Origin of the sequence: Phytohabitans kaempferiae (assembly GCF_042433955.1) — a bacterium.
GTDB lineage: Bacteria > Actinomycetota > Actinomycetes > Mycobacteriales > Micromonosporaceae > Phytohabitans > Phytohabitans kaempferiae.
Map to the genome: position 1 here is coordinate 1 of NZ_JBHLUH010000025.1, position 45,576 is coordinate 45,576.

The 45,576-nt window shown below is 72.5% G+C and carries 35 protein-coding genes and 3 pseudogenes; 14 read left to right on the forward strand and 24 right to left on the reverse strand.

Translation table 11 applies throughout. The features are described from left to right. Positions 1-193, forward strand: a pseudogene (locus ACFFIA_RS15855) (LacI family transcriptional regulator); the annotation flags it as partial. 367 nt (positions 194-560) lie between these two features. On the opposite strand, the gene ACFFIA_RS15860 reads toward ACFFIA_RS15855, so the two are convergent. The 5 genes from ACFFIA_RS15860 to ACFFIA_RS15880 form a co-directional block, all read right to left on the reverse strand. After that, positions 561-1,538 (reverse strand): sporulation protein, encoded by a 978-nt coding sequence (locus ACFFIA_RS15860; protein ID WP_377251585.1) that lies wholly within the window; start codon positions 1,536-1,538, stop codon positions 561-563. An 8-nt stretch (positions 1,539-1,546) separates the two neighbouring features. Further along, a complete protein-coding gene (locus tag ACFFIA_RS15865; protein ID WP_377251587.1) occupies positions 1,547-2,650 on the reverse strand; it encodes a hemolysin family protein in 1,104 nt (367 codons plus the stop codon). Between the two features lie 49 nt (positions 2,651-2,699). Next, complete coding sequence (locus ACFFIA_RS15870) at positions 2,700-4,007, reverse strand: hemolysin family protein (protein ID WP_377251589.1); 1,308 nt, start codon at positions 4,005-4,007, stop codon at positions 2,700-2,702. After that, positions 4,001-5,296 (reverse strand): cation:proton antiporter, encoded by a 1,296-nt coding sequence (locus ACFFIA_RS15875; RefSeq protein ID WP_377251591.1) that lies wholly within the window; start codon positions 5,294-5,296, stop codon positions 4,001-4,003. Before ACFFIA_RS15875 ends, ACFFIA_RS15870 begins: the two co-directional genes overlap by 7 nt. A 63-nt stretch (positions 5,297-5,359) precedes the next feature. Further along, positions 5,360-5,689 (reverse strand): hypothetical protein, encoded by a 330-nt coding sequence (locus ACFFIA_RS15880; protein ID WP_377251593.1) that lies wholly within the window; start codon positions 5,687-5,689, stop codon positions 5,360-5,362. Between the two features lie 95 nt (positions 5,690-5,784). Between ACFFIA_RS15880 and ACFFIA_RS15885 the strand changes: the two genes are divergently transcribed. Further along, complete coding sequence (locus ACFFIA_RS15885; RefSeq protein WP_377251595.1) at positions 5,785-10,443, forward strand: ATP-dependent helicase; 4,659 nt, start codon at positions 5,785-5,787, stop codon at positions 10,441-10,443. A 1,338-nt stretch (positions 10,444-11,781) separates the two neighbouring features. On the opposite strand, the gene ACFFIA_RS15890 is transcribed toward ACFFIA_RS15885, so the two are convergent. Both ACFFIA_RS15890 and ACFFIA_RS15895 read right to left on the reverse strand, forming a co-directional pair. Continuing rightward, complete coding sequence (locus ACFFIA_RS15890) at positions 11,782-12,315, reverse strand: RBBP9/YdeN family alpha/beta hydrolase (RefSeq protein WP_377251597.1); 534 nt, start codon at positions 12,313-12,315, stop codon at positions 11,782-11,784. Further along, the gene (locus ACFFIA_RS15895) at positions 12,312-13,220 is read right to left on the reverse strand and encodes an LLM class F420-dependent oxidoreductase (RefSeq protein ID WP_377251599.1); all 909 of its coding nucleotides are present in this window, start codon (positions 13,218-13,220) and stop codon (positions 12,312-12,314) included. The genes ACFFIA_RS15890 and ACFFIA_RS15895 overlap by 4 nt, the downstream gene beginning before the upstream one ends. A 69-nt stretch (positions 13,221-13,289) precedes the next feature. On the opposite strand from ACFFIA_RS15895, the gene ACFFIA_RS15900 reads away from it, so the two are divergent. Beyond that, the gene (locus ACFFIA_RS15900; RefSeq protein WP_377251601.1) at positions 13,290-14,075 is read left to right on the forward strand and encodes an SAM hydrolase/SAM-dependent halogenase family protein; all 786 of its coding nucleotides are present in this window, start codon (positions 13,290-13,292) and stop codon (positions 14,073-14,075) included. A gap of 149 nt (positions 14,076-14,224) precedes the next feature. Next, positions 14,225-15,010 carry a DNA-formamidopyrimidine glycosylase family protein gene (locus ACFFIA_RS15905; protein ID WP_377251603.1) on the forward strand — a complete coding sequence of 262 codons (786 nt, stop codon included), beginning with the start codon at positions 14,225-14,227 and terminating at the stop codon, positions 15,008-15,010. Here the strand turns inward: ACFFIA_RS15905 and ACFFIA_RS15910 are convergent. Continuing rightward, positions 15,001-15,729, reverse strand: coding sequence for a hypothetical protein (locus ACFFIA_RS15910; protein ID WP_377251605.1), 729 nt, complete (start codon positions 15,727-15,729; stop codon positions 15,001-15,003). The genes ACFFIA_RS15905 and ACFFIA_RS15910 overlap by 10 nt on opposite strands. Before the next feature lie 237 nt (positions 15,730-15,966). Between ACFFIA_RS15910 and ACFFIA_RS15915 the strand changes: the two genes are divergently transcribed. Beyond that, positions 15,967-18,339, forward strand: a complete 2,373-nt coding sequence (locus ACFFIA_RS15915; protein ID WP_377251607.1) for a sigma-70 family RNA polymerase sigma factor — start codon at positions 15,967-15,969, stop codon at positions 18,337-18,339. Positions 18,340-18,399: 60 nt separating this feature from the next. On the opposite strand, the gene ACFFIA_RS15920 is transcribed toward ACFFIA_RS15915, so the two are convergent. From ACFFIA_RS15920 to rimO, 7 genes are all read right to left on the reverse strand, one after another. Then, positions 18,400-19,092 carry a nucleoside/nucleotide kinase family protein gene (locus ACFFIA_RS15920; RefSeq protein WP_377251609.1) on the reverse strand — a complete coding sequence of 231 codons (693 nt, stop codon included), beginning with the start codon at positions 19,090-19,092 and terminating at the stop codon, positions 18,400-18,402. Positions 19,093-19,117: 25 nt separating this feature from the next. Further along, positions 19,118-19,933, reverse strand: a complete 816-nt coding sequence (gene pspM, locus ACFFIA_RS15925) for a phage shock envelope stress response protein PspM (RefSeq protein ID WP_377251611.1) — start codon at positions 19,931-19,933, stop codon at positions 19,118-19,120. A 12-nt stretch (positions 19,934-19,945) separates the two neighbouring features. After that, entirely contained in the window at positions 19,946-20,809 is an 864-nt protein-coding gene (locus tag ACFFIA_RS15930; RefSeq protein WP_377251613.1) for a PspA/IM30 family protein, read from the reverse strand. Positions 20,810-21,001: 192 nt separating this feature from the next. Then, a complete protein-coding gene (locus tag ACFFIA_RS15935) occupies positions 21,002-21,553 on the reverse strand; it encodes a helix-turn-helix domain-containing protein (protein ID WP_377251615.1) in 552 nt (183 codons plus the stop codon). Positions 21,554-21,679: 126 nt separating this feature from the next. Continuing rightward, a complete protein-coding gene (locus ACFFIA_RS15940) occupies positions 21,680-22,171 on the reverse strand; it encodes a CinA family protein (protein WP_377251617.1) in 492 nt (163 codons plus the stop codon). Further along, on the reverse strand, positions 22,164-22,760 hold the full coding sequence (gene pgsA, locus ACFFIA_RS15945; RefSeq protein WP_377251619.1) for a CDP-diacylglycerol--glycerol-3-phosphate 3-phosphatidyltransferase: 597 nt from the start codon (positions 22,758-22,760) through the stop codon (positions 22,164-22,166). The genes ACFFIA_RS15940 and pgsA overlap by 8 nt, the downstream gene beginning before the upstream one ends. Further along, on the reverse strand, positions 22,757-24,193 hold the full coding sequence (gene rimO / locus ACFFIA_RS15950; protein ID WP_377251621.1) for a 30S ribosomal protein S12 methylthiotransferase RimO: 1,437 nt from the start codon (positions 24,191-24,193) through the stop codon (positions 22,757-22,759). The genes pgsA and rimO overlap by 4 nt, the downstream gene beginning before the upstream one ends. A 73-nt stretch (positions 24,194-24,266) precedes the next feature. On the opposite strand from rimO, the gene ACFFIA_RS15955 reads away from it, so the two are divergent. The 4 genes from ACFFIA_RS15955 to ACFFIA_RS15970 all read left to right on the forward strand — a co-directional run bounded on the left by ACFFIA_RS15955 (position 24,267) and on the right by ACFFIA_RS15970 (position 30,302). After that, on the forward strand, positions 24,267-25,547 hold the full coding sequence (locus tag ACFFIA_RS15955; protein ID WP_377251623.1) for a D-arabinono-1,4-lactone oxidase: 1,281 nt from the start codon (positions 24,267-24,269) through the stop codon (positions 25,545-25,547). A gap of 10 nt (positions 25,548-25,557) precedes the next feature. Then, positions 25,558-26,001 (forward strand): nitroreductase family deazaflavin-dependent oxidoreductase, encoded by a 444-nt coding sequence (locus ACFFIA_RS15960; RefSeq protein ID WP_377251625.1) that lies wholly within the window; start codon positions 25,558-25,560, stop codon positions 25,999-26,001. Between the two features lie 86 nt (positions 26,002-26,087). Then, positions 26,088-27,284, forward strand: a complete 1,197-nt coding sequence (locus tag ACFFIA_RS15965) for an FIST signal transduction protein (RefSeq protein ID WP_377251627.1) — start codon at positions 26,088-26,090, stop codon at positions 27,282-27,284. A 372-nt stretch (positions 27,285-27,656) separates the two neighbouring features. Continuing rightward, positions 27,657-30,302, forward strand: a complete 2,646-nt coding sequence (locus ACFFIA_RS15970; protein ID WP_377251629.1) for a putative bifunctional diguanylate cyclase/phosphodiesterase — start codon at positions 27,657-27,659, stop codon at positions 30,300-30,302. A gap of 35 nt (positions 30,303-30,337) precedes the next feature. Here ACFFIA_RS15970 and ACFFIA_RS15975 read toward each other — a convergent pair. Further along, a pseudogene (locus tag ACFFIA_RS15975) lies at positions 30,338-31,924 on the reverse strand (DNA translocase FtsK); the annotation flags it as partial. A 237-nt stretch (positions 31,925-32,161) separates the two neighbouring features. Further along, positions 32,162-33,019, reverse strand: a pseudogene (locus ACFFIA_RS15980) (DNA translocase FtsK 4TM domain-containing protein); the annotation flags it as partial. Here ACFFIA_RS15980 and ACFFIA_RS15985 point away from each other — a divergent pair. From ACFFIA_RS15985 to ACFFIA_RS15995, 3 genes are read left to right on the forward strand one after another with little or no spacing between them, the layout of a single operon-like run. Then, positions 33,013-33,444, forward strand: coding sequence for a type III secretion system chaperone family protein (locus ACFFIA_RS15985; RefSeq protein WP_377251631.1), 432 nt, complete (start codon positions 33,013-33,015; stop codon positions 33,442-33,444). The pseudogene ACFFIA_RS15980 and the gene ACFFIA_RS15985 overlap by 7 nt on opposite strands. Further along, positions 33,441-35,255 (forward strand): HSP90 family protein, encoded by a 1,815-nt coding sequence (locus ACFFIA_RS15990; RefSeq protein WP_377251633.1) that lies wholly within the window; start codon positions 33,441-33,443, stop codon positions 35,253-35,255. The genes ACFFIA_RS15985 and ACFFIA_RS15990 overlap by 4 nt, the downstream gene beginning before the upstream one ends. Continuing rightward, positions 35,252-36,820, forward strand: coding sequence for a type III secretion system chaperone family protein (locus tag ACFFIA_RS15995; RefSeq protein ID WP_377251635.1), 1,569 nt, complete (start codon positions 35,252-35,254; stop codon positions 36,818-36,820). The genes ACFFIA_RS15990 and ACFFIA_RS15995 overlap by 4 nt, the downstream gene beginning before the upstream one ends. A 318-nt stretch (positions 36,821-37,138) precedes the next feature. On the opposite strand, the gene ACFFIA_RS16000 is transcribed toward ACFFIA_RS15995, so the two are convergent. From ACFFIA_RS16000 to thyX, 7 genes are all read right to left on the reverse strand, one after another. After that, positions 37,139-38,668, reverse strand: a complete 1,530-nt coding sequence (locus ACFFIA_RS16000; RefSeq protein WP_377251637.1) for a S1 family peptidase — start codon at positions 38,666-38,668, stop codon at positions 37,139-37,141. 124 nt (positions 38,669-38,792) lie between these two features. Continuing rightward, a complete protein-coding gene (locus ACFFIA_RS16005; protein ID WP_377251639.1) occupies positions 38,793-38,981 on the reverse strand; it encodes a DUF397 domain-containing protein in 189 nt (62 codons plus the stop codon). Between the two features lie 156 nt (positions 38,982-39,137). Beyond that, positions 39,138-39,338 (reverse strand): DUF397 domain-containing protein, encoded by a 201-nt coding sequence (locus ACFFIA_RS16010; protein WP_377251641.1) that lies wholly within the window; start codon positions 39,336-39,338, stop codon positions 39,138-39,140. A gap of 56 nt (positions 39,339-39,394) precedes the next feature. Then, positions 39,395-40,279: a DUF5753 domain-containing protein gene (locus ACFFIA_RS16015; RefSeq protein WP_377251643.1), complete on the reverse strand. Its 885-nt coding sequence runs from the start codon at positions 40,277-40,279 to the stop codon at positions 39,395-39,397. A 408-nt stretch (positions 40,280-40,687) separates the two neighbouring features. Continuing rightward, a complete protein-coding gene (locus ACFFIA_RS16020) occupies positions 40,688-42,376 on the reverse strand; it encodes a ribonuclease J (RefSeq protein ID WP_377251645.1) in 1,689 nt (562 codons plus the stop codon). After that, a complete protein-coding gene (gene dapA, locus ACFFIA_RS16025; RefSeq protein WP_377251647.1) occupies positions 42,373-43,266 on the reverse strand; it encodes a 4-hydroxy-tetrahydrodipicolinate synthase in 894 nt (297 codons plus the stop codon). The genes ACFFIA_RS16020 and dapA overlap by 4 nt, the downstream gene beginning before the upstream one ends. 59 nt (positions 43,267-43,325) lie before the next feature. Beyond that, positions 43,326-44,078: an FAD-dependent thymidylate synthase gene (gene thyX, locus ACFFIA_RS16030; RefSeq protein ID WP_377251649.1), complete on the reverse strand. Its 753-nt coding sequence runs from the start codon at positions 44,076-44,078 to the stop codon at positions 43,326-43,328. A gap of 80 nt (positions 44,079-44,158) precedes the next feature. Here thyX and ACFFIA_RS16035 point away from each other — a divergent pair, with 80 nt between their 5' ends. Both ACFFIA_RS16035 and ACFFIA_RS16040 read left to right on the forward strand, forming a co-directional pair. Next, positions 44,159-44,635: a YlcI/YnfO family protein gene (locus tag ACFFIA_RS16035; protein WP_377251651.1), complete on the forward strand. Its 477-nt coding sequence runs from the start codon at positions 44,159-44,161 to the stop codon at positions 44,633-44,635. A 20-nt stretch (positions 44,636-44,655) separates the two neighbouring features. Next, entirely contained in the window at positions 44,656-45,462 is an 807-nt protein-coding gene (locus tag ACFFIA_RS16040) for a DUF4097 family beta strand repeat-containing protein (RefSeq protein WP_377251653.1), read from the forward strand. Positions 45,463-45,576: the final 114 nt, after the last annotated feature.

A 45,576-nucleotide genomic window follows, 5' to 3' on the forward strand; every position in this document is an offset into this window, starting at 1 on the left:
CGACGGCATGCAAGCCCTCGCCGACGGCAAAATCAACTTCATCGTCGAATGCAGCCCCCTGCTCGGCCCACAACTGATGGAACTCGTCGAGAAGGTCCACGCCGGCGAAACCGTCGAACCCCGCGTCGTCACCGAAGAAACCACCTTCACCCAGGAACAGGCCAAGGCCGTCCTCCCCGAACGCCAGTACTGAGCCATTGCCGGGGCCGCCCTTCCGCCACACGGAGGAATGGCGGCCCTGATCAGGCGTCCGCCGCGCGGAGGGGCCGCCACGCGAACGCCGTGATACCGACCATCGCCCCCGCCGCCACCCAGAACGGCGCCATGACACCGGCCGTACTCGCCAAGAGCCGAGCAGCGAGCCCACCGCGGCGCCGATGTCGAGCAGCGAGTAGATCGCCAGCTCCCGCGCCCGCGCCGAGAAGCGCTCCCGACCCGCCCCTACGCAGGATACGGAAAGCCCTCGCCGGGACGGCGCCCTGAAAAGCGCGGGATCACCGGCGGAAGTCCCGCGGAAACGAAAAGGCCCCGCCGAAGCGGGGCCTTTCACACCGCGGGGATCACTCGCCGAAGTCTTCGCCGCCGAAGTCGTCGTCGCCGCCCTCGAAGGCGTCGCCCATCATCCCGCCGAGCACCATGCCGCCGAGCAGACCCGCGCCGGCACCGGCGACCACCGCGCCCGCGCCCAGGCCGCGACCGTGGCCGCTGTGGTGACCGTGGTGACCGTGACCACCGTGGAACCCGTGCGCGGCGCGGAGGCTGGAGTAGCGGTCGCTGGCGGAGCGGACCCAACCGTCCACCACGGCCCGCCAGTCGGTCTGGTCGACCGTGGCGTGCTCGACCCGGAAGCGACCGTACGAGTCCTGGCCGCTGCTGAGGAAGCCGCCCCGCTTGTCGAACTCCAGGATCACCTCGACGCCGTGCGGGTCGGCGACGAAGGTGAGCTCGACCTCGTTGATCCCGCCCGCGTACTGCGGCGGCGGGAAGAACTCGATCTCCTGGTAGAACGGCAGCTGCTGGTTGACGCCGTAGATGCGACCGCGCTCGAGGTCGGCGCCCTTGAAGCGGAAGCCGAGCTGGTGGAAGGCGTCGAGGATGCGCTCCTGCGCGGGCAGCGGATGCACCTGCACCGGGTCGAGGTCGCCCTTGTCGACCGCCTTGGCCACGGCGAGCTCGGTGCGCAGGCCCATCGTCATGCCGCGCAGGCGCTGGCCGTAGACGTCGGTGACCGGCGCCTCCCACGGCACGGGGAAGCTGAACGGGATGTCCCTGCGCTCACCCTTGCCGAGCGGAAACGCGCCCGCCACCGCGATCCGGTGAAACTCCACCGCGGAGTCGTAGTTGGCGTCGCCGCTCTCCACCTCGACGCGCGTGACCAGGCCGAGCGAGACCTGGTCGATCTTGACGTCGTGGTCGCCGCCGATGATGTGGATCTGACCGTCGAGCGTCAGGCCGGGCCGAGTGTTGGAGTTTGCCAGGACGGTGTCGACGGACGGCCCGCCGACGCCGAAAGCTCCCAGCAACTTCTTGAATACCATCGATGCTCCTATCGCATCCGCCGGCCCTGCGGCACGGCATCCGTCTCGTCGTCGAACTCGCCGATGACCTCTTCGAGCAGGTCTTCCAGGGCGACGAAGCCGACCGTGTCCGTGCCCTCGCTGACGAGCGCGAGCTGGGCGCGCTCGGCGCGCATCGCCGCGACCGCCTCGGTGACCGTGGCCGTGGCCGGCAGCACGAACGGCTCCGTCATGAACTCGGCCGCGGTGGCCGGCCGCCCGAAGGTGGTCGCCCTTACAGCGTCCCGCACATGGACCAGACCCACCAGTGTCCACCCCGGACGGAGCCGGATCGCGCTCGCTTCGCCGCCGGGCGTCCCGTCGCTGGGGGCGACGACAGCCAGCCTGGAACGCCCACAGGATCGGGAAATCTCCTCGATCTGCTCGGCGGTCTCGTCGAGCGGGATGGTGACCAGGTGGTCGAGCGGCTGCATCACCGTGGCCACGCTGGTGCGCTGGAGCTGGAGCATGCTGGTCAGCAACTGCTCCTGGTCGGCCGCGAGCGTGCCGTGCTCGCGCGACTGTTCGAGCAGGATGCGCAGCTCCTCCGGGCCGTGCACCTGGGCGAGCTGATCCTGTGGCTCCACTTTGACCAGACGGAGCACGCCGTTGGCCAGCCCGTTGAAAAGCATCAGCGCCGGGCGGGTCAGCCGCGCGAACGCCCGGAACGGCAGCGCCAGCAGCAGCGCCGAGCGCTCCGGGTCGGTGATCGCCCACGACTTGGGGGCCATCTCGCCGACCACCAGGTGCAGGAAGCCGACCACCAGCAGCGCGACCAGGAACCCGATCACGTGGCTGGCGGTGTCGGGCAGCCCGATCGCGTGCAGGGCCGGGCTGAGTAGGTGCTCGATCGCCGGCTCGGCGAGCGCGCCCAGGCCGAGCGTGCAGAGCGTGATGCCGAGCTGCGCGCCGGCGAGCATGACGGACAGCTCGCGACTGCCGTCGAGGGCCGCCTTCGCCGCGCGGCTGCCGTCGGCGGCCGCCTGCTCCAGCCGGTATCGCTTGCTGCCCACCAGCGCGAACTCGGCAGCCACGAAGAAGGCGTTGAGCGCCAGCAGGATCAGCGAGAGCACCAGTGCCCAGCCGGTGCTCATGGCCGCCCCCGCACCGCACGGCCGCGTGCGGTGGAGGAGGCGGTGGCGCTCACGGGCGCACCTCCAGCCGCACCGACTCGGGCACGTGGCGGTCGACCGACTCGACCGACAGCACCGCCGCGCCGCCGTCTACCGCGAACTCCACCCGGTCGCCCACCTCGGGGACCCGCCCCAGCTCGCGCATCACGAGGCCGGAGAGCGTGTCGTACTCCGGCGCCTCGGGCAGCTCGACGCCGGTCGCGTCGGCCACCTCGTCGATGCGCCAGCGCCCTGGTACGAGCCACGAACCGTCCGGCTGGCGGTGCGGGGCGGGCTCCGGATGGTCGTCTTCGTCGCGGATGGGGCCGACCAGCTCCTCCGCGATGTCCTCCAGCGTGATCACGCCGGCGAAGCCGCCGTACTCGTCGACCACGCACGCCATCTGGCGGTGCCCGGCCCGCAGCCGGTCGAGCACCGCCGGCAGCGGGAGCGTCCCGGGCACCATCAACGGGGGTACGGCCACCGCGCGGACCGGCGTCGTCATCCGATCCGCCGGCGGCACCTCCATCACGTCGGCGATGCTCACCACGCCGGCGACGTCGTCTACGCCCTCGCCGCCCTGCACCGGGAAGCGCGAGTGTCCGGTCTCCAGCAGGTCGACGACCCGGCGCACCGGCTCGTCGGCCCGCACGGTGTGCACGTCGACCCGGGGGACCATCACCTCGTCCGCGGTGAGCCGGCGAAAGTCGAGCCCCCGGTCGAGCAGCATGGACATCTGGGCGTCGAGGTGCCCCTCCGCCCGCGACTCGGCGATGATCTGCTCGAGGTCCTCCGCGGTGGCGCCGGAGGGCAGCTCCTCGATCGGCTCCACGCCGACCCGGCGGAGCAGCCGGGCCGCCGCCAGGTCGAAGAGGCGGATCACCGGCCCGAACACCGTCAGGTACATCAGTGTGGACCGGCTCAACGCCCGCGCCAACTGCTCCGGGCGGGCGATGGCCAGGTTTTTCGGCGCCAGCTCGCCGAGCACCATCTGGATGCCGGTCGACAGGAGCAGCACCAGGATCACCGAGACGGGCAGGCTCACCGCGCGCGAGACGCCCGCCATGCCGAGCAGCTCGGCGAGCCCTTCACCGACGAAGGGCTCGGCGACGTACCCGACGAGCAGCACGGTCACCGTGATGCCGAGCTGCGCGCCGGAGAGCATGAACGAAAGCCGCCCGGTTACCACCAACGCCCGCGCGGCGGCCTGGTCGCCCTCGTCGGCGAGGCGGCGGAGCTTGCCCCGGTCGACGGCGACGTAGCCGAACTCCTGCGCGACGAAGTATCCGGTCAGCGCGGTGAGCGCCAGGATGAGAAGCAGACCGATCGCGATCAGCATCGCCGGCTCTCGGTAGATGTCGTGCGCCGGGTGTCACCCGGCTCGCTACTGCTGCCCTCCTGGGCAGGTGCCACGATCATGGCGGGCATCTTATCTTGACTCTCTGTACGTTCCCTGTGAACCGTACGCCGTCCGGGGAAGATCGCGGCGAATTTCTCCGAACGAAGTACGGCCAGCGGGCCGATCACGGCCAGCACCAGCACATAGCCGGCCACGAAGGGCGCGATCCGGGAGTCCAGCCCCGCCGCCACCGCCAGCGAGCCGAGGATCAGCGAGAACTCCCCTCGGGTGAGCACGGTCAGCCCGATGTTGGCCGCCTCCTGCCGCCCGTACCCGTGCAAGCGCGCGGCCAGGGCCCCGGCGGCGATGTTGAGTACGACGGTGAGCACCACCGCGGCCGCGATCGGCACCAGCACGGGGCCGATGTCGCCGGGGTTGATGGTGAGTCCGAAGGCGAAGAAGAAGATCGCGGCGAAGCCGTCGCGCAGTGGGCGCACCAGCGAACGGACGCGTTCCGCGGCGGTCGAGCTGCCGAGTACCAGACCGATCATGAACGCGCCGATGGCGTCCGACACGCCCAACTCCTCGGCCACGCCCGCGGAGAGCACGGCGAGCCCGACGAAGAAGACGACAAGCAACTCGTCGTTGAAGACACGGAGCAGCCGCCCGGCCATCCGGGCGCCCCACCGGGCCAGCGCGGCGAGCACGATCAGGAACGCGAACGCCTTGCCCAGGTCGGTCGCCACCTCGACCGCCCCGCTCGCGTTGCCCAGCACCGGCTGGAGCATCGCCAGGTAGAGCGCGAGGAAGATGTCCTCGATCACGATCACGCCGAGGATCAGCCGGGACTCGGGGTTGCGCATACGACCGGTCTCGACCAGCAATTTGGTGACGATCGCGGACGACGAGATGCCCACGATGCCGGCGATCACCAGCGCTTCGCGGGTACCCCATCCGAAGGCGAAGCCGAGCGCCAGCCCGCCGCCGATGTTGAGTACGAGGTAGCCGAGCCCGGCCGCGAGCATCCGCCGCCCGCCCGCCACCAGGTCGTCGGTGTGAAATTCCAGGCCGAGGTAGAAGAGCAGGAAGACCAGGCCGAGTGCCGCGATGAGGGCCAGGTCGGTGGGGTCCTCGACGAAGACGATGCCCGGCGTGTGCGGGCCGAACACCACCCCCGCCAGCATGAAGAGGGGAATCGTGGGCAGGCCGATCCTGGCTCCGAGGCGGGCCAGCACGGCCGCCGCCAGAAACGCTCCGCCGAGTGCGACAAGCGCGTCGCCAACGTGCATTTGGGTATGCCTCCGCTCCGCACCGGGCTACCCCCGGCGCGTTGATCTGGATAGGACCGCGGATCAGCGGAGGAGTGGTGGGGCCCGCGAGAAATGTGGTGCCGACGTGACGGCGACCGGCAGAGCCACGTGGGGCTCGGCCGCCGTCGGCCGCTCGGCGTCCGCGAGCCTTGGAAGAGCCTTCCCTGGTACGGGCGACTTGAGGTCAAGCCGCTGGTCACAGCTCGCGACGCACGGGGCGGCCTGCACGAGTGCCGCCACGATCGAGGCGGGCCCCTGGGCCATCGCGCCCACCGGGGCGACCGACGAGGCCGCTCCGTGCACCGAGGTGAGGGCCAGTACGGCGAGGAGGGCAGCGGCAAGCACACGGCCGACCACCGCCGTACCTCGCATAGATGTCTCCCGCCCCTCGCCCGGAGGTAAGTTTACCTGACCGATTCGCTCGTTACGTTGCGTTGATGTCACACCCGCGGGGCAGTATTGGGTCCGTGGTGGACGTGCTGGGACGCTTCGGGCGGGCGACGCGGGAGTGGTTCGGTGCCGCCTTCGCGGCGCCGACCGACGCGCAGGCCGGTGCGTGGCGTGCGGTGGGCGACGGTCACCACGCGCTTGTCGTGGCGCCGACCGGCTCGGGCAAGACGCTCGCGGCGTTCCTGTGGTCGCTCGACCGGCTGGCCCGCGAGCCGCTGCCGGCCGACCCCAAGCGGCGCTGCCGCGTGCTCTACGTGAGCCCGCTCAAGGCGCTCGCGGTCGACGTCGAGCGCAATCTGCGGGCGCCGCTGGCCGGCATCCGGCACGCCGCCGCGCGCCTGGGCGTCCCGCAGCCCGACATCACGGTCGGCATGCGCACTGGTGACACGCCGGCCGACGAGCGGCGGGCCTTCCAGCGCACCCCGCCAGACATCCTGATCACCACGCCCGAGTCACTGTTCCTGCTGCTCACGTCGGCCGCGCGAGAGTCGCTCGCGGGCGTCGAGACGGTGATCGTCGACGAGGTGCACGCGGTCGCGGCCACCAAGCGCGGAGCCCACCTCGCACTCTCGCTGGAGCGGCTCGACGCGATGCTCCCGCGGCCGGCCCAGCGCATCGGCCTCTCCGCCACCGTGCGCCCCATCGAGGAGACGGCGCGCTTCCTCGGCGGCTCCCGCCACGTCGAGGTGGTCCAGCCGCGCACCGCCAAGACCATCGAGGTCAGCGTGCAGGTGCCGGTGGAAGACATGACGCAGCTCGACGAGGTGGGCGAGCCGGAGGAGGGCTCGCGCCGCGCGTCGATCTGGCCGGCGGTCGAGGAGCGGGTCTTCGATCTGATCGGGCAGCACCGGTCCACGATCGTCTTCACCAATTCGCGGCGCTCGGCCGAGCGGCTCTGCGCCCGGCTCAACGAGCTGGCGGCGGAGGCCGTCGCCGGGTCGTCCGACTCCGAAGTGGCCGGCGGCCGGGGGCCGCGGTCGCTGCCCGCGCAGATCATGGCCCAGTCGGGGGCCGCCAGCGGGGCGCCGCCGGTGATCGCCCGGGCCCACCACGGCAGCGTCTCCCGCGAGGAGCGCAAGCACATCGAAGAGTCGCTCAAGGCTGGCCGGCTGCCCGCCGTCGTCGCCACCTCCAGCCTCGAGCTCGGCATCGACATGGGCTCGGTCGACCTGGTCGTGCAGATCGAGGCACCGCCGAGCGTGGCCGCCGGGCTCCAGCGGGTCGGCCGGGCCGGGCACCAGGTGGGCGCGGTCTCCCGGGGCGTGGTCTTCCCCAAGCACCGCGGCGACCTGCTCTCCTGCGCGGTGGTCGCGGAGCGGATGGGCGACGGCGCGATCGAAGAGCTGCGCTACCCGCGCAATCCGCTCGACGTGCTGGCCCAGCAGATCGTCGCGATGGTGGCGCTCGACCAGTGGGCGCTGGCCGACCTCGCCACGCTGGTCCGCCGCGCCGCGCCCTTCGCCGAGCTGCCCGACTCGGCCCTGCACGCGGTGCTCGACATGCTCTCCGGGCGCTACCCGTCGACCGCCTTCGCCGAGCTCCGCCCCCGCCTGGTCTGGGATCGCGCGGCCGACCTGCTCACCGGCCGACCCGGCGCCCAGCGGCTGGCGGTGACCAGCGGCGGCACGATCCCCGACCGCGGGCTCTTCGGCGTCTTCCTGGCCGGTGCCGAGCGCGCCGCCCGGGTGGGCGAGCTCGACGAGGAGATGGTCTACGAGTCGCGCGTCGGCGACGTCTTCCTCCTCGGCTCCACCTCGTGGCGGATCGACGACATCACGCCCGACCGCGTGCTCGTCTCACCCGCGCCCGGCGCCGCGGCGCGGATGCCGTTCTGGAAGGGTGACCAGCCGGGCCGCCCGGTCGAGCTGGGGCGGGCGATCGGCGCCCGGCTGCGCGCGCTCGTGCGGCAGGACGACGAGGCGGCCGCCGCCGCGCTGCGCGAGGGCGGGCTCGACGACTGGGCGGCGGGCAACCTGCTGGCCTACCTGCGCGAGCAGCGCGAGGCGACCCGTTCCCTCCCCGACGACCGCACGATCGTGGTCGAGCGCTTCCGCGACGAGCTGGGCGACTGGCGGCTGGCCGTCCACTGTGTGCTCGGCGCCAAGGTAAACGGCCCGTGGGCGCTCGCCGTGGCTCGCCGCCTCGCCGAGCGCTATGGGGTCGACGCCCAGGTCATGCCCTCCGACGACGGCATCGTGGTGCGGCTGCCCGACACGGCCGACCAGCCTCCCGGCGCGGAGCTGGTGGCGTTCGACCCGGAGGAGATCTCCCAGCTCGTCGAGGAGTCGGTCGGCACCTCCGCGCTCTTCGCGTCCCGCTTCCGAGAGTGCGCCGCCCGCTCGCTCCTGCTCCCCCGCCGCGACCCCCGCCGCCGCCAGCCCCTGTGGCAGCAGCGGCAGAAGGCGGCGCAGCTGCTCGACGTCGCCCGGGAGTACGCGGACTTTCCGGTCACCCTCGAGGCGGCCCGCGAGTGCCTCCAGGACGTGTTCGACGTGCCGGGGCTGGTCGGGCTGATGCGCGACCTGGCGGCCCGCAAGGTGCGGCTGGTCGAGGTCGAGAGCGCAAAGCCGTCGCCGTTCGCCCGGTCGCTGCTATTCGGCTACGTGGGGGCCTTCCTCTACGAGGGAGACGCACCCCTCGCCGAGCGCCGCGCGGCCGCGCTCGCCCTCGACTCCACGCTGCTGGGCGAGCTGCTCGGCCGGGTCGACCTGCGCGAGCTGCTGGAGCCGTCGGTGGTCACCGCGACCGAGCGGCAGCTCCAGTGGCTCACCGACGAGCGCCGCCCCCGCGACGCCGAAGACGTGGCCGAGCTGCTGCGCCTGCTCGGCGATCTCTCCTTCGACGAGCTTGCCCTGCGGGGCGCCTCGCCCGACTGGCCCGCCGAGCTGGAGCGCTCGCGCCGGGCGCTGTTGGTGCGCGTCGCCGGCGAAGATCGCTGGATCGCGGTCGAAGACGCCGGGCGCTACCGCGACGCGCTGGGCGTGGCCCTGCCGGTGGGCGTCGCCCAGGCGTACGTCGAGCCGGTCCCCGACCCGCTCGGCGACCTCGTCGCGCGTTACGCCCACACGCACGGCCCCTTCACCGCGGCGGCCTGCGCGGCCCGCTTCGGCCTCGGCGTCTTCGTGGTCGAGCAGGCGCTGCGCCGGCTGGCCACCACCGGTCGCGTGGTCTCGGGAGAGTTCTCGCCGGTGGGGGTCGCTTCCGCGGCGCCGTCCGGGACGAGCACCTTCGTAGCCGAGTGGTGCGACGCCGAGGTGCTGCGCATGCTGCGGCGCCGCTCGCTGGCCGCGCTGCGCCGCGAGATCGAGCCGGTGCCGCCGCGAGCGCTGGCCACCTTCCTCCCCCGGTGGCAGCACGTCGGCGCCTCCGCGCGCGGCGTCGAGGCCGTGGCCGCCGCCGTCGAGCAGCTCCAGGGCGCCGCCGTGCCCGCCTCGGCCCTGGAGCGCCTGGTGCTGCCCGGCCGGGTCGCCGACTACTCACCGGCCTACCTCGACGAGCTCTGCGCCTCCGGCGAGGTCCTGTGGGCCGGCTCCGGCGCCATCGCGGGCGGCGACGGCTGGGTCACGCTCGCCTACGCCGACCTGGCGCCGCTCCTCCTCCCGCCCCCCGACGAGTCGCTCACGCTCACCCCGCTGCACCAGGCCGTGGTCGACGCGCTGGCCGACGGTCAGGCCCTGTTCTTCCGCGCCCTCTCCGACCGGGTGACCGCCGCTCTCACCGCCGGTCCCCCTCCCGGCCCGCCCGCCTCCGGCTCGGTCGAGGTGACCTGGTCTGGCGCGGCCGGCTCCGGCATCGCGGCGGGCCGGGGCGGTGTGGCCGACGACGAGGCGCTCATCGCCGCGGTGTGGGATCTCGTCTGGGCCGGCTACCTCACCAACGACACGCTCGCTCCCCTCCGCACCCTCCTCGGCGGCGGCGGTGGCGCCCACCGGGCCAAGCCGGCCGCGCCGCGCACCCGATACCGCCGCCCGGGGCGGGTCGCCCTCCCCTCCCGCACCGGCCCGCCCACCGTCGCCGGCCGCTGGTCCCGCCTGCCCGAGCGAGACAACGACCCCACTCACCGAGCCGCCGCACTCGCCGACGCCCTGCTGGAGCGCCACGGGGTGGTCACACGCGGCGCGGTGATGGCCGAGGGCGTGCCGGGCGGCTTCGCCGCGGTCTACCCGGTGCTCGCCGCGCTTGAGGAGCGAGGCGCCGCCCGCCGTGGCTACTTCGTCGAGGGCCTGGGCGCGGCCCAGTTCGCGGTGCCCGGCGCCGTCGACCGCCTGCGCGCCCTGGCCGACGACCACCGCCGCTCACCGAGCGCGCTGGTGCTGGCCGCCACCGATCCCGCCAGCCCCTACGGCGCCGCCCTCCCCTGGCCGGAGCGCGTGGTCGCCCAGGAGGGCACCGGCCACCGCCCGGGCCGCAAGGCGGGCGCGCTGGTGGTCCTGGTCGCCGGCGAGCTGACCCTCTACGTCGAACGCGGCGGCCGCACCCTCCTGTCCTTCGTGGACGACGACGAGGCACTGGCCACCGCCGCCAAGGCCCTCGCCGACGCCGTCCACACCGGAGCGCTGGGCGCCCTCTCCGTAGAACGCGCCGACGGCGAGGGCGTCTTCACCTCCCCGCTGCGCGACGCCCTGACCGCGGCCGGGTTCCGCGCCACGCCCCGGGGCCTGCGGCTGCGCGGCTAGAGATCTTTCGCGGTCGAGGTTCGTGCTGTCCGTTGCGGTTCGCCCCTGGTGTGACAGAGGGGAGCTGCCGCGATGCCCGTCGTGCTCCTGACCGTTGCTCCCGCAGCCTCACCCTCCGCGTCCTCGCGATCGCGACCCGGCCCGACGTGGGCCTCGGCCCGGGCGGAGCTGTCGAGTTGGGCGCGTCAACGCGCCAACTCGCGCCGTATCACCGGCGCGCGTGCGGCACACGGTCTGCCGCCGGCACACTTGCTCAGCCTCGCGATCGGACTGCCCACCGGGCAGGCAGCCTCCGGGTCAAGACGAGTCATGGCTGCTATTCATGGCTGCTATTGGCGCCACAAGCCGTCTTGAGAGCTTCGGAGTCAGGGTCTTGGCCCCGTCCACAATGGTCACCGAAGACCGCCGCATTCTGCCGATTTGTCGGCTCACCGCAAGCCCGAAAGCAGGCACGACGTCCCGGTTGCTCGCCGCCGCGTGTCGCCGCCGGCCCCCGGGGGCGCTACCTGACGGTAGGCATTGAAGCCCCGGAAGCCTGGGCGCCCTCCCGCCAAGATCCCGACAACATCCCTGACTTTGCTGCCTCCCGCTACGGGCGTAACAGCAAGTCCCCCGATTTTGTCGCCACGCGTCGCCACGGACGCTCGATCACGCCCTCCACCCCGACACCGAAAACTCTCTTGATCCGGCCGCATCTGGTTGATCGAGGGCGTGCCCGCGTGCCCCTTTTTGGGGGGCGGGGGTGCTCCCGGTCTTGGAGGTCAAGGTCGTGCGTGGCGAAAAGTTCACCCTCTGGAGCCTGTTGCAAAATTGCTCGATCACAGTGAGTGTCGAGAAGAACATGGTTTGTATCGGTCGCTGGCCGTCGAACGGCGGCCAGCGAGGGTTAGGGCGTGTCTGGTGGATCTTTGCGGGGCTGCGGCGGGCCCAGACGGCGCCCGGCGGCACCGGACGAAAGGCCACATACAACACCGGTATGCGACCTTCCGCCCGGCACCACCGGACCGCCGCCTGGACCTCGCCTCGCACCCACAAGATCCACCAGACACGCCCTAGCGCGATCCTCAGTTCGCGCGAATCTGACGATTTTGCAACAGGCTCTCTGAGGTCAACCGGTCGCCACGGACGGACCGCCTCCCGGCCCGTCAGCCCGGGCAAGGGGCACCGGTGCGCCCAGCTCGACAGCTTCTCCATCACAGGACACCAGATCCGAGGTCAGCCCAGCCGCGCGACCACCTCGACTCTGAAAACTCCATAGCCGCACCGGTCGCGTGCCGCGCGGGCACCCCGCCCGCAGGGCGAGCGAGGTCCGGGCCGATGCCTGCCCACCGGGCGGGATCAGGACGGCTCCACCTCCGCCAGCAGGCGGGCCAAGAGGCGTTCCCCGTCGGGCCATGGTCCGTAACCGCTCGCGGTGTTGAGGTGGCCGACGGCGCCGCCGTCGTAGAAGTCGGCGCCCAGCGCCTCCGCGAAAGCCTGGGCGCGGGCGAACGACATGTGTTCGTCGTCCCGGCTGCCCACCACGACCGTGCGAAACGGCAGGCGTGGCAACGGATCCACGAGATCGGGCACGTCCGGCGGCACGGTCAGCAACGCCGCCACCACCTGGCCGCGCGCGGCCGGCACACCGCCTCCGGCCCCCGCGGCCCAGCGCGCCACCGTCAGGCAGCCCAGGCTGGTGGCGACAAGTACGGCCGGCTCGGGGTCGGCGGCCAGCACGCGGTCGAGCGCCGCCACGCGGTCGTCCAGGTCGATGTCGGGCGTGGTGCGGCGGCGGACCCACACGTACTCGGGATGCGCGTCCGCCCACAGGGTCAGCCAGTGGCCCGGGCCGGCGGGGCTGCGGCCGGGCACCAACAGGACGCGGGTCATGGCAGCTGTGGCGCCACGTCGGAGGCGAAGAGGTCCAGGTGGTCCAGGTCGCTCAGGTCGAGGAACTGCGGGAAGAAGCGGGTCACGCCCAGCTCGGCGTACCGGCCGATCTGGTCGACCACCTCGGACGGCGTGCCGGTCACGCCGCCGGTCAGGCCGATCCGCTCGGCCCGTGCCTTCGCCTCGGCCGGCGTACGTCCACACGCGACGGTCTGCGCCACCGAGAACACGATCGGCACCTCGCGCCCCTGCGCCGCGCACGCCTCGCGCACGCGCTCGAAGATGCGCGCGCTCTCCTCGACCGGCTGGAACGGCACGTTGAACTCGTCGGCGTACCGGGCGGCGAGCGCCGGCGTACGCTTCGGGCCGGCGCCCCCGATGATGATCGGCGGCCCCGGCGTCTGGGCGGGCTTGGGCAGCGCGGGCGAGTCGGTCAGGTCGTAGTGGTCGCCGTGGAAGGTGAAGCGCTCGCCCACCGGCGTACGCCACAGGCCGGTGATCACCTGAAGCTGCTCCTCGAACCGGTCGAAGCGCTCCTTCACCCGCGGAAACGGTATGCCGTAAGCGGTGTGCTCCGCCTCGAACCACCCCGCGCCGAGCCCCAGCTCGATCCGCCCGCCGCTCATCTGGTCGGCCTGCGCCACCGCGACCGCCAGCGTCCCGGGCAGCCGGAAAGTCGCCGACGAGACCAGCGTCCCCAGCCGGATGCGACTGGTCTGCACGGCCAACGCGGCCAGCGTCAGCCACGCGTCGGTGGGACCGGGCAGCCCGTCGCCGCTCATCGTCAGGAAGTGGTCGGAGCGGAAGAAACCGTCGAAGCCACACTCCTCGGCCCGCTGGGCGACCTTGCGCAGGTCGTCATAGGAGGCACCTTCCTGAGGTTCGGTGAAAACGCACAACCGCATGCCGATCACACTAACCGGCGGCCGGGACGGGGACGGACACGAGCAGCGATCCCCCGCTAACGTTCAGGCATGGGCCGCTACGACTGGATCAGCTTCACGACCGACTACGGGCTCTCGGACGGATTCGTCGCCTCGTGCCACGGGGTGATCGCGCGGCTCGCCCCCGGCGTGCGAGTCATCGACGTCACACACGGCGTGGCACCGGGCGACGTGCCGCGGGGGGCCGCGGTGCTCGCGCAGACCGTGCCGCATCTGCCCCCGGCGGTACACGTGGCGGTGGTCGATCCTGGCGTGGGCACGACCCGGCGCGGGATCGCGGCGCGCACGCCCGGCGGCCTGCTCGTCGGTCCTGACAACGGCCTGCTGCCCTGGGCGGCGGATGCGCTCGGCGGCATCGAGGCGCTGGTGGAGTTGGCCAATCCGGAGTGGTTCCTGGCGGACGTCTCGCGCACGTTCCACGGGCGCGACATCTTCGCGCCGGTGGCCGCCCGCCTCGCGCTCGGCGCGGATCTCGGCGACGCCGGCCCGGCCGCCGACCCGGCCACGCTGGTCCGCCTGCCGGAGCCGGTCGTCGCGGTCGGCGAGGGGTGGCTGGAGGCGGAGGTGCTGACCATCGACCGCTTCGGCAACGTGCAGCTCGCCGCAGGTGGCGACGCGCTCGACGGGCTCGGCGCCAGCCTGCGGGTCGGCGGGGTGCGCGCGGTGCGGGGCACGACCTTCGCGGAGGCGGCGCCGGGCGGGCTGGTGGTCTATGTGGACTCCGCCGGGCGCGCGGCGGTCGCGGTCAACGGCGGGCGGGCCGCCGTCGTGCTCTCGGTGACCCCGGGAGACGTCGTCCGCCTCGTGGCCGCCTGAGCGAGCCCCGCGCGACAAGACCCGCGCTAGCCTCACGGCTCGCGCTCGTATCCACGCCGCCATCGTAGGGAGGAGCCTCTGGCGCGGTCCCCTCCATTTCCGGGCGGCGTCCGGCACGCGACAAGGCCCGGTGCGGGAGGATGGGACGCGTGCCCGAGGGTGACACCGTCTGGAACACGGCCCGAGCGCTGCACCGCGCCCTGGCCGGCGGGCGGCTCACCGCGACCGACTTCCGCGTGCCCCGGCTCGCCGCCGCCGACCTGGCCGGCTGGACCGTGCTGGAGTCGGCCAGCCGCGGCAAGCACCTGCTGCTGCGGGTCCGCGACGCGGAGGGCGAGCGGCACCTGACGCTCCACTCCCACCTGCGGATGGAGGGCGCCTGGCGGGTCTACGCGCCGGGCGAGCGCTGGGCCGCCCGCCCGGCTCACCTGATCCGGGCGGTGCTGCGCACGGCCGACGCGGTGGCGGTCGGCTACCACCTGCACGATCTCGCGCTGGTGCCGACCGCGGAGGAGAAGAGCCTGGTCGGGCACCTCGGGCCAGACCTGCTCGGCTCCGACTGGGATCCGGCCGAGGCGGTGCGCCGGCTCGCCGCCCAGCCCGACACCGCGATCGCCGAGGCGCTGCTCGACCAGCGCAACCTCGCCGGCATCGGCAACCTCTACAAGTGCGAGGTGCTCTTCCTCCGCGGCGTCGACCCGTGGAAGCCGGTGCGCGACGTGCCCGACCTGCCGGGCATGGTCACGCTCGCGCAGAAGCTGCTGGCCGCCAACCGCGGCCGGTGGGCCCAGAGCACCACCGGCTCACTGCGCAAGACCGAGACCACCTACGTGTACGGCCGCCGCGCCCAGCCCTGCCGCCGCTGCGGCACGCCCGTCCGCAAGGTCGAGCAGGCGGAGCGGTCCACCTACTGGTGCCCGGTCTGTCAGTCCTGATCCCGCCCGACCCGGGCGACCAGCGCCGCCGCCCGCGACAGGTCCCGCGGCAGGGGGACGATCCGGGCGCCGTGCAGGGCCTCGCGGATGACCGGACCCGCGTCGTCCCGGACCAGGGCGACCACCCGCTCAGGTGACATCCGGGCCATCGGCGCCTCGGCGGCGAAGACCGAGGGGGTACGCGCCCCCGCCTCCAGCAGCAGCGTCACCGCCTCCCACTCGCTGCTGGCCGCGCGTGCCTCGACGACCAGCAGGGCCAGCCCTTCGGGGAGCGCGTCCCGGTACAGCTCGGCGAAGCGCGCCCGCAGGTGCTCGGCGGTCGGGAGGTCGGCGCAGAGCAGGACCCGTACCGGCGCCAGCACCACCGCCGCCCACGCCTGTACCAGCGCGCACACCACCTGCGGCGGCGGCCCGGCCGACCCCATCCGCTCGTGCAGCAGGAGCACGTCGTCCAGGGCCGCCCGGATGCCGATGCCGGCCTCGGCCCGCTCCCGCCCCAGCCGTGCGTACGCCGGACCGCCCGCCCGCCCGTCCACCAGCGCCCGCGCCACCGCGTCCACGCCCGGGACCCACCAGTCCTCCGGCGCCCAGCCGCGCTCGACCGCGCCGGCCCGCCAGGCGTCCCGCAGCGCCTCGGCGTCGGTGCGGTACCGGTAGATCGTCCGGGCCCGCCGCTCGGCCGCCTTCGCCGACAGCCACCGGTCGCCATCCATCGCCATGACCCGCTCCCACATTCGGTGCGAAACCCTGGCCATCTGGGTTTCCTCACCACCACGACAGGGCGACCCCGGGGTTATGACTCCGATTTTCGGGGGAGGATTTATCTGGACAACACGGACAAGGGCGTGACAGCGCTCCACGTGCGGCGTTTGTCTCGGTGATTCCCCCGAACCGGTGGTCTTTCCGCAACCGCACCACTCCCCAACCGGTGATTCCCCCCAACCGTGGCAGGGACGATGACAGACGAATACGCCCTCGGTCCCGGCGCTCCGCCCGCCGAGCTGAGCGACGCCGACCTGATCGCGGCGGTCCGTGCCGGCGACACGGGCGCGTTTGCCCTGCTCTATCGCGGCCACGTGGAGGCCGCGCGCCGGATGACCCGCACGCTGGCACGCGATCCCGCCGACGTGGAGGACCTGGTCGCCGAGGCGTTCGCCAAACTGCTCGCCACGCTGGAGGACGGCGGCGGGCCGGCGTCCGCGTTCCGGCCGTACCTGCTCACGACCATCCGCCGCCTCTTCTACGACCGGACCCGCAAGGCCCGCCGCGAGGCGGTGACCGACGACCCCGAGGCCCACGACCCCGGCGTGCCCTTCGTGGACACGGCGGTGCAGGGCATGGAGTACGCCTTCGTCGCGCGCGCCTTCGCCCGACTGCCCGAGCACTGGCAGACGGTGCTGTGGCACACCGAGGTCGAGGGCGAGACCCCCGCCGAGCTGGCACCGAGGCTGGGGCTGACGCCAAACGGTGTGGCCGCGATGGCGTACCGGGCCCGCGAGCGGCTGCGCCAGCACTACCTCCAGGAGCACATCGCCGCCGACCCGGCCGACGAGTGCCGGTGGGCGCTGGAACGGCTCGGCGCGTACGTGCGGGATGGCCTGTCCCGGCGCGACAACGGCCGGGTGAAGGCGCACCTTGACGACTGCCACCGCTGCCACCTGCTCTTCGTCGAGCTGGCCGAGGTCAACGCGGGCATGGGCGAGGTGCTGGCAGGTGCGCTGCTGGCCAGCTCGGCCGGGGCGTACCTGGGCATCGCCAGCGGGTCCGGCGGGACGGCGCTCGGGCTGCTCGGGCGGCTGGCCCGGCGCAGGTCGGTGCAGGCGGCGGCCGGTGGTGCGACGGTGGCCGCCGCCGCGGCGGCACTCGCGATCGTGCTGACCGGGCAGCCCACGCCGGTCGCCGGGCCGCGCCCCTCGCCCTCGCCCGTGGTGCCGGCACCTCCGCCGGCGGAGCCGCCCTCGCCGGTCGTACCGCCGGCGAGCACACCGCCGCCCCCGCCGCCCACGTTCGCCGCGCCGCCCGCACCGTCCCCGCCGGCCTCCCCCACGCCGGGCGTGGCCACGATGGAGGCGCGGCTGGAGCCGGTCGGCACGCTGGTCCGCGGGCGGCCGGGCGTGCTCGCGCTGACCGTGGTCCACGCTGGACAGCCGGGCGGCTCGGGGGGCGGCTACCCCGAGCGGGCCGTGCCACCGCCGGCCGGCACCGGCCCGCTGACCGCGCAGGTGACCCTCCCTCGTGGAGTGAGCCTGCGCACCGGCCCGGCCGGCGACGGCTGGCAGTGCGCGGCCGCCACCGGCGGTGCCCGGTGTGGACGCTCCTCGCTCGGCGCCGGCGGCACGACCCACGCGTACCTTCCGGTCGACGTCTCCGACTCCGCCGCCGAGGAGACCCCGCGGGTCCGGCTCACCGCGCCCGGCGCCCGCGCGACCGACGCCACCGCACCGGCCGGCGTACGCGCCAGCGGCCTCCCGGCGGTCTTCGCCGGCACCGCACCGGCCACGCTCGCGATCGGCGGCAACTCGCTGCTCTCCTGCGGCGGGATATCGCTGACCTGCCCGGATGCCCGGTCGGGGCAGCGCGCGGCGGACAACGGCGACTACCACATGACCAGGTACGCCCAGCGGAACGCGCCGGCCGGACATCCGTACGGCGCGGCGGTCAGCGGGGCGACCATCCCCGTACGTGGGAAGGTGCTCTGGGCCGGCCTCTACTGGTCCGGCACCGGGCACCGCCCCAACGAACCCGTCGCGCGGCTCCACGCACCCGGCGCGGAGGGGTACGTCCCGGTGCCGGCCACGCGGGTCGACACCGCCTCGGACCCCGACCTCGGGCGCACGTACCAGGCGTCGGCCGAGGTCACCTCGCTGGTCCGGGGCAGCCGAGGCGGCACCTGGTGGGTCGCGGTGGACCGGGACGACCTCGCCGGCGGCTACAACGCGTACGGCGGCTGGGCCCTGCTCCTGGTCGTCGACACGGGTGGTCCACAGCGGACGGTGGCGGTCTTCGACGGTTTCACGCCGGTGGCGCGCGAGGGCTCGTACACCTCTCCGCTCTGGGGCACGCCGGGCGACGCGACGGTCGGGCTGGTGGCGTGGGAGGGCGACCGTACGCTCACCGGCGAGCGGCTCACGCTCGGCGGCACGGTCATCGGCGGCGACAACGTGGCGCAGAGCCGCTCGGACGGCACGCCGGAGGGCTGGCACACGCTCGGTACGGACGCCCGCGTACTGCCTGCCCGCCTCCGCTCCGCCAGCACGCTCACGGTGTCGTCGACGACCGACGCGTGGCTGCTCGGCCCGGTCGCACTTGTCTCACCGGCCCGCTCGTGACACCGCCCGGGGCCGCTACGACGTGAAGGAGTACGGGCCGAACCGCCCCCACATCGGCCGCTATGGCGTGCCGGGCAGCCGGGTCAGCCGGGGCCGCGCGAAGTCGCGGTTGTCGACCACGATCTGGGCCCGCTGGTCCGGCCGCACCTCGTCGACGTAGCGCCGCTCGCCGGGGATGTACTTGGCGCGGTAGCGCGCCTCGGTGTGCGCCGCCGATCCCATCCACGCCTGATCGCGCGCCACGCCTCGGCGCAGCACCACGTCGAAGCCGACGTCGAGCCAGATCCGCAGATCCCAGTGCGGGTCGAGCTCGGGCCGCTGGAGGAAGCAGCCGTCGGCGACGAGGATCAGGTCGTCGGTGGCGACCCGCACCGGGCCGTCGATCGGGGTCGTGGCGGGCAGGTCCATCACCGCCGTGCGGTAGCGGCGACTGCCGCCGGGGCCGAGCGGGACCAGCAGCTCGTCGCGGATGGCGGCGTTGTCCCACGAGTCGAGGTAGTAGCTCTCCGGCGAGGCGGGCGGGTATGCCGTGCGCAGCGCGACCGCCTTCTTGAAGTAGTCGATCCCGGCCCGCTCCACCGGCCGTGCCGTGCGCTCGCGCAGCACCTCGGCCAGTTCGTCGCCCATCGTGCTCTTGCCCGCCGCCGAGCAGCCGTCGAGCGCCACGCGCACCGGATGGGGGCGGGACACCGCGAGCACATGGCCGGCCAGCTCGACGAGCATGTCGTGCCGCGCGGGGGAGCGCGTGGGCACCGCGCCGGCCTCGGACACGCCAGCGCTAGGCGGTCTGGGAGCCGGGCGCGCGCATCGGGTCGCGCAGGCGCACCGGCTCGGTGAACTCGCGCAGCTCGGCCAGCCCTTCGGCGACACCGCGCAGCATGTCGCTCGCCTCGGTGAGCCGGGCGACGGCGGGGTGCTCGGTCGCCGAGCGGCCGTCTTCGGCGACGTAGCTCGCCGCCGCGGCGACCAGCCGCTCGTAGGCGACCACGCCGCCCTCCAACTGCTCGACCAGCGTGGCGCGAGCCTCCTCCAGCGCCGGCCTCGTGTCCGGCGGGGCGAAGCGCAACGCCTTCTCCACGCTCGCGACCCGGTGGGCCAGGTCGCGCAGGGAACGCTCGGCCACCGCCGCCTCCAGCACCGCCGGCTCACCAGGGCCGCTGAGCCGGCCGGCGAGCCCGGACAGCGTCATCGAGGCGCGGTCGAGGCGGCTCCAGGGGCCGGCCGCCGCCGAGCCGCGCAGGGCGAAGCGGGCCTGCTGGCGGCGCACCTCGTCGAGGGCGGTGCGCCCGACGGGCAGCCGCTCGACGGCGGCGATCAGCTTGGCGCGGGCCTGGTCGCCCGCGAGCGCGGGGTCGGGCGGCGGGGGCGCGGGCTGCGCCGCCAGCGCCCGGTAGTCGACCCAGCGCCACGCGGCCAACGCGATCGACCCGCCCGCCGCCGCGGCCCAGCCCGCGTCGGGAAGGCCGAGCCCGGCGTATGGCGTGAGCACCGCAGCGGCTCCCCCCAGGCCCGCGGCGAGGACGCTCCATCGGCGCGCGGAACGGCGTAACCGACGCAGCCGCCGGAAGTAGCGGGCCCGGGGATCTGCTGCCACTGGGAACTCCCGCTAGCCGGCCGCGCTGGCGTCGCCGGTGGTCTTTTCCTTGTTTGCCAGGCTGGCGCGGATCTGGTCGAGACGGGCCACACCGGCCGCGTCGGCGGCGCTGGCCGGCTCGACGGCGGGCGTCGCCGGCTGGGCCGCGAGCTTCTCGCCCGCCATGCTGGCCCGGATCTGCTCCAGCCGGGAGGAGCCGGCGAGGTCCAACGTGGACTTCTGGACCTCGAGCATGCGCCCCTCGACCGAGTTGCCGGCGAGCTCGGCGCGCCCCATCGCGTTGGCGTAGCGGCGCTCGATCTTTTCCCGGACCTCGTCGAGCGAAGGCGTGTTGCCCGGCGCGGCCAGCGCGGACATCGACTCCAGCGAGCGGGCCACGCTCTCCTGCATCTTGGCCTGCTCGAGCTGGGAGAGCAGCTTGGTGCGCTCGGCCAGCTTCTGCTGGAGGACCATCGCGTTGTTTTCCACCGCCTGGCGGGCCTGGCCCGCGGCGGCGAGCGCCTGGTCGTGCAGCGTCTTGAGGTCTTCCATCGACTGCTCGGCGGAGACCAGCTGCGTGGCGAGCGTCTGGGCGGTCTGCTCGTACTTGACCGCCTCGGCCTCGTCACCGCCGGCCCGCGACTTGTCGGCGAGCACCAGCGCCTGGCGGGCCATCGACTGGAGCTTTTCCACCTCGGACATCTGGCGGGAAAGCTTCATCTCCAGCTGGCGCTGGTTGCCGATCACGGCGGCCGCCTGCTGGACGAGCGCCTGGTGCTGGCGCTGCGCATCCTCGATGGCCTGCTGGATCTGCACCTTGGGATCGGCGTACTCGTCGATCTTGGCGCCGAACAGCGCCAAGAAGTAGCGCCAGCCCTTGACGAACGGATTCGCCATCTTTGCGGTATCCCCTCAGTGTCAGCACTCCGGTCAGGCCGCCACCGTGCGGGCAGCACACGCCCCCACGGTCCGGCAGAGCTCCATACTCCCAGCCCGGCGCCAACCCGTCATGCGACCTCAGGGGGATATCCGGGTATGTGCTTTCCGCGCCTGGGTGGATGCCGCCCCGCGGAATCAACCCTACGCGGGTCAGGCGACGCAGACTACATCGCGGTCGCGCGGGGCGGGACGCACGGTGCGCGTGGTGCGCAGGACGGCGGTGAGCGGCGTGTCCTGGCGGATCGAGACCGACACCGCGCCATCGGTGATCTTGCCACCGGCGACCTTGCCCGGCCTGGCCATGCGGTGCACAGTGGCCTCGGCCTGGCTCGCGGCCTCCTCCGGCGCGCCCGCCTTGACCGGCACCGGGGCCGGATTGGGCGCGGGAGCCCCGGCCGGCGCGGCCGCCGGCGGAGTGTCGTGGCCGTCGCGACCGCCCTGGGCCGGCACGAGCACGTGGTCCATCTGCTCGGCCAGCGCCATCTCGTCGCTCACCTCGCGCAACAGCTCGGAGAGGTGGGCGCCGAGCGCCTCGCAGATCGACGCGAGCAGCTCGCTGGAAGCCTCCTTCTGACCCCGCTCGATCTCCGAGAGGTAGCCGAGGCTCACATTGGCGGCGGTGGAGACTTCGCGCAGGGTGCGGTGCTGCCCCTGCCGGCGTGCACGAAGGGCGTCACCGATCACACGGCGTAGCAGGATCATCGCACCTCCCCTGGAAACGCTGCCCCAACGTTACCTGCTTCCAGGCCCCGCGACAGCTTCCCACTCGTGGGACGTTTGCCGGCCGGGCCTGTCCCGGACCAACAGGAGAACCCGACAAAAGATTCCTTACAGGTGCTCCGCCAGCAGCCGGAGCGCCTGGGTCACGCTCTCCGCGCGGATCACCTGGCGTCCCCCATCCAGCCGGAGTTCGCGCACGGCTGAACCGGTGGGGCCGGCGACCGCCACGTACACGAGGCCGACCGGCTTGCCGCCCTGCGGCTCGGGGCCGGCTACGCCCGTAGTGGAGAGCCCCCAGTCGGCACCGCAGCCGGCCCGCCCGCCCTCCGCCAGCGCGAGCGCGACGTCCGGGTCGACCGGGCCACGCTCGTCGAGCAGTGCCGGGGTGACACCGGCGAGCGACGCCTTCAGGTCGGTGGCGTACACCACGAGGCCGCCGCGGAAGACCGCGCTCGCCCCGGCCACCTCGACGATCGTGGCGGCGACCAGCCCGCCGGTCAGCGACTCGACGGTGGCGAGCGTCTCCTTCCGCTCGACGAGGGTGTGCACCACCCCGCCCGCCACGGAGGGGACCCCGCCCGGCGACAGTGGATCAACCACGGGCCGCCGCGCGCATCCGGAGCGCCCGGAGCGCGTAGTCGAGGCCGGTGGCGACGGTCACCGCGACCGCGGCCGCCATGATCCAGGGGCCGATGTCGGCGAGCGGATCGGGAAGTGGCCACAGGTACCAGCCGATGGCCAGGATCTGGAGCGTCGTCTTGATCTTGCCGCCCCGGCTGGCCGCGATCACGCCGTACCTGATCACCCAGAACCGCAGGAGCGTCACGCCCACCTCGCGCACCAGGATCACCACCGTCACCCACCAGGGCAGCCGGTCGTACCAGGACAGGAGCAGGAGGGCGGCGCCGGTGAGCGCCTTGTCGGCGATCGGGTCGGCGACCTTGCCGAACGCGGTGACCAGCCCGTAGCGCCGGGCGATCCAGCCGTCGACGAAGTCGGTGAACGAGGCGATCCCGAACGTGAGGCACGCGGCGATCCGCCAGTCGCTCCCGGTCATGCCGGAGGCCACGACCATCAGCGCGAACGCCGGCACCATGACCAGCCGGAGCGCGGTGATCACATTGGCCGCGTTGACGAGGGGCACCGACGGGGGCATCGGCGCCGCCGCCTGTACCGCGGGGTCTGTCATGGTGACACCCGCGCCGCCGCGGAGATCATCTCGTTGGGCACGGCCACGAGGTCGACGCCCTCGGTCGCGGTGACGGTGGCCCGGACCAGGTCGCCGGGGCAGAGCGCGGCCAGGTCGACCCCGGCCTCACCGGCGACCAGCGTGACCGACCCGTCGACCTCGGGCGCCTGGTGTGCCGCCCGCCCCTCGACCACGCCGTCGTCGACCGTGTCGACCAGCACCTCGACCTCAGCACCGAGCCGGTCGGCGGCGCGCTGGGCGCACAGCTCCTCGGTGAGCGCGAGCAGCTTGTCGTAGCGCCGCTTGATGGTCGCCCGGCTGACCTTGCCGGTCATCGTGGCGGCCTCGGTGCCGTCTTCGTCGCTGTAGTCGAAAACCCCGATCGCGTCGAGCCGGGCGTCGGTGAGGAAGCGCACCAGCTCGTCTACATCGGACCTGGTCTCGCCGGGGAAGCCGACGATGAAGTTGCTCCGCGCGCCCGCCTCCGGCGCCAGTGCCCGCACCGACTCCAGCAGCTCCAGGAAGCGCTCGGTCGAGCCGAACCGCCGCATCCGCCGCAGCACCGGCTCGCTGGAGTGCTGGAACGAGAGGTCGAAGTAGGCGGCGACGCCCGGTGTGGTGGCGATCACCTCGACCAGCCCGGGACGGGTCTCGGCCGGCTGGAGATAGCTGGCCCGCACGCGCACGATCCCGTCGACCGCGGCGAGCTGCGGCAGCAGCTTCTCCAGCAGGCGGGGGTCGCCCAGATCCTTGCCGTACGACGTGGAGTTTTCACTCACCAGCACCAGCTCGCGCACACCGGTCTTGGCCAGCCACTCGGCCTCGGCGAGCAGGTCGTCCGGCGTACGCGAGACGAAGGCGCCGCGGAACGCGGGGATCGCGCAGAACGCGCAGCGTCGGTCGCAACCGCTGGCCAGCTTGAGCGAGGCGACCGGGCCTTCCTGGAGGCGGCGCCGGCGCAGGTGCTTGGGCAGGTGGCCCGGGACGACGACGTCGCTCTCGCGCCGGGCGACCGGAGTGAGCGGCAGCAGCTCGCGGCGGTCACGCGGCGTGTGCGCGGACAGCCGCTCGCCGGCGACCACCGCGTCGAGCCGGGCGGCGATCTCCGGGTAGTCGTCGAAGCCGAGCACCGCGTGCGCCTCGGGCAGGCTGTCGGCCAGCTCACGGCCGTATCGCTCGGCCATGCACCCCGCCGCGACCACCTTGGCACCGGTGTCGGAGGCGGCCATCAGCGTCTGGATCGAGTCCTGCTTGGCCTTGTCGACGAAGCCGCACGTGTTGACCAGCACCACGTCGGCCCGCTCACCGTCGGTGGTGACCTCCCAGCCCTCGGCGTGCAACCGGCCGGCCAGCTCCTCCGAGTCGACCTCGTTACGGGCACAGCCCAACGTCAGCAGCGCGACACGACGGGATCCGGCGGAAGAGGGAGACACCACCCGAGGGTACCGGTCCGCGGGGCGGAGGCACCTGAGGCGTCCGTACCGGAAGTGCGAGACGATACCGCCCATGCGAGATCAGGACCTGGACGAGCGCATCAGCAACTGGGCCGGCAACGTGACCTTCACCGCGGGGCGCCTGCACCGCCCCTCGACCGTCGCCGAACTCCGGTCGCTCGTCGCGGGCGCGCGGCGGATCCACGCGCTCGGCACCGGCCACTCGTTCAGCCGGGTCGCCGACTCCCCCGGCGACCTGGTCACCGTCGCCGGCCTGCCGCCCGTGATGGACATCGACACCACCACCAGCACGGTCACCGTCTCGGCGGGGCTGCGCTACGGGGAGCTGGCGCAGTACCTGCACGACCAGGGGTACGCGCTGCACAACCTCGGCTCGCTGCCGCACCTCTCGGTGGCCGGCGCGTGCGCGACCGGCACGCACGGCTCGGGCGTGCGCAACGGCGGGCTGGCGACCGCGGTGACCTCGCTGGAGCTGGTGACCGCCGGCGGCGAGCTGGTCACGCTGGCGCGGGGCGAAGAGCGCTTCGACGCGGCGGTGGTGGGGCTGGGCGCGTTCGGCGTCGCGACCCGGCTCACGCTCGAACTCCAGCCCACCTTCGAGGTCGAGCAGTACGTGTACGACGCGCTCCCGTTCGACACGCTCCGCGACCACTTCACCGAGGTGATGGCGGTGGCGTACAGCGTCAGCGCGTTCACCGACTGGACCGGCCCGACCGTGCGCAGCGTCTGGGTCAAGCGCCGGACCGACGAGCCGCTGCCGCCGCCGACCGAGTGGCTTGGCGCGGTACGGGCGGACGGGCCGCGCCACCCCATACCCGGGATGCCGGTGGAGAACTGCACCGAGCAGCTCGGGGTCCCCGGGCCGTGGCACGCGCGGCTGCCGCACTTCCGGCTGGAGTTCACGCCGAGCAGTGGCGAGGAGTTGCAGTCGGAGTACTTCGTGGCGCGCGAGGACGCGGCCGCCGCGCTGGAGGCGCTCGACACGGTGCGTGACCGGATCGCCCCGGTACTCCAGATCTGCGAGATCCGCACCATCGCGGCCGACCGGCAGTGGCTCAGCCCGGCGTACGGGCGGGACAGCGTCGCCGTCCACTTCACCTGGGTCAAGGACGCCGCGGCGGTGACGCCGGTGCTCGGGGCGATCGAGGAGCGACTGGCCCCCTTCGGCGCGCGCCCGCACTGGGGCAAGGTCTTCGAGGTGGCGCCGGAGGTGGTCGCCGAGCGGTACCCGCGGTTGCGCGACGCCGCCGCGCTCGCCCGCCGCCACGACCCGGACGGGGTCTTCCGCAACGCGATGCTCGACCGTTATCTGGCGGAGAACGCCGGCGGCTAGCATCCATCGAGTGACGACAATCGATCTAGACAGCCCGCTTGACCCGCCCGCCGGCACCTGGCAGGAAGAGCACCTGAGCCGCTACCTGCGTACCGGCGGGCAGGACGGCCACCTCTGGCACGGCGCGCCCACGCTCCTGCTCACCACCTGTGACCACGGGCTCGGGCGGGCCCGGCGCACCCCGCTGATCTACGGGCGCGACGGCGACCGCTACCTCGTCATCGCCTCGGCGGGCGGCCGCGACGAGCATCCGATCTGGTTTCGGAACCTCTCGGCCGACCCCCAGGTGCGCGTGCAGGTCTTCGAGGAGAGCTTCCCCGGCCGCGCCCGCACCGCGACCGGCGACGAGAAGCCCCGCCTGTGGAAGATCATGACCGCCCTCTGGCCCGACTACGACGGCTACCAGGCAGGCACCGTGCGCGACATCCCATTGGTGATCATCGAACGTATCTGAGCGATCGGATCGGGCCCCCACAATGGCCACTAAGTGTGCGAAGATACGTCGTGTTTACCCAGCGTGACCAAGGGTCCGCGCCGGCTGTGGCCACATCGCGCCTGCTCACGGGCATCGGCGCGAGCGGCCTGGCCGACTCCCGAGAGGCTGGCCACGCCGCCGCGTCGGCCGCCGTCGGCCAGCTCGGCGGCGCTTCCCCCACGCTCGTGATGGTGTACTCCTCCGTCCGCTACCACCTCGCCGACCTGCTCGCCGGCGTCCGCGGCGTGACCGGCGAGGCACCCCTCGTGGGGGCCACGTCGAGCGGTCACTTCCACGACGGCGTGCTGACCCAGCCGGGCGAGGGCGTGGTGGTGCTGGTGCTCGGCCCGGGGCCGTACCGCTTCGGTGTGTCCTCGACGACCGGGCTGCGCGCCGACGCGTTCACCGCCGGACGGGAGATCGCGCGGGCCTCCCGCGACGCCGCCCGCCGCGCCGCCGGGGAGGGCGGGTCGGAGGGGCTGGGCCACGCCGCGATCCTGCTGCTCTCCGACGGGCTCGCCGGCCACCAGCAGACGCTGTTGAGCGGCGTGCACCGGGTCGCCGGTGCCTCGGTGCCGGTGGCCGGCGGCGCGGCGGGCGACGACCGCAGGCTGGAGGAGACGTTCGTCTTCCACGACGGCGAGGTGCTGGCCGACGCCGCGGTGGCGGTGTGGATCGACTCGCCACACCAGCTCGACGTCATGGTGGCGCAGGGCTGGCGGCCGGTGAGCCTGCCGCTGCTGGTCACGCGGGTCGAGGGCACGGTGGTGCACGAGATCGGCGGGCGGCCGGCGCTCGACGTCTTCCGGGAGTACTTCCCCAGCGGCGAGGTGGAGCAGGCACTGCGCTACGCGCCGGTCGACGGCTGGCCGCGCACGCACGCGCTGGGGCTGATCGAGCCGGACGGCACGCAGCTCATCCGCGGCGCCTACCTCGACGACAAGGGGCGGGTCAACACGTTCGCGCCGCTCCCGCCGTACTCCGCGGTGCAGATCATGGCCTGCGAGCCCGACGACCTGCTCGGCGTCGCCGACGGCATCGCGGCCGACGCGGTGGCCGGGCGCGACCCGGGCGTGCTGCTGGTCTACAGCTGCGTCGCCCGCCTCGACATCCTGCGCGACCGGGGCGGCGAGGAGGCCAGCCGCCTCCACGCCGCGGCGTCCGGGGTACCGACGTTCGGCTTCTTCACATACGGCGAGTTCGCCCGCACGAGCAGCGTCGCCGGCTACCACAACGCCACCGTGGCGGCGATCGCCCTGTGAGCGAGCGAGCTGGCGCGGCGGCGTCTGGACCGAGCGGCCCCGCCGACGAAGTCGGGGTTTCGGGGGCGCGAGGGAAGACGTCGCCTACAGCGCCGCGCGAGCGAGCGAACCAGGAGACACAGTGAGCGAGCGAGCTGGCGCGGCGGCGTCTGGACCGAGCGGCCCCGCCGACGAAGTCGGGGTCCGGGGTCCCCGCGTAAACGCGGAGCGCAGCGGAGCGTTTTCGTGGGGTGGTCTTTCGGGGCCGCGAGGGAAGACGTCGCCTTCAGCGCCGCGCGAGCGAGCGCGCGGACCAGGAGACAGTCGGGGTTTCGGGCATGGCGGTAGTGGTTCGGTCTCGGGCGGCGTGGTGTGGGCGCATCGGGGGGCGTTGTGACGGATGAGCAGGTCGTTGCGCTGCGGCGGCGGCTGGACGAGGCGGCGAGCGCCGTCCGGGACGCCTACCGGGACACCACACGCCTGATCCGGCTGCTCGCGGCCGTCGGCCAGCCCTCCTCGCCGGAGGAGCTGACCGACCGGATGCTGCTCGTCCTCTCCGACGTGTTCTCCGCCGACATCACGCTGCTCGCCCACGTGGCGTCACGGCGGATGGTGGTGCGAAACTCCTGCGGCCTGCCCGAGGACGACCCGGCACACCGCGCGGGCTGGGAGCTGCCCCGCGGGTCGGCCGCGCAGTTCGCCGCCGCCGGGATCGCCGCGCTCGACGGCGCTGGCGGCCTCGCCACCAGCATCGGCGACGAGGAGGGGATGCCCGCGCCCCTGGCCGCCCTCGGCACGCGCTCGGCCGTGTGGATACCGCTCGACCTCGACGCCGAGCCGGGCGACGTGCTGCTGCTGTGCCGGCGCAGCGGGGAGGCGTTCAACCAGCTCGACCTCCAGGTGCTCGCCTCGGTGACGCACCGGCTGCGGTTGGCGCTGCACGAGCGCGAGCAGAGCGCCGTCATGGCCCGCCTCGCCCAGTCCGGCCACCGGCTGGCCCGCCACCTCGACCTGGGGCCCCTGCTCGACGAGGCCGCCGCCCTGCTCCGCGAGCTGACCGGCGCCGACGACGCGTGGGTCGTGACGGTCCACGACGGCCGGGCGGTACGCCGCGCGCACAGCGGCACCGACGCCACGCTCGACCCGGCCGACCAGCTCCCGGGGTGGGAGGCGGCCTGGCGCGGCGAGCCGTACGTGCTGGTCGAGGGCGACCGGCGACTGATCGGCGTGCCCGTGATGCGCGACGGCGAGCCGTGCGCCCTGCTGTACGTCGCCCGCGCGCTCCCCCGCCCGCTGACCGGCGACGCGGTCGAGATCCTCGCCGTCTTCGCCAACTACGTCGCCGCCGCGATCAGCAACGCGGAGCTGTACCGGGCGCTGGGGCAGAGCGAGGCGTCGCTGCGGCTCATCACCGACTCGATCAGCGACCTGGTGGCGATGGTGGGCGCCGACGGGCGGTTCGCCTACGCCTCCCCCTCGCACGGGCGCGAGTTGGCCCGCGAGCCCGAGCGGCTGGTGGGGCGGCGGGTCACCGACCTCGTCCACCCCGACGACCGCGAGCGGCTGGAGTCCGCGCTGCGCGGCGCCGCCTCGGGCGACAAGGTGGAGTACCGGCTGCGCACCGGCTCCGGCCACTGGACCTGGGTGGAGAGCGCGCTGCGCCCGGCCCCCTCGCCCGCGGGCACGGTCGTGCTCTCCTCCCGCGTGATCGACGACCGAAAGCGGCTGGAAGACGAGCTGCGCCTGCGCGCCACGCACGACCCGCTCACCGGCCTGGCCAACCGCACGCTGGTCGCGCAGCGGCTCACCGAGGCGCTCGCCGACCACGAGGGCGCGGGCCACGTGGGGCTGCTCTTCTGCGACCTCGACCGGTTCAAGGCGGTCAACGACCGGCTCGGCCACGAGGCCGGCGACGACCTCCTCAAGCAGGTGGCCGCCCGGCTGCGCCACTGCCTGCGCCCGGGCGACCTGCTGGGGCGGTTCGGCGGGGACGAGTTCGTGGTGGTGCTCGACGGCGTGGGCGACCTCTCCGACGTCGCGCAGATCGGGCGGCGCGTGGCCCGCGCGCTCGACGACACGTTCCAGCTGCACGAGGAGCCGGTACGCATCTCGGCGAGCGTCGGCGGCGTGCTCGGCGTGCGACGGCGCACCACGGCCAGCGCGATGCTGCGCGACGCCGACGCCGCGATGTACGCCGCCAAGGACCGCGGGCTCGGCCTGATCGAGGTGTTCGACGACGCCGCCTCGCACCGCTCGCTCGACCGGCTGGGCCTCCGCTCCGACCTGCTCGGCGCGCTGGAGGGCGACCAGTTCGCCGTGCGCTACCAGCCGATCTGCGACCTGGGCAGCCGGCAGGTGGTGGCGTTCGAGGCGCTGCTGCGGTGGACCCATCCGCAGCGCGGCCCGGTGCCGCCCGATGTCTTCATCCCGCTCGCCGAGGAGACCGGCGCGATCGTCCCCATCGGACACTGGGTGCTCGAGCAGTCCTGCCGCGAGCTGGCCCGGTGGAGCGGGCGAACGGGCAAGCGGATCCGGGTCAACGTCAACCTCTCGCCCGTACAGCTCCAGCAGCCACACCTCGCCCGCGAGCTGCTCGACATCGTGCAACGCTCCGGAGTGGACCCCGGCGACGTGTGCCTGGAGGTGACCGAGCACTCGTACCTGCGCGATGACGTCACCGAGAGCGCCGCGGTGCTCCGCTCGGCCGGGCTGCACTTCGCGCTCGACGACTTCGGCACGTCGTACTCCAGCCTCAACTACCTCAAGTGGTTTCCGATCGATCTGCTCAAAGTGGACCGTTCGTTCGTCGGCGGGGTGGCGGTGAGCGACACCGACCGGGGCATCGTGCGGGCCGTACTCGCGATCGCCGACTCCCTGCGGCTCGGTGTGATCGCCGAGGGCGTGGAGACCGAGGAGCAGCGGGCGGTGCTGATGGACCTAGGGTGCGCGTGGGGGCAGGGCAACCTGCTCTCCATCCCGCTCACCCCGGACGACGCCGCCGAGCTGATCGCCGACCGCCACTCGCTCGCCGCCTCGTAGAGCGCCTCTACGTCATCCACTCGTTGACCATAGAACTACTCGGGGCGGAGCTGGGCCAGCGCTTCCTCCAGCTCGTCGGGCTTGACGAGCACGTCGCGGGCCTTGGAGCCCTCGGAGGGGCCGACGATGCCCCGGGTCTCCATCAGGTCCATGAGCCGGCCCGCCTTGGCGAAGCCGACCCGCAGCTTGCGCTGGAGCATCGACGTCGAGCCGAACTGCGACGTGACCACCAGCTCGATCGCCTGCACCAGCAGGTCGAGGTCGTCGCCGATCTCCTCGTCGATCTTCTTCTTCGGGTCTTGCACCGGCGTCAGCACGTCCGGCCGGAACTCCGGCTCGCGCTGGTTCTTGCAGTGCTTGACCATGTCGTTGATCTCGGACTCGCTGACCCACGCGCCCTGGATGCGGATCGGCTTCGAGGCGCCCATGGGCAGGAAGAGCCCGTCGCCTCGGCCGATCAGCTTCTCCGCGCCGGGCTGGTCGAGGATGACCCGCGAGTCGGCCAGCGAGGAGGTGGCGAACGCGAGCCGGGACGGCACGTTGGCCTTGATCAGGCCGGTGACCACGTCGACCGAGGGGCGCTGCGTGGCCAGTACGAGGTGGATGCCGGCGGCCCGGGCCAGCTGCGTGATCCGCACCACCGAGTCTTCGACGTCGCGCGGGGCCACCATCATGAGGTCGGCCAGCTCGTCGACGATGACCAGCAGATACGGGTACGGGCGGATCTCCCGCTCGCTGCCCGGCGGCGGCTTGATCTGCCCGTCTCGCACCTTGCGGTTGTAGTCGTCGATGTGGCGCACGCCCGCCGCGGCCAGGTCGTCGTACCGCATGTCCATCTCGCGGACGACCCAGTCGAGTGAGTCGGCGGCCTTCTTCGGGTTGGTGATGATCGGCGTGACGAGGTGTGGGATCCCCTCGTACGCGCTCATCTCCACTCGCTTCGGGTCGATCAGAACCAGCCGCACCTCGTCGGGCGTGGCCCGGCTCAGGATCGAGACGAGCAGCGAGTTGAGGCAGGACGACTTGCCCGCGCCGGTCGCGCCCGCGATCAGGATGTGCGGCATCTTCGCGAGGTTGGCCACCACGTAGCCGCCCTCGATGTCCTTGCCGAGCGCCACCAGCATCGGATGGTGGTCGCTCGTGGCGGTACGCGAGCGGAGCACGTCGCCGAGCGCCACGTCCTCGCGGTCGGAGTTGGGGATCTCCACGCCCACCGCGCTCTTGCCCGGGATCGGGCTGAGAATCCGCACATCGGGCGACTTGACCGCGTACGCGATGTTGCGCGAAAGCTGCGTGATCCGCTCGACCTTGACGCCGTGGCCCAGCTCCACCTCGTACCGGGTGACCGTGGGCCCCCGGGTGAAGCCGGTGACCGCCGCGTCGACGTCGAACTGCTCGAACACGCCCTGGAGCGCGGCGATCACCTCGTCGTTCGCCTTGCTCCGGCTCTTCGCCGCGGTGCCCTGCTTGAGCAGGTTGGGCGGGGGCAGCTTGTAGTCGCCGGCCATGCCGGTGATGGCCAGCTGCTCGGCCCGGGTCGGTGGCGGCGAGTGCTCGGGCGGCTCGGTGACCTTCCGCGCGGCCGGTACGGCCGCCGGCGGCTTGCGAGGCAGGAGCACCGTGTCGTGGACGATCTCCTCCTCGTCCGGCTCGCTGGCGCCTTCCGCCATCGCGCCCTGGCGGCGACGCGACGACGACGACCGGCGGCGTGCCGGTGGGGGTTGCTCCTCGTCGTCCTCGTCGTCGTCTGGGGCGTCGGGCTGCGGATCGGGGCGGCCGAGCAGCGAGCCGACGAGCAGGCCCAGCCGCTCCGGCACCTTGTTGATCGGCGTAGCCGTGATCACCAGGAGGCCGAAGAGCATCAGGAGCACGAGCAGCGGGAACGCGACCCACTCGGTCACCGCCCGCTCCAGCAGCCCGCCGATGCCGGCGCCGATCAGCCCGCCCGCGTAGTCGCGCTGGGCGTTGTCGATCGGGTCCTGGGCGAGGTGGAGCAGGCCGGCGGCGGAGGCGATCAGCGCCGTCCAGCCGACCACGCTCCGCCCGCGGTGCTCCGGGTCGCTCGGCTCGCGCATCAGCCGGATCGCGGCGACGAGCAGCAGCAGGGGCAGCGCGGCGGCGATCGCGCCGAGGAAGAGGCGTACGGTGTCGGCCACGCGCTCGCCGACCGGCCCGGCGCCGGAGAACCACACCGCGACGCCGGTGAGGATCGCGAGCCCCAGCAGCAGCAGTCCGCCGCCGTCCCGCCGGTGCTCGGGGTCGAGGTCACGCGCCGTGGCGGCCTGGCGGCCCACGCCGCGGACGACCCAACCGACGCTGTGCGCGAGCCCCATCCACACCGCGCGGACGCCCCGGCCAACCACGACGGCCGGGCTGGACGTGGCGGTGCGCCGACGGGTCCGAGAGGTCTGGCGGGCGCGGCTGCTCGCGGCGCGCGCGGTGGACGCACCGCGCCGCCGACTCGCCTGGGTGGTGCGGCCAGCCATAAGCCCTAGGATCACACGGTAGCCGCACGCTCTGGCGGACCCGGGGCCTTCGGCGGCGTGTCTTGGCCGAGCGCGGGCCCTCGACCCCACGGTTGGCGCCGCCGTCGTATCGTGCCCCCGGGACTCAAGCCCGGGCGCTACTCGCCGTGTAGTGAGATCGCTACGCGCCGGGGCGGCGTCGCCGAAAAACACACGGCAGCCACATCCGAAGGGACTTTTCTCGCATGCCATCCGACGGCGAGGTGCAGACACTCGCGCCGCTCACCAACGAGCTGATCGCGCAGGTCCTCAGCGCTCGCGGCTACAACTTCGGCACCGACGACGACGGCGACATCGGCGGGATGTGGGACGACAACCTCATCTGGTTCTTCCGCCGCGGCGCGCAGGGCGAGATGCTCCAGGTGCGCACGCTCGCCGCGACCGAGTTCACTGTCGACGACGTGCCGCGGCTCTACTCGTTCTGCAACGAGTGGAATCACGACCGCCTGTGGCCGAAGGCGTTCGTCCACGTCAACGACGACGGCAGCGCCCGCGTCTTCGGCGAGGTCACCACCGATCTCGAGCGCGGTGTCTCGCACGCCCAGCTCGACCAGCTCATCGGCTGCGGCATCTCGACCGGTTGCCAGCTTGCTGAGGCGGCGGCAGGACTCAAATGACGGGGACCGAGCACCGTTTCCAGGTCGACCTCCGCGGGGTGGTCGACCTGCTCAGCCACCACCTGTACGCGAGCCCGCGGGTCTTCGTACGCGAGCTGCTACAGAACGGCACCGACGCGATCACCGCGCGGCGCGCCGCGGATCCCGACGCCCCCGCGGGCCGCGTGGTGATCGAGCCGCTGCCCGATGGCGCGCTGCGGGTGACCGACAACGGCATCGGCCTCACCGAGGAGGAGGTGCACAAGTTCCTGGCCAGTGTCGGGCGCACCTCCAAGCGTGACGACCTGGGCTTCGCCCGGCAGGACTACCTGGGCCAGTTCGGCATCGGGCTGCTGTCCTGCTTCATGGTCGCGGACGCGATCGAGGTGGTCTCCCGGTCGGCCAAGGGCGGCGACGCGGTGAGCTGGACCGGCTACTCCGACGGCCGCTACACCACCGGTGCCGCCGAGGCCGCCGAGGTGGGGACGACCGTCACGCTCCGCCCGCGGGCCGGCGCCGAGCACTGGCTCACCCCGTCGACCGTGCGCGGGCTGGCGATGTCGTACGCCCACCTGCTCGACGTCGAGGTCACCGTCGGGGGCGAGCGGATCACCGAGCCGCAGGCTCCGTGGGAGATCAGCTACGACGATCCGGAGGTACGCCGCGCGGCGCTCCTCGACTACGGCGCCCAACTGCTCGGCAGCCGGCCCATGGAGGTCATCGACCTCAGCGTGCCCGAGGCGGGGCTGCGCGGCGTGGGCTTCGTGCTCGCCTCGCCGGCCCAGGTCGGGCAGGGCGGGCACCGGGTCTACCTCAAGCGCATGCTGCTGAGCGAAGACGCCTCCAAGCTGGTGCCGGAGTGGGCGTTCTTCGTGCGGTGCGTGGTCGACACGAGCATGCTGCGGCCGACCGCGAGCCGCGAGGCGCTCTACGAGGACGACCTCCTCTCCGCCGTACGCGCGGGGCTCGGCGAGCAGATCCGCACCTGGCTGCTCGACCTCTCGGTCAACGACCCGGACCGGCTCTCCGCGTTCCTGCGCGTGCACCACCTGGGCGTCAAGGCGCTCGCCGTACGCGACGACGAGATGCTCCGCCTGGTCGACGCGTGGCTGCCGTTCGAGACCAGCCGGGGCACGATGCCGCTGCGGGTCTTCCGCCGCGGGCTGTCGATGATCCGGTACGTCGAGACGGTCGACGAGTTCCGCTCGCTGGCCGCCATCGCCAGCGCAGCCGGTACGCCGGTGGTCAACGCCGGGTACGCGTACGACACCGAGATCCTCGAACGACTGTCGAGAGTGGACCCGGAGGCGCGGGTACGCCGCCTCGACCCGGGCGAGCTGGCCGCGCGGCTGGATCCGCTGCCGCCGGCCCAGGAGGAGCTTGTCGCGCCGTTCCTGGAGACCGCGCGGGCGGTGTTGCGCGAGCTCGACTGCGTGCCGCTGATCCGCCAGTTCGACCCGGTGACCATGCCCGCCCTGTACGTGATGAGCCAGAAGGCGCGCACGCAGGACACCGTGCGGCGCAGCATCGAGGCGGTCGACGAGCTGTGGTCGGACGTGCTCTCGGCGTTCAACGACGTGACCGTCGAGCACCGGCCGGAGCTGGTCTTCAACTGGCGCCATCCGCTCATCCGCAAAATCACGTCGTACCCCCCGGGACCGGCCGTGCGGCACGCCGTCGAGGCGCTGTACGGCCAGGCGCTGCTCGCCGGGCACCACCCGCTGCGGGCGGTGGACACGGCCGCGCTCAACCGGTCGTTCCTCGCGCTACTGGACCGGGCCTTCACCGACATTCCGTCATCACTTCCCTCTTCTGATCCGGAGAAGTCATGAGCACCGCGCACGAGTTGCAGGAAGCCCTCGAAGAGGCCCGCGACATGCCCGACGGCGATGGGAAGATCGCCGAGCTGGAGCGGATCGCGGCCCACGCCGACGCTGCGGGCGACGTCCGCCTCGGCTACGACGCGCGGATCGACCTGATCGACGCGTACAACAACCACACCGAGCGGTGGCGCATGCTGCCCGCGTTCGGCTGGTGCCTGGCGGCGTACGACCGTGACCCCTCGATGTTCGAGGAGTGGGACGGCGAGCAGCTGCGCTGGTACCACAAGTGGGCGGTCGCCACGCTGCGCAGCACGCCGCGCGTGGGGCTGGCGCAGACCCGGTCGGCGCTCGACGACATGGAGCGGCGCTTCCGGGCCGGCGGCCACAGCATGCAGACGATCTACAACCTGCGCTGCAAGATCGCCGACCACATCGGCGACGAGCCGGAGGCGCGCAAGTGGTTCGACCTGTGGCGCACCGCCGAGCGCGACGAAAACAGCGACTGCGCCGGCTGCGACCCGTCCCGCCAGGCCGAGCTGCTCGCCGGCTGGGGTGAGTGGGACGAGGCCGTACGCATCGTCGAGCCGGTGCTCAGCGGCGTGCTGGGCTGCGCCGAGCAGCCGGAGAAGGCGCTGGTCGCGGTGCTCCTGCCGTACCTCAAGCTGGGCCGCTACGAGGAGGCGGCGAAGGCGCACGTGCGGGCGTACCGCCGCCACCGCCACGAGCGCGACGCGTTCCCGTTCCTCCCCGAGCACCTGCGGTTCTGCGTGCTCACCGGCAACACCGACCGGGCCGTGGACATCCTCGCCGAGCACCTGAGCTGGCTCGACCGCCCGTACGACGACGCCTCCGCGATGGAGTTCGCCGCCGCGGGCGCGCTCGTGTGCCGGCTCGCCGCGTCCACCGAGCGGGTCGTCCACCGGCCGGCGTCCGAAAACCGGGCCGAGGCCGACCTCACGCTCCCCCAGCTCGGCGCCGACCTGGCCGCCCAGGCCCGGGAGATCGCCGCCCAGTTCGACGCCCGCAACGGCACCGACCACCAGTCCCGCCGCATAAGCCTGTGGATGTCCGCCGAGCCGATTTTGGAGAGCCTGGAGCTGCCGCCGGACCAGCCCACCCCGTCGTACATGGCCGAGCCCGGTCTACCCCCCGAGGGCCGTGACGAGGTCGTGGCGCCGCTGAGCGTGCAGGGCATCACCGCCGCCCTGGACGACCGCGGCGACCGGTACTACGTCGACGAGGACGGCACCGTCGGCGGCCAGTGGGGCAAGGGCATGCTGACCTTCGACCGGATGGGCGAGCAGGGCGAGATCCTGCACGTACGCGTGGTCGCCCAGCGCCGCCTCCCGGCCGACCGCCTGATGGAGGCGTACGCCTTCTGCAACGCCTGGAACCACGACAAGCTGCTCCCGAAGGCGTACGTGCACGACACCGGGCAGGGCGACCTCATCCTCGCCGGCGACATCACCACCGACCTGGAGCACGGCGTGGCGGCGCCTCAGCTCGCGGTGCTGCTGCACGCCGCGATCGTCACGAGCGCCCAGTTCTCCGACGAGGTGGCGACCCTCCCGTAAGCCCGTGCGCCGGCCGCGGCGCCGTCCCGCTCCTGGGCGGCGGCGTTGCGGCGGCGCTGGCGCCCCGCCGCCCAGGACGGCTCCGGACAGACTGGATGCCGGCGCCCGTACCTGGACGCCGGCATCCGGCCCGCCCGCCCACCGCCGGCCCGAGAGGCGGTACAACGGGCCTTTCTCGCACCGCGGCTGGGGGCGAGGAGGTGGCGCCCGGCCGCGGTGTGCCGCGGACCCCGGCTGGCAGTACCGGATGTGCCCGCGGCGCCTTCCGGAAACTCCGGTCGCGCCGCCCCCGACGAGGCGGAGGGCGGCGCGCTCACGTCACCGGAGGCTGAACCCCAGCGTGTACTCGCCGGAGCCGGCGGCGGACGCGATCCGGTAGCGGTACACGCCCGCGTTGCCGTCGAAGGTCAGCGTCTCGTCCGAGCCCGAGCCGGTGCCCCGGGCGACCGTCTGCCACGAACGGCCGTTGAAGCGCTGGAGCACCAGGTCGAAGTCGGCGCCATCGGGCCCGTCGAGGCAGGCGGTGTGCGTGCCGCCGGCGGCCCGGAAGAAGCGGCCGTTGGGCTGGGCCTGGCGGGCGCCGGTGCGGCTCAGCGCGCCGGCCACCGCGACCTCCTCGTCGGCGCACGCGCTGCTCGCCGGGGGCTCGGGCGCGGGCGGGGCGGTCGTGGGCGGGGTACCGGTGGCCGGCGGCGGGGGCACCTCGCCGTTCGAGGTGACGAGCGTGAGCTGGTTGACCTGGAGGATCTCGGCCAGCGGCTGGAAGAACGTGGTACCGCCCACCGTGCAGTTGCCCGAGCCGCCGGAGGTCACGCCCTGCGCCTGGTCACCTGACATCCACGAGCCGCCCGAGTCGCCCGGCTCGGCACAGACGTCGGTCCGGGTCAGGCCGGTCACGGTGCCCTCGGGGTAGTTGACCGTCGCGTTCTTCGCCTGGACCACGCCACAGCGCGTACCGGTCGTGGAGCCGGAGCGGCAGATCGACGCGCCGACCGGCGCCTCCTCCGCGCCCGCGACGGTGACCTCGCCGCCGTTGAAGTCGTTCACGACCGGCCGTGGCGTCCAGTCGCCGTTCACCTCGACCACGCCCCAGTCGTCGCCCGGGAACGACGACGCCGTGAACGTCCCCTGCGCCTCCTGGTTGAAGCCCGTCGTCGGGGCGCCGACCTGTCCACAGTGGCCGGCGGTCACGAAGCCGCCCACCACCGAGAAGCCGATCGAGCAGCGCGCGGCGCTGTTGATGAAGTACGGGTCGCCGCCGCGCACGTCGAAGAAGGTCGTGGGCGCCTCGTCCGTGGAGACCACGCGCACGCTCTGGGCCGGCACGCCCGCCTCCGCCGCGAACTCGCGGGCCACCTCCTCGCCGCCCTCCTGGGCGAGCACGACGACGGTGTTGTCGGCCACGTCCACATACCAACCGGGCAGGTTGGGCGTCGCCGCGTCCGCGTTCCGGTCGAGCGAGCGCTTCGCCGTGTCGAGGTCCGCCGCGCTCCGGCTTACGACCTTGACCTCGGCGCCTGCCGCCCGCACCCGGTCGGCCAGCGCGGGATCGGTCACCGCCACCGTGAGGCTGCTGGTCTCCGCGTTCAGCCACGCGCCGCCCCAGGCCGCCGCCGCCTCGCGCTTCAGCTCGGCGATGGTACGACTGGCGGCGCGCTCGCTGCGCAGCCGGATCTTCGCCTGGTCCTCGCTGATGCCGAGGTCGCGCTGAAGCGCCGAGAGCAGCTCGGGCTCCGGACCGCCAGGGGCAGGCCCTCTCGTGGTCGCCACCGCCGGAATCGTCACCGCCGCCGCGGCTCCAGCCGTGGCCACCACAAGGCCGATCGTCAACGCCCGCCTGCGGTCCATCCGCAACACCTCCCACATAGCCGTACTGAACCGGCAAATCGGTGTACGGCCCGAGAGCTAGACGCGGATGAATGCGGTTGCGGTGGCTGATCTCACAGAGAAACCCGGGAAAGTAGTGAACCGCTCACCTGGCGCACTGCCTGGTCCAGGCCAGGAAGGCACTCCACTCGCGAACGCTGAATACGAGCCACGGCCCGTCGGGATCCTTGCCGTCGCGCAGGACCACACGATCACCGCGGCGGGCAATCTCGACGCAGGTGCTGGAATCGCATTGTCCGCTCTTCTGCCAGTCAAGGCGCTCGGTGTCTGCCATCACCGCAACCACCCTCCGTAGTCCCTACGATTACGATACGAGACCAAAAGACGGAGAGCCTAGTGAATGAAGGTGACTTTTGCGCGCCTTTGTGCGGAAAAGCGAGTTGTTGATTGTCGGGCGTGCCGACTCGGCCGGCACGCCCCTCCTCAGCTCTCAGCCGCGGTCGAACTCACCGTCGCGCAGCCCGAGGACGAACCCCTGCCAGCCGGATCGCGAAAAGTGCAGCACCGGACCGTCCGGGTGCGCGGAGTCCCGCATGGCCATCCCGCCCGCCGCCTCGGCCACCTCTACGCACGTCGAGGACTCACAGCGCTGGCTTTTCCGCCATCCCGAGAGAACTTCGTTTGTTGCCACGTTGCTCCTTCCATTTCTTTCCTCGCCTTGAGGAAATCACCACGTCCCCCTTCCCTTCACTTCCGATCCAACGACGCGATCAAAGCCGCAGCCTTTGATTCGAGCAGGCGCCCTGTCGCCTGCTCATCGAGCGTCTTGGACCACATGTTCTCAAAATACTCACGGTGCCGGTGGGCAATCGCCGGCGAACTCACGATCTCGTCGGCAAAAATGCTCTCCCAGTACAGGACCGCGTTTTCCTCGTCGCCAAGGTCGAAAATGGCGAACGGCCCGAGCAGCGCGATCGGCGCGACCTCGGCGAATGTCGCCACGCGGATATGCACATGCGGGTCATTCATGTATCGCAGCAGCTGGTGCAACTGATCGGCCATGACCTGCGCCCCGCCGAGCTCCCGGTACAGCACCGACTCGTCGAGAATGAAGAAATAGTCGGGCGAGTCAGGCTTTCCGAGTGCCTGCTCGCGGCGCCGCTGCCGCACCTCGTAACGCGCCTGACGATCCTCCTCGCGCATGTCGCTGCGCCAGAAGTCCATGATGAAGCGCGCGTACGCCGGAGTCTGGAGAATGCCCGGCACCAGGGTCGGATGGAAGTAGCGCACCGCGCTCGCTTCGCTCTCGAACTGGAGCATCTGGAGCATCGCCGGCGTGAGGTGCTCGCGGTAGTGCGGGTCGTCCCACCAGCCCCGCTGCCGCGAGGTGCGCGCGGCTAGCACGAGGTCGTCGACCAGCTCCTGATCGGTGACGCCGAGCAGCTCCAGCAGCGCCAGCAGGTCGGTGCGCGACACGGTCACGTCGCCCTTTTCGATGCGGTTGACCTTGCTGATCGACCAGTCCAGCTCTTCGGCCACGAATCCCTGGGTGAACCCCGCCGCCTCGCGCGCGGCTCGCAAGGCGAGTCGAACGCGGCGACGCGCCACCGCAGGTGGTTCACCGGTAGACATGACACCACCCGTCACGCGATACAAATCTGCCACATGGCAGATTGAGGTACCGCCGCACGACACGATGCAGGACTTTACACCCGCCACATGGGTCGCAATGCACCGCTTGGGCGTTACGCGTCCGTGACGTTTCCGACCGTGCCTGCGAAAGCCCTCCTGACCTGCCCAAACTCACATATGCCCAAGCTCGACGAACAACGACGACACCATCTGTTTACGATAGATAGCTGACGAGGTCTGTCGACCGTCGCGAAGATCGTCTGCACCATAAAGCCGTGACGACGTGCAGATACGAGAGTTCGCGAATGGCGCACTTGCGCCCACCAGGACAACGGACATCGATGGCCGCACGCCGGATCATCGTGTACGGGGCTGGCGCAATCTGCTATACCGCAGGATGCGAAATGGCTAGACCTCGACCACGGTGGGAACGATCATGGGGCGCCGGCGGTAGGCCTCGTTGACCCAGCGGCCGACAGTACGCCGCACGATCTGCTGGAGCTGGTGTGGATCGGTGACGCCTTCGAGCGCCGCCCGGTCGAGCGCCTCCGTGATCAACGGGATCACCGCGTTGAACGCCCCCGGATCCTCGGAGAAGCCCTTCGCCGAGACCGTCGGACCGCCCACCACCTTGCCCGTGACCGAGTCGACCACCACGGTCGCGGCGATGAAGCCGCCGTCGCCGAGGATGCGCCGCTCGGTGAGGAGTGACTCGCCCACGTCGCCCACGGCGAGCCCGTCGACGTACACGTAGCGGCTCTTGACGTGTCCCACCAACCGCGCCCGCCCGTCGACGAGGTCGACCACGTCGCCGTCTTCGCAGAGCACGACCCGGTCGACCGGTACGCCGGACTCGATGCCCAGCCGGGCGTGCGCGCGCAGGTGGCGCCACTCCCCGTGTACGGGCATGAGGTTGCTCGGCCGCACGACGTTGAGCAGGTAGAGCAGCTCGCCGGCGGGCGAGTGGCCGGAGACGTGCACCTTCGCCACGTCTTTGTGGATCACCGTGGCGCCGGCCCGGGAGAGCTGGTTGATCACCCGGTAGACAGAGGTCTCGTTGCCCGGCACCAGCGAGCTGGCCAGCACCACCGTGTCGCCCGGCGCGACCGTGATATGCCGGTGGTCGCCGACCGCCATGCGGCCCAGCGCGCTCATCGGCTCGCCCTGCGACCCGGTCGACATCAGCACGATCCGGTCCGGCGGAAGCGAGGTGGCCTCCTCCAGCCCGACCACCAGCCCGCCAGGGATGCGCAGCAGGCCCAGGTCGCGGGCGATGCCCATGTTGCGCACCATCGAGCGGCCGATGAAGGCCACCTTCCGGTCGTACTCGTACGCCGAGTCGAGCACCTGCTGCACCCGATGTACGTGCGACGCGAAGCTGGCCACGATGATCCGCCCGGTCGCCTTCGCGAAGATCGAGTCGAGCACCGGCCCGATGTCGCGCTCCGGGGTGACGAAGCCGGGGATCTCCGCGTTGGTCGAGTCGGAGAGCAGCAGGTCGACGCCCTCCGCGCCGAGCCGCGCGAACCCGGCCAGGTCGGTGATCCGCCCGTCCAGCGGCAACTGGTCCATCTTGAAGTCGCCGGTGTGCAGCACCAGACCGGCCGGCGTACGGATGGCCACCGCGAGCGCGTCCGGGATCGAGTGGTTGACGGCGAAGAACTCGCACTCGAACGGCCCAAGCGGCTCGCGCCGCCCTTCGCGCACGGTCAGCGTGTACGGCTCGATCCGCCGCTCGGCCAGCTTCGCCTCGACCAGCGCGAGCGTGAACTGCGAGCCGACCAGCGGGATGTCCGGCTTGTGCGCGAGCAGGTACGGCACGGCGCCGATGTGGTCTTCATGGCCGTGGGTGAGCACGATCGCCTGCACGTCGTCGAGCCGGTCGAGGATCGGCGTGAAGTCCGGCAGGATCAGGTCGACGCCCGGCTGCTCGACGTCGGGGAAGAGCACGCCGCAGTCGACGATGAGCAGCTTCCCGCCGTATTCGAAAACCGTCATGTTGCGGCCGATGGCGCCAAGGCCACCCAGCGGGATGACGCGCAGGCCGCCCTCGGGCAGCGGCGGCGGTGTCTCCATCTCCAAGTGCGCCCCCGTCATAGAGGAAGCCCCGCGGCCTCGCAGTCTTCGCGCAGCTGCGCCATCTCCACCTCGGTCGCCTCCACCAGCGGCGAGCGCACCGGCCCGGACGGCAGCCCCTTGGCCGCCAACGCCGCCTTGACCAGGATCGTGCCAGGGCTGCGGAAGATGCCCGTGAAGATCGGCAGCAGCCGGCGGTGCAGCGCGAGCGCGGTGGCGGTGTCGCCCCGCTCGTACGCCTGGATCATCTGCTGGGCGGGGGCGCCGCTGAGGTGGGTCGACGTGCCGACCAGGCCGACGCCGCCGACCGCGAGCATCGGCAGCGTGACCGCGTCGTCGCCGCTGTAGAACGCCAGGTCGGTGCGGCTGGTAACCCACGAGGTGGCGACGAGGTCGCCCTTGGCGTCCTTGACGCCGACGATCCGCGGATGCTCGGCGAGGCGGACCATCGTCTCCGTCGCGATCGGGATGCCCGCGCGGTGCGGGATGTCGTAGACCAGCACGGGCAGGCCGGTCGCGTCGGCCACCGAGGTGAAGTGGCGGAGCACACCGGCCTGCGGCGGCTTGTTGTAGTAGGGCGTGACCACGAGCAGGCCGTGCGCGCCGGCCTTCTCCGCCGTGGTGGCCAGCTCGATCGTGTGCGACGTGTCGTTGGTGCCCACGCCAGCGACCACCTTGGCCCGGTCGCCAACGGCCTCGACCACCGCCCGAATGAGCTGCTCTTTCTCTCCGTCAGAGGTGGTAGGCGACTCGCCGGTGGTGCCATTGATCACCAGCGCGTCATTGGCCTGCTCGTCCACCAGGTAGGTGGCGAGCCGGGCCGCTCCCTCAACGTCGAGCGAGCCGTCGGCGCGGAACGGGCTCACCATCGCGGTGAGCAGCCGCCCGAAGGGTCGATGGTCGTGCGTCATGCTTGACAACCTAGCGGACCCGCGCTGACCGGCCGAAGGGTTACGCCCCGTCGACGGCTCTACGACACCTGTGCGTACGGACTGGTCGCGACCTCGGTGCCGTCGGCTAGCGACGAGATGGTGAAGTCGGCGAAGATGTTGGGCGCGACCCGCTGCAACTGCCGCAGGCACTCGACGGCCAGCTCACGGATCTCGACGTCGGCGGTCTCGGTGGCGCGCATGGTGATGAAGTGCCGCCAGGCCCGGTAGTTGCCGGTCACGACGATGCGCGTCTCGGTGGCGTTGGGCAGCACCGCGCGTGCCGCCTGCCGCGCCTGCTTGCGCCGGAGTGTGGCGTTTTCCACGTCGGCGAACTTGCGCTCCAGCCCCGCGAGCAGGTCGTTGTAGGCGCGCAGGCTCGCCTCGGTCGCCTCGACGAAGAGCTTGTGCAGCTCGGGGTCGTCGGCGATCACGTCGGGCTCGACCATCGCGGCCTCGCGCTCGGGCACGTAGCGCTGGGAGAGCTGCGAGTACGAGAAGTGGCGGTGCCGGATCAGCTCGTGCGTGAACGAGCGGGAGACCCCGGTGAAGTAGAAGGTCACCGAACCGTGCTCCAGCACCGACAGGTGCCCCACCTCGAGGATGTGCGCGAGGTAGCCCTGGTTGGTGGCGGTGGCGGGGTTGGGCTTCTTCCACGACTGGTAGCAGGCACGGCCGGCGAACTCGGCGAGCGCCTGGCCCCCGTCTGCGTCGGTGGACCACGGCACGTCGTCAGGCGCCTCGAAGTGCGTCCAAGCGATGAGTTTGACCTGGGGCGGGACTACTTCCGGCATGCCCGGGAGCCTAGTCCACCCCTCTGACATCACTGGCACCGCGGCTTGCCGTGACGCCATGGTGGTGTCATAGTGACGTCATGGACCTGGCGCCGTACCTCGAAAACCTGCGGCGAGACCTCGCCGCCACCGCCGCACCTGGCGGGCCTGACGTGGCTCGCGCCGCCGACCTGCTCAGTGGGGCGCTCGACGCGTCGATGCGGCTGTGCCTTCTGGAGGTGCTCGCCGAGGCGGCCGAAGAGATCACCGCCAAGCTGCCGGCGGCAACCGTCGAGGTGCGGCTGCGCGGCGGCCAGGCCGATCTGGTGGTGACACAGACTGATGTCGCGCCGCCGCCACCTCTGACACCACCTGAGCCATCCGGTGACGTCACGCGGATCACGCTGCGTCTCCCCGAGTCGCTGAAGGACACCGTCGAGCAGGCCGCCGCGACCGAGGGCGTCTCCGTCAACAGCTGGCTGGTCCGCGCCGTGCAGGTCGCCGCGCGGGGCGGCCCGTCCACCCCTCCCACCCGAGGGCCCGCCGGCCGCCGGATCACCGGCTTCGGCCGGGCCTGAAAGACATCCCAGGAGCTGTCATGCCCGAGTTTCCCTGCCCCGCGCCGGTCACCGTGGTCGTGCGCGTGCCCACCGGCGCGCTGGAGATCGTCGCCGAGGAGCGCGAGACCGCCCTGGTCGACGTGCAGCCCTACGACGACCACCCCGCCGCCCGCGAAGCCGCCGAGCGCACGACCGTCGATCTGCGCGGCGACAAGCTGAGCGTGGTCGCGCCCGACAGTGGCTGGCTCGCCCGCCGCACCGGCGCGCTGCTCGTCACGATCCGGGTCCCACTCGACAGCCACCTCCGGTTGAAGACCGCCTCGGCCGATGCCTCCTGCCGTGGCCGGTTCGGCTCGCTCGACGCGGACGGCTCCTCCGGCGACCTGTACGCCGAGCACGTCACCGGCGACGCCAAGGTGAAGATCGCCAGCGGCGACGTCACCGCCGACCGGGTCGACGGCGAGCTTCACGTCGGCGGCTCGGCCGGCAACGTGACCGCCCAGCACGTCGGCGGCCCGGTCGATACCCGCCTGGCCAGCGGAAACGTCGAGATCGGCGCAGCCGGCACGGGCGTCGAGGCGCGCACCGCCTCCGGTCGCGTGCGGATCGGCGCCGCCGGGCGCGGCGCGGTCAAGGTACGCACCGCGAGCGGCGACGTCGCGGTGGGGGTACGCAGCGGCACCGGCGTGTGGCTCGACCTGGGCACGGTCTCCGGCCACACCAGCAACGACCTCGACATGACCGCCGGTGGCGACGGCCAGGAGTCACACGACCTGAGCGTCGAGGTGCGCACGGTCAGCGGCGACATCGCCATCCGGCGCGTGCCCGCCGAGAGCGCCGCCTAGTAGTGCTTGGTCATGATCGTTAGCCGGCGCGTGGTTGGCGTTGCGGGAGTGGGGTTTTGCAGGTGGGGCAGCGGTTTCTGGGGCGTAGGAGGAGGTGTTCGATGCGTCGGAGTA

Bases quoted from the DNA above. Each gene is read 5' to 3' on its own strand.
- ACFFIA_RS15995 (WP_377251635.1), top strand. From the start codon at position 35,252: ATGAGCACCGCGCACGAGTTGCAGGAAGCCCTCGAAGAGGCCCGCGAC.
- ACFFIA_RS15860 (WP_377251585.1), bottom strand. From the start codon at position 1,538: ATGGTATTCAAGAAGTTGCTGGGAGCTTTCGGCGTCGGCGGGCCGTCC.
- ACFFIA_RS15915 (WP_377251607.1), top strand. From the start codon at position 15,967: ATGACAGACGAATACGCCCTCGGTCCCGGCGCTCCGCCCGCCGAGCTG.
- ACFFIA_RS16040 (WP_377251653.1), top strand. From the start codon at position 44,656: ATGCCCGAGTTTCCCTGCCCCGCGCCGGTCACCGTGGTCGTGCGCGTG.
- ACFFIA_RS15865 (WP_377251587.1), bottom strand. From the start codon at position 2,650: ATGAGCACCGGCTGGGCACTGGTGCTCTCGCTGATCCTGCTGGCGCTC.
- ACFFIA_RS15985 (WP_377251631.1), top strand. From the start codon at position 33,013: ATGCCATCCGACGGCGAGGTGCAGACACTCGCGCCGCTCACCAACGAG.
- ACFFIA_RS16015 (WP_377251643.1), bottom strand. From the start codon at position 40,279: ATGTCTACCGGTGAACCACCTGCGGTGGCGCGTCGCCGCGTTCGACTC.
- ACFFIA_RS15910 (WP_377251605.1), bottom strand. From the start codon at position 15,729: ATGGCGATGGATGGCGACCGGTGGCTGTCGGCGAAGGCGGCCGAGCGG.
- ACFFIA_RS15955 (WP_377251623.1), top strand. From the start codon at position 24,267: ATGCGAGATCAGGACCTGGACGAGCGCATCAGCAACTGGGCCGGCAAC.
- ACFFIA_RS15880 (WP_377251593.1), bottom strand. From the start codon at position 5,689: ATGCGAGGTACGGCGGTGGTCGGCCGTGTGCTTGCCGCTGCCCTCCTC.
- ACFFIA_RS15890 (WP_377251597.1), bottom strand. From the start codon at position 12,315: ATGACCCGCGTCCTGTTGGTGCCCGGCCGCAGCCCCGCCGGCCCGGGC.
- thyX (WP_377251649.1), bottom strand. From the start codon at position 44,078: ATGCCGGAAGTAGTCCCGCCCCAGGTCAAACTCATCGCTTGGACGCAC.
- ACFFIA_RS15990 (WP_377251633.1), top strand. From the start codon at position 33,441: ATGACGGGGACCGAGCACCGTTTCCAGGTCGACCTCCGCGGGGTGGTC.
- ACFFIA_RS15875 (WP_377251591.1), bottom strand. From the start codon at position 5,296: ATGCACGTTGGCGACGCGCTTGTCGCACTCGGCGGAGCGTTTCTGGCG.
- ACFFIA_RS16000 (WP_377251637.1), bottom strand. From the start codon at position 38,668: ATGGACCGCAGGCGGGCGTTGACGATCGGCCTTGTGGTGGCCACGGCT.
- ACFFIA_RS15895 (WP_377251599.1), bottom strand. From the start codon at position 13,220: ATGCGGTTGTGCGTTTTCACCGAACCTCAGGAAGGTGCCTCCTATGAC.
- ACFFIA_RS15930 (WP_377251613.1), bottom strand. From the start codon at position 20,809: ATGGCGAATCCGTTCGTCAAGGGCTGGCGCTACTTCTTGGCGCTGTTC.
- pgsA (WP_377251619.1), bottom strand. From the start codon at position 22,760: ATGACAGACCCCGCGGTACAGGCGGCGGCGCCGATGCCCCCGTCGGTG.
- ACFFIA_RS16020 (WP_377251645.1), bottom strand. From the start codon at position 42,376: ATGACGGGGGCGCACTTGGAGATGGAGACACCGCCGCCGCTGCCCGAG.
- dapA (WP_377251647.1), bottom strand. From the start codon at position 43,266: ATGACGCACGACCATCGACCCTTCGGGCGGCTGCTCACCGCGATGGTG.
- ACFFIA_RS15935 (WP_377251615.1), bottom strand. From the start codon at position 21,553: ATGATCCTGCTACGCCGTGTGATCGGTGACGCCCTTCGTGCACGCCGG.
- ACFFIA_RS16005 (WP_377251639.1), bottom strand. From the start codon at position 38,981: ATGGCAGACACCGAGCGCCTTGACTGGCAGAAGAGCGGACAATGCGAT.
- ACFFIA_RS15900 (WP_377251601.1), top strand. From the start codon at position 13,290: ATGGGCCGCTACGACTGGATCAGCTTCACGACCGACTACGGGCTCTCG.
- ACFFIA_RS16035 (WP_377251651.1), top strand. From the start codon at position 44,159: ATGGACCTGGCGCCGTACCTCGAAAACCTGCGGCGAGACCTCGCCGCC.
- ACFFIA_RS15870 (WP_377251589.1), bottom strand. From the start codon at position 4,007: ATGCTGATCGCGATCGGTCTGCTTCTCATCCTGGCGCTCACCGCGCTG.